The 57,671-nt window shown below is 71.4% G+C and carries 50 protein-coding genes and 1 tRNA gene (1 of these 51 running past the window's edge); 34 read left to right on the top strand and 17 right to left on the bottom strand.

Going from position 1 to position 57,671, the window contains the following annotated elements:
- Window positions 1-70 carry the beginning of a glycogen/starch/alpha-glucan phosphorylase gene (locus tag AB0M88_RS25700; RefSeq protein ID WP_364106404.1) on the bottom strand. 2,318 nt of this gene lie to the left of the window's left edge, so 70 of the gene's 2,388 nt are visible here — the first part of the coding sequence; its start codon is at window positions 68-70; its stop codon lies off the left edge, out of view.
- Window positions 71-106: 36 nt separating this feature from the next.
- On the bottom strand, window positions 107-1,321 hold the full coding sequence (locus AB0M88_RS25695) for an MFS transporter (RefSeq protein ID WP_364106402.1): 1,215 nt from the start codon (window positions 1,319-1,321) through the stop codon (window positions 107-109).
- 161 nt (window positions 1,322-1,482) lie between these two features.
- Here AB0M88_RS25695 and AB0M88_RS25690 point away from each other — a divergent pair, with 161 nt between their 5' ends.
- Entirely contained in the window at window positions 1,483-2,889 is a 1,407-nt protein-coding gene (locus AB0M88_RS25690) for a PLP-dependent aminotransferase family protein (protein WP_364106400.1), read from the top strand.
- On the opposite strand, the gene AB0M88_RS25685 is transcribed toward AB0M88_RS25690, so the two are convergent.
- Together AB0M88_RS25685 and AB0M88_RS25680 are read right to left on the bottom strand one after the other, a co-directional pair.
- A complete protein-coding gene (locus tag AB0M88_RS25685) occupies window positions 2,787-4,064 on the bottom strand; it encodes an amino acid permease (RefSeq protein ID WP_364106398.1) in 1,278 nt (425 codons plus the stop codon). The genes AB0M88_RS25690 and AB0M88_RS25685 overlap by 103 nt on opposite strands.
- 67 nt (window positions 4,065-4,131) lie before the next feature.
- Window positions 4,132-4,749 carry a TIGR03085 family metal-binding protein gene (locus AB0M88_RS25680; RefSeq protein WP_364106396.1) on the bottom strand — a complete coding sequence of 206 codons (618 nt, stop codon included), beginning with the start codon at window positions 4,747-4,749 and terminating at the stop codon, window positions 4,132-4,134.
- 109 nt (window positions 4,750-4,858) lie between these two features.
- Here AB0M88_RS25680 and AB0M88_RS25675 point away from each other — a divergent pair, with 109 nt between their 5' ends.
- Both AB0M88_RS25675 and AB0M88_RS25670 read left to right on the top strand, forming a co-directional pair.
- Window positions 4,859-6,643 (top strand): ABC transporter ATP-binding protein, encoded by a 1,785-nt coding sequence (locus AB0M88_RS25675; protein ID WP_364106394.1) that lies wholly within the window; start codon window positions 4,859-4,861, stop codon window positions 6,641-6,643.
- Window positions 6,640-8,412: an ABC transporter ATP-binding protein gene (locus AB0M88_RS25670; protein ID WP_364106392.1), complete on the top strand. Its 1,773-nt coding sequence runs from the start codon at window positions 6,640-6,642 to the stop codon at window positions 8,410-8,412. Before AB0M88_RS25675 ends, AB0M88_RS25670 begins: the two co-directional genes overlap by 4 nt.
- A gap of 4 nt (window positions 8,413-8,416) precedes the next feature.
- On the opposite strand, the gene rpsD is transcribed toward AB0M88_RS25670, so the two are convergent.
- Window positions 8,417-9,025 carry a 30S ribosomal protein S4 gene (gene rpsD, locus AB0M88_RS25665; RefSeq protein WP_364106390.1) on the bottom strand — a complete coding sequence of 203 codons (609 nt, stop codon included), beginning with the start codon at window positions 9,023-9,025 and terminating at the stop codon, window positions 8,417-8,419.
- A 98-nt stretch (window positions 9,026-9,123) separates the two neighbouring features.
- On the opposite strand from rpsD, the gene AB0M88_RS25660 reads away from it, so the two are divergent.
- Window positions 9,124-9,852, top strand: coding sequence for a DUF2470 domain-containing protein (locus AB0M88_RS25660; RefSeq protein WP_364106388.1), 729 nt, complete (start codon window positions 9,124-9,126; stop codon window positions 9,850-9,852).
- Between the two features lie 458 nt (window positions 9,853-10,310).
- Here the strand turns inward: AB0M88_RS25660 and AB0M88_RS25655 are convergent, their stop codons facing one another.
- Genes AB0M88_RS25655 through AB0M88_RS25645 form a run of 3 tightly spaced genes read right to left on the bottom strand, consistent with a single transcriptional unit; the run spans window position 10,311 to window position 12,378 of the window.
- Window positions 10,311-10,916 carry a TetR family transcriptional regulator gene (locus AB0M88_RS25655; protein ID WP_364106386.1) on the bottom strand — a complete coding sequence of 202 codons (606 nt, stop codon included), beginning with the start codon at window positions 10,914-10,916 and terminating at the stop codon, window positions 10,311-10,313.
- An 8-nt stretch (window positions 10,917-10,924) separates the two neighbouring features.
- A complete protein-coding gene (locus tag AB0M88_RS25650; RefSeq protein WP_364106384.1) occupies window positions 10,925-11,656 on the bottom strand; it encodes an ABC transporter permease in 732 nt (243 codons plus the stop codon).
- Window positions 11,653-12,378: an ABC transporter ATP-binding protein gene (locus AB0M88_RS25645; protein WP_364106382.1), complete on the bottom strand. Its 726-nt coding sequence runs from the start codon at window positions 12,376-12,378 to the stop codon at window positions 11,653-11,655. The genes AB0M88_RS25650 and AB0M88_RS25645 overlap by 4 nt, the downstream gene beginning before the upstream one ends.
- A gap of 173 nt (window positions 12,379-12,551) precedes the next feature.
- Between AB0M88_RS25645 and AB0M88_RS25640 the strand changes: the two genes are divergently transcribed.
- Window positions 12,552-12,743: a hypothetical protein gene (locus AB0M88_RS25640; RefSeq protein WP_364106380.1), complete on the top strand. Its 192-nt coding sequence runs from the start codon at window positions 12,552-12,554 to the stop codon at window positions 12,741-12,743.
- A gap of 185 nt (window positions 12,744-12,928) precedes the next feature.
- Here the strand turns inward: AB0M88_RS25640 and AB0M88_RS25635 are convergent, their stop codons facing one another.
- The gene (locus AB0M88_RS25635; protein WP_364106378.1) at window positions 12,929-13,321 is read right to left on the bottom strand and encodes a hypothetical protein; all 393 of its coding nucleotides are present in this window, start codon (window positions 13,319-13,321) and stop codon (window positions 12,929-12,931) included.
- 3,444 nt (window positions 13,322-16,765) lie between these two features.
- Between AB0M88_RS25635 and hisI the strand changes: the two genes are divergently transcribed.
- The 3 genes from hisI to AB0M88_RS25620 are packed head-to-tail and all read left to right on the top strand — an operon-like array spanning window position 16,766 to window position 19,196.
- Window positions 16,766-17,119, top strand: a complete 354-nt coding sequence (gene hisI, locus AB0M88_RS25630; protein WP_364106376.1) for a phosphoribosyl-AMP cyclohydrolase — start codon at window positions 16,766-16,768, stop codon at window positions 17,117-17,119.
- Complete coding sequence (locus AB0M88_RS25625) at window positions 17,116-18,636, top strand: anthranilate synthase component I (RefSeq protein WP_364106374.1); 1,521 nt, start codon at window positions 17,116-17,118, stop codon at window positions 18,634-18,636. The genes hisI and AB0M88_RS25625 overlap by 4 nt, the downstream gene beginning before the upstream one ends.
- The gene (locus tag AB0M88_RS25620; RefSeq protein WP_364106372.1) at window positions 18,633-19,196 is read left to right on the top strand and encodes a Trp biosynthesis-associated membrane protein; all 564 of its coding nucleotides are present in this window, start codon (window positions 18,633-18,635) and stop codon (window positions 19,194-19,196) included. The genes AB0M88_RS25625 and AB0M88_RS25620 overlap by 4 nt, the downstream gene beginning before the upstream one ends.
- Window positions 19,197-19,308: 112 nt before the next feature.
- On the opposite strand, the gene AB0M88_RS25615 is transcribed toward AB0M88_RS25620, so the two are convergent.
- Window positions 19,309-19,548, bottom strand: a complete 240-nt coding sequence (locus tag AB0M88_RS25615; protein WP_364106370.1) for a hypothetical protein — start codon at window positions 19,546-19,548, stop codon at window positions 19,309-19,311.
- 386 nt (window positions 19,549-19,934) lie between these two features.
- Here AB0M88_RS25615 and trpC point away from each other — a divergent pair, with 386 nt between their 5' ends.
- From trpC to AB0M88_RS25590, 5 genes are all read left to right on the top strand, one after another.
- Window positions 19,935-20,738 carry an indole-3-glycerol phosphate synthase TrpC gene (gene trpC, locus AB0M88_RS25610; RefSeq protein ID WP_364106442.1) on the top strand — a complete coding sequence of 268 codons (804 nt, stop codon included), beginning with the start codon at window positions 19,935-19,937 and terminating at the stop codon, window positions 20,736-20,738.
- Window positions 20,735-21,970 carry a tryptophan synthase subunit beta gene (gene trpB, locus AB0M88_RS25605; RefSeq protein WP_364106368.1) on the top strand — a complete coding sequence of 412 codons (1,236 nt, stop codon included), beginning with the start codon at window positions 20,735-20,737 and terminating at the stop codon, window positions 21,968-21,970. Before trpC ends, trpB begins: the two co-directional genes overlap by 4 nt.
- Entirely contained in the window at window positions 21,967-22,764 is a 798-nt protein-coding gene (gene trpA, locus AB0M88_RS25600) for a tryptophan synthase subunit alpha (RefSeq protein WP_364106366.1), read from the top strand. Before trpB ends, trpA begins: the two co-directional genes overlap by 4 nt.
- Before the next feature lie 400 nt (window positions 22,765-23,164).
- Window positions 23,165-24,343, top strand: coding sequence for a prolipoprotein diacylglyceryl transferase (lgt, locus tag AB0M88_RS25595; protein ID WP_364106364.1), 1,179 nt, complete (start codon window positions 23,165-23,167; stop codon window positions 24,341-24,343).
- A gap of 30 nt (window positions 24,344-24,373) precedes the next feature.
- Window positions 24,374-25,552 carry an NAD(P)/FAD-dependent oxidoreductase gene (locus tag AB0M88_RS25590; RefSeq protein WP_364106362.1) on the top strand — a complete coding sequence of 393 codons (1,179 nt, stop codon included), beginning with the start codon at window positions 24,374-24,376 and terminating at the stop codon, window positions 25,550-25,552.
- A 382-nt stretch (window positions 25,553-25,934) separates the two neighbouring features.
- Here AB0M88_RS25590 and AB0M88_RS25585 read toward each other — a convergent pair whose 3' ends face one another.
- Complete coding sequence (locus tag AB0M88_RS25585) at window positions 25,935-26,852, bottom strand: LysR family transcriptional regulator (protein ID WP_364106360.1); 918 nt, start codon at window positions 26,850-26,852, stop codon at window positions 25,935-25,937.
- A 72-nt stretch (window positions 26,853-26,924) separates the two neighbouring features.
- On the opposite strand from AB0M88_RS25585, the gene AB0M88_RS25580 reads away from it, so the two are divergent.
- Complete coding sequence (locus AB0M88_RS25580; RefSeq protein ID WP_364106358.1) at window positions 26,925-27,839, top strand: DMT family transporter; 915 nt, start codon at window positions 26,925-26,927, stop codon at window positions 27,837-27,839.
- A gap of 9 nt (window positions 27,840-27,848) precedes the next feature.
- Here the strand turns inward: AB0M88_RS25580 and AB0M88_RS25575 are convergent, their stop codons facing one another.
- On the bottom strand, window positions 27,849-28,727 hold the full coding sequence (locus tag AB0M88_RS25575) for a GNAT family N-acetyltransferase (RefSeq protein ID WP_364106356.1): 879 nt from the start codon (window positions 28,725-28,727) through the stop codon (window positions 27,849-27,851).
- 171 nt (window positions 28,728-28,898) lie between these two features.
- On the opposite strand from AB0M88_RS25575, the gene gltB reads away from it, so the two are divergent.
- The 5 genes from gltB (at window position 28,899) to AB0M88_RS25550 (ending at window position 38,841) form a co-directional block, all read left to right on the top strand.
- Window positions 28,899-33,470, top strand: coding sequence for a glutamate synthase large subunit (gene gltB / locus AB0M88_RS25570; protein WP_364106354.1), 4,572 nt, complete (start codon window positions 28,899-28,901; stop codon window positions 33,468-33,470).
- A complete protein-coding gene (locus AB0M88_RS25565; RefSeq protein WP_364106352.1) occupies window positions 33,463-34,935 on the top strand; it encodes a glutamate synthase subunit beta in 1,473 nt (490 codons plus the stop codon). Before gltB ends, AB0M88_RS25565 begins: the two co-directional genes overlap by 8 nt.
- A gap of 104 nt (window positions 34,936-35,039) precedes the next feature.
- Window positions 35,040-36,020: an EamA family transporter gene (locus AB0M88_RS25560; RefSeq protein ID WP_364106350.1), complete on the top strand. Its 981-nt coding sequence runs from the start codon at window positions 35,040-35,042 to the stop codon at window positions 36,018-36,020.
- Window positions 36,021-36,508: 488 nt separating this feature from the next.
- Window positions 36,509-37,951, top strand: coding sequence for a pyruvate kinase (gene pyk, locus AB0M88_RS25555; RefSeq protein ID WP_364106348.1), 1,443 nt, complete (start codon window positions 36,509-36,511; stop codon window positions 37,949-37,951).
- Window positions 37,948-38,841 (top strand): acyl-CoA thioesterase II, encoded by an 894-nt coding sequence (locus tag AB0M88_RS25550; RefSeq protein ID WP_364106346.1) that lies wholly within the window; start codon window positions 37,948-37,950, stop codon window positions 38,839-38,841. Before pyk ends, AB0M88_RS25550 begins: the two co-directional genes overlap by 4 nt.
- 215 nt (window positions 38,842-39,056) lie before the next feature.
- Here AB0M88_RS25550 and AB0M88_RS25545 read toward each other — a convergent pair whose 3' ends face one another.
- Window positions 39,057-39,995: a hypothetical protein gene (locus AB0M88_RS25545; protein ID WP_364106344.1), complete on the bottom strand. Its 939-nt coding sequence runs from the start codon at window positions 39,993-39,995 to the stop codon at window positions 39,057-39,059.
- 119 nt (window positions 39,996-40,114) lie between these two features.
- Between AB0M88_RS25545 and AB0M88_RS25540 the strand changes: the two genes are divergently transcribed.
- Entirely contained in the window at window positions 40,115-40,666 is a 552-nt protein-coding gene (locus AB0M88_RS25540) for an RNA polymerase sigma factor (protein ID WP_364106341.1), read from the top strand.
- Window positions 40,667-40,700: 34 nt separating this feature from the next.
- On the top strand, window positions 40,701-41,459 hold the full coding sequence (locus AB0M88_RS25535; RefSeq protein ID WP_364106339.1) for a hypothetical protein: 759 nt from the start codon (window positions 40,701-40,703) through the stop codon (window positions 41,457-41,459).
- A gap of 28 nt (window positions 41,460-41,487) precedes the next feature.
- On the opposite strand, the gene AB0M88_RS25530 is transcribed toward AB0M88_RS25535, so the two are convergent.
- Window positions 41,488-42,246 (bottom strand): helix-turn-helix domain-containing protein, encoded by a 759-nt coding sequence (locus AB0M88_RS25530; RefSeq protein WP_364106337.1) that lies wholly within the window; start codon window positions 42,244-42,246, stop codon window positions 41,488-41,490.
- 36 nt (window positions 42,247-42,282) lie between these two features.
- A tRNA-Leu gene (locus AB0M88_RS25525) sits at window positions 42,283-42,368 on the bottom strand.
- 126 nt (window positions 42,369-42,494) lie between these two features.
- Here AB0M88_RS25525 and AB0M88_RS25520 point away from each other — a divergent pair.
- The 11 genes from AB0M88_RS25520 (at window position 42,495) to AB0M88_RS25470 (ending at window position 54,592) form a co-directional block, all read left to right on the top strand.
- The gene (locus AB0M88_RS25520) at window positions 42,495-43,121 is read left to right on the top strand and encodes a response regulator (protein ID WP_364106335.1); all 627 of its coding nucleotides are present in this window, start codon (window positions 42,495-42,497) and stop codon (window positions 43,119-43,121) included.
- 211 nt (window positions 43,122-43,332) lie between these two features.
- Complete coding sequence (locus AB0M88_RS25515) at window positions 43,333-44,505, top strand: branched-chain amino acid ABC transporter substrate-binding protein (RefSeq protein WP_364106333.1); 1,173 nt, start codon at window positions 43,333-43,335, stop codon at window positions 44,503-44,505.
- Window positions 44,506-44,587: 82 nt separating this feature from the next.
- Window positions 44,588-45,538: a branched-chain amino acid ABC transporter permease gene (locus tag AB0M88_RS25510; RefSeq protein WP_364106331.1), complete on the top strand. Its 951-nt coding sequence runs from the start codon at window positions 44,588-44,590 to the stop codon at window positions 45,536-45,538.
- On the top strand, window positions 45,535-46,653 hold the full coding sequence (locus AB0M88_RS25505) for a branched-chain amino acid ABC transporter permease (RefSeq protein WP_364106329.1): 1,119 nt from the start codon (window positions 45,535-45,537) through the stop codon (window positions 46,651-46,653). Before AB0M88_RS25510 ends, AB0M88_RS25505 begins: the two co-directional genes overlap by 4 nt.
- A gap of 143 nt (window positions 46,654-46,796) precedes the next feature.
- A complete protein-coding gene (locus AB0M88_RS25500; protein ID WP_364106440.1) occupies window positions 46,797-47,561 on the top strand; it encodes an ABC transporter ATP-binding protein in 765 nt (254 codons plus the stop codon).
- Window positions 47,551-48,261: an ABC transporter ATP-binding protein gene (locus AB0M88_RS25495; protein ID WP_364106327.1), complete on the top strand. Its 711-nt coding sequence runs from the start codon at window positions 47,551-47,553 to the stop codon at window positions 48,259-48,261. The genes AB0M88_RS25500 and AB0M88_RS25495 overlap by 11 nt, the downstream gene beginning before the upstream one ends.
- Window positions 48,262-48,290: 29 nt before the next feature.
- Window positions 48,291-49,211 carry an ABC transporter substrate-binding protein gene (locus AB0M88_RS25490; RefSeq protein ID WP_364106325.1) on the top strand — a complete coding sequence of 307 codons (921 nt, stop codon included), beginning with the start codon at window positions 48,291-48,293 and terminating at the stop codon, window positions 49,209-49,211.
- Window positions 49,212-49,220: 9 nt separating this feature from the next.
- Window positions 49,221-50,225 carry an amino acid ABC transporter permease gene (locus AB0M88_RS25485; RefSeq protein WP_364106323.1) on the top strand — a complete coding sequence of 335 codons (1,005 nt, stop codon included), beginning with the start codon at window positions 49,221-49,223 and terminating at the stop codon, window positions 50,223-50,225.
- Window positions 50,222-51,010: an amino acid ABC transporter ATP-binding protein gene (locus AB0M88_RS25480; RefSeq protein WP_364106321.1), complete on the top strand. Its 789-nt coding sequence runs from the start codon at window positions 50,222-50,224 to the stop codon at window positions 51,008-51,010. The genes AB0M88_RS25485 and AB0M88_RS25480 overlap by 4 nt, the downstream gene beginning before the upstream one ends.
- A 54-nt stretch (window positions 51,011-51,064) precedes the next feature.
- Complete coding sequence (gene polA / locus AB0M88_RS25475) at window positions 51,065-53,758, top strand: DNA polymerase I (protein ID WP_364106319.1); 2,694 nt, start codon at window positions 51,065-51,067, stop codon at window positions 53,756-53,758.
- Window positions 53,759-54,232: 474 nt separating this feature from the next.
- Window positions 54,233-54,592, top strand: coding sequence for a metalloregulator ArsR/SmtB family transcription factor (locus tag AB0M88_RS25470; RefSeq protein ID WP_364106317.1), 360 nt, complete (start codon window positions 54,233-54,235; stop codon window positions 54,590-54,592).
- A gap of 56 nt (window positions 54,593-54,648) precedes the next feature.
- Here the strand turns inward: AB0M88_RS25470 and AB0M88_RS25465 are convergent, their stop codons facing one another.
- A complete protein-coding gene (locus AB0M88_RS25465; protein WP_364106315.1) occupies window positions 54,649-54,855 on the bottom strand; it encodes a DUF2945 domain-containing protein in 207 nt (68 codons plus the stop codon).
- Window positions 54,856-54,892: 37 nt separating this feature from the next.
- Complete coding sequence (locus tag AB0M88_RS25460) at window positions 54,893-55,840, bottom strand: methyltransferase domain-containing protein (RefSeq protein ID WP_364106313.1); 948 nt, start codon at window positions 55,838-55,840, stop codon at window positions 54,893-54,895.
- Window positions 55,841-55,894: 54 nt separating this feature from the next.
- Here AB0M88_RS25460 and AB0M88_RS25455 point away from each other — a divergent pair, with 54 nt between their 5' ends.
- On the top strand, window positions 55,895-56,041 hold the full coding sequence (locus AB0M88_RS25455) for a hypothetical protein (RefSeq protein ID WP_364106311.1): 147 nt from the start codon (window positions 55,895-55,897) through the stop codon (window positions 56,039-56,041).
- On the top strand, window positions 56,038-57,543 hold the full coding sequence (gene rpsA, locus AB0M88_RS25450; protein WP_364106309.1) for a 30S ribosomal protein S1: 1,506 nt from the start codon (window positions 56,038-56,040) through the stop codon (window positions 57,541-57,543). The genes AB0M88_RS25455 and rpsA overlap by 4 nt, the downstream gene beginning before the upstream one ends.
- Window positions 57,544-57,671 lie beyond the last annotated feature (128 nt).

Here is a 57,671-nt window from a genome sequence, read left to right as displayed (position 1 = left end):
ATTCGAGAGTCGTGCCGCGCCGCGTGTACAGGTTGTTCAGCAGGTCCTGCTCAAAAGGCCGAGGGTCCATGGGGGCACACCTTTCTCCCGGCAGGTGGCGGCCGGGTTACGCTGCCACTTCTTCCAGGGGGCGCATGGTGCGGATTCCGGAGGCGAAGGTGGCGGTCAGGGCCGCGACCGACACCGAGGCGGCGAAGAACAGCATCGCCGCCGCGCTGCTCACGTGGGCCACGATCAGGCCGGCCAGCGCGGGCGCGGCCGCCGAGGCCGACATCGCGGCCATGAAGATCACGCTGAGCACCCGGCCCTGCAGGCGGTCGGGCGTGATCGCGGCCTGGTAGCCGAAGAGCGCCGCGTTGCAGGCCGGGCCGAGGAAGACGGCCAGCGCCAACGGGATCGCCGCGATCAGGCTCCCGGTGAACAGCGACCCGATCGCCAGGACGGCGGTCGCGGCCCAGCAGATGACGCGGATCAGCCGGGGGAACGGCATCGAGCGCTGCAGCATCGGCGCGACCAGGGCGCCGGCGAGGCCGCCGACCGCCATGATGGTCTCGGTCAGGCCGATCACGCCGGGCGAGACGCCGTGCCGCTGCAGGGTCACGATGATCGTGAAGACGGTGCCGTTGAGGGCCAGGTTGAGCGGCGCCGCGATGGTCAGCACGGCCCGCAGGAAGCTGTTGCCGAACACGAACCGTACGCCCTCGACCAGGGCGGCGCGGTGCCCGCCCGGGGTCGGTTCGGGCTCGCTCTGCAACGGCTTGCGGATCAGGCCGATCCCGGCCAGGGAGGCCAGGTAAGAAACGGCATTGCCGATAAAAGGCAGAGACGGGGCAAGGCCGAAGAGAATGCCGCCGAGCGGCGGGCCCGCCAGCGAGGTTCCGTACGTCCGGGCCTCGTTGCGGGCGACCGCGTCGGGCAGTGCGGACTGGTCGACGATGCTGCGCAGGGCCGCGTGCTCGGTGGTCTGGAACATCGTGCCGCAGACCGCGTCGACCACCGCCACCGCGACGATGACCAGCAGGTCGGCGTGCCCGGTGGCGACCGCGGCGGCCAGCCCGGCGAAGGCGATCAGGCGGATCGCGTCGCAGGTCAGCAGGGCCCGGCGGCGGTTGACCCGGTCGGCCAGCACGCCGCCCGGCAGCCGCGACAGCAGTCGCGCGACCTGGGCCACCGTGCCGACCAGACCGGCCCGGACGGCCGAACCGGTCACGGCCAGCACCAGCAACGGCATCGCCAGCTGGGCGACGGCGTCGCCGAGGTCGGACAGCGACTGGCTGGTCCACAGGAGATTGAACTCGCGGTTCCGCCCGAGGCTGCTCACTTGCGGAGAGTATGTAACCGCATCGATACCGGCAATCGCCTCACCTACACGCCGAACAGAGACACCATCTCGTCCTCCTCAGTAGCCCCTTGTGACGAGCGTATTACCGCGTGTGGTCGCCGGTGTCATACCGATTGCGCCATACCGGAGAGAATGGGCCGGTGGATCTAGCGATTGAGCTGACCGGCTCCGGCGAGAAGACCGTCCTCGTCTACCGGGCCCTGCGGGCCGCGATCCTGGACGGCCGGCTGCCGGCCGGGCACCGGCTGCCGCCGACCCGCGCGCTGGCCGCCGACCTCCGGGTCGCGCGGGGCAGCGTGGCGACCGCCTACGAACGGCTGGCCGCCGAGGGATTCCTGACGACCAGGGTCGGCTCCGGCACTTTCGTGGCCATGGTGTCGGAACGGCAGAGGCCGCGGCGGCATCCGGCCGACCCGCTGCGGCCGCGGGCCGGGTGGACGTTCGACCCGCTGCCGACCAGCGGTGAACAGGCCGCTCCGCGCTACGACTTCCGCACCGGCATCCCGGACGCGACGCTGTTTCCGTTCGACAGCTGGCGGCGGCTCGTCTCGGCCGAGTTGCGGTTACGGGCCAACGGCCCCGGGACGTACGCCGCGCCGGCCGGGCATCCGGCCCTGCGCGCGGCGATCGCCCGGTCGCTCGGCTACGGCCGTTCGGTGCGCGCGACCGCGGACGACGTGGTGGTGACCAACGGGACCCAGCACGCGCTCGACCTGATCGCCCGCGTACTGCTCAAGCCGGGCGACGTCGTCGCCGTCGAGGAACCCGGCTACCCGCCCGCCCGCCGGGTCTTCGCGGCGGCCGGCGCCCGGGTGGTCGGCGTGCCGGTCGACGAGGACGGCCTGGTCGTCGGCGACCTGCCGGGCGCCGCGCGACTGGTCTACACGACCCCGTCGCACCAGTTCCCGCTCGGCGGGGCGATGAGCCTCGACCGCCGCCGCGAGCTGCTCGACTGGGCCCGGCGGCGGCCGGCCGCGATCGTCGAGGACGACTACGACAGCGAGTTCCGGTTCGCGGCCCGGCCGCTGGAGCCGCTCTACAGCCTCGACACGGTCGGCCGGGTGCTCTACGTCGGCACGTTCTCCAAGAACATGCTGCCGATGGTGCGGACCGGGTTCGCGCTGCTGCCGCCCGGGCTGCGCGACGCGGTGATCGCGGCCCGCCAGCTGGGCGACGGGTACGGGCAGGTCGCGGTGCAGGCGGCACTGGCCCGGTTCATCGACGAGGGGCAGCTGGCCCGGCATGTGCGGCGCGCCGGCAAGGCGTACGGAAACCGGCGCAGCCGGATCCTGGGTGAGCTGACCGCCCAGCCCTCGTTGCGGGTGCTGCCGTCGGCGGCCGGCCTGCACGTGACCGCCCTGCTGCGGGACGCCACGCCCGCCGACGCCGCGCGGATCTCGGCGGCGGCGGCGAACGCCGGGCTGGCGGTCGAGGACGTGGGCCGCTACAGCGTCTCCTCGACGATCGCCGGCTTCGTGTTCGGGTTCGGGGCGATCGACCCGGCGGTGCTCGACGAGGGGCTCGCGATCTTCGCCCGTCTGCTCTGATAAACCAGTGCTCCGAGGGCGACCGCCAGGCTGAACAGGGCCGGCTTGCCGTTGAGCACGAGCAGCGCCAGCGTGGCCACGAACGCCGTCCCGGCCGCGACGCGCGACCAGCCGGCCGGCAGCAACCGCACCGCGGCCGCCGTGCCGAGCACGTAGACCAGCGTGAAGCAGCCGGTGACCAGCAGCAGCGCGGCGTTGGTGGACAGCGGCAGGGTGACGGCGATCAGGCTGCCCGCGCCGATCAGGCTGAGCGAGCGCCGGGGCGTGTTGATGAACGACGGCAGCGCGCCGTCGCGGGCCAGCGCCGGCCCGAGCCGCGATCCACCGGCCAGGTACGCGTTGACCGCCCCCACGGTCAGCAGCACCGCCACGATCGCGGTGAGCACCCGGACCGGGCCGCCGAGCCCGATGGCCAGCAGGTCGGCCAGCGGCGCGGGGCTGTCGGCCAGCCCCGGGCCGAGCACCAGCACGCTGGTCACGGCCACCGCGAGGTAGAGCGCGCCGACCACCACCACCGCGATGCCGGTCGCCCGGGGGACGTCGCGGCGCGGGTTCCGGTATTCGGCCGACAGCGACGAGAGTGCCTCCCAGCCGGCGAAGCCCCAGACCAGCACGGCGGCCGCGGCGCCGATCCCGGACCAGCCGTGCGGGGCGAACGGGTGCAGGTTGGCCCGGTGCGCGTGCGGCAGGGCGGCGATCACGGTGACCAGCAGCAGGATCGCCAGCATCCCGGTCAGCCACAGCTGGACGCGGCCGGAGATGCGCAGGCCGAACCAGTTCATGACGAAGACCGAGCCGACGATCGCCAGGAACGTGGCGATCCGGGTGGCGTGGCCGCCGCCCAGCACGTCGGCCACGTAGCCGCCGGCGAACGCGCAGGCGGGCGGCGCGCCGAGCGGGATCGCGAAGTAGAAGCACCAGCCGACCGCGGCCGAGGCCCGGGGCCCGAACGCCAGCCGGACGTAGGTCGAGACGCCGCCGCCGTCCGGGTAGCGCGCGCCGAGGGCGGCGAAGCTCCAGGCCAGCGGAGCCGAGAGGACGATCAGGGCGAGCCAGGCGACGAGCGAGGCGGGGCCGGCCACGGCGGCGGCCAGGGCGGGCATCGAGATCACGCCGGTGCCGAGGACGGCACCGATGCTGAGGGCCGTGCCCTGGGCTACCGAGAGCTTGGTCATGCCCTTGAAGTTAGTGCGAAATTGGCCTCTCGATTGGGCCAATCCGTGCTCGTTTCAATGGGCCAATTCAGAGACTCAGATCGGCGGCTCTGATCTTTTCCGCGGCCGGGCCGGAAATCTCGACCCGGGCCGCGTCCTTGCGGCCGGCGAGGAAGAGAATCAGTTCGCCCGGCGCTCCGGACAAGACGGTCTCGTCGCCCTTCAGGGCGACTTCTCCGAAGCCGTCGGCGCGGACGGTGATCGGCGCGTCCAGTCGGCCGAGGGCCATCCGGGCGCGGAAGCGGGCCTGGCCCCACAGGAGGGCCGCGTCCTCGGCCGCCAGGTCGCGCGGCTCCCAGTCGGCCCGGGCGCGCCGGACGTCCTCGTGGTGGATGAAGAACTCGCCGCCGTTGGCCAGAGCCTCGAGGGGGCGATGGCTGAGCGGACTCCACCAGGGCGGGGTGCGCAGCTTGTCCAGGGTCGCCGGGTAGGGCCGGCCGCGCTGGGCCAGGCGGACCCGCTCGCCGTGCCCGGCGAGGGCGGAGATCATCGCGCCGGCCGCGGCGTCCGGCCGGCGGTCGCGGATCACGAGGTGGGCGGCGAGGTCGCCGGTGGTCCATCCGGTGCAGAGAGTGGGCTGGTCGGGGCCGAGGTCGGCGAGCAACTGGGCGAGGGCCAGACGCTCCCGACGGGCGAAGTCGGTCACATACGTGATCGTAGACACATTGGCATGGGTGTAAACGGCGGCCGTCAGTTCGGCAGGATGTATCGGTAAGGCCGGAACAGCCGGCGAATACTTACCGTCAGGTGGGACATTGAGCACCAGGTCCAGCCGCGATGTGCTGGGACGGGGACTGCGGGTACTCGGCCGGGCGATCCGAACCGAACCGCGCCTGTTCGTGATCGGCGCCATCGGCAGCAGCTTCTTCGGACTGCTGGTCATCGCGAACTCGTACGTGGTCGGAGCCGTGATCGGGCACGTCGTCGTGCCGTCGTTCGCCAAGGGGCACGTCGGCACCGGCGAGCTCGCGCTGATCGCCGCCGCGTTCCTCGGCATCAGTGTCCTGCGCGTCGGCAGCATCTTCGGCCGCCGCCTCGGCGCCGGGTTCATGCAGTTCCGCCTGCAGGCCCGCTACCGCCGCGCGGTCACCCGGCGCTACCTGTCGCTGCCGCCGTCCTGGCACCAGCAGCACGCCACCGGCACGCTGCTGTCCAACGCCAACTCCGACGTCGAGGCGGCGTTCGTGCCGATCGCGCCGCTGCCGTTCGCGGTCGGCACGATCGTGATGATCTTCGCCGCGGTGGTCGCGCTCTTCCTCACCGACTGGGTGCTGGCGCTGGTCGGCATCACGCTGTTCCCGATGCTGTTCGGCCTCAACTACATCTATTCGCGCAAGATGTCGCCCCGGCAGATCCGGGCCCAGCAGATGCGGGCCAAGGTCAGCGCGGTCGCCCACGAGAGCTTCGACGGCGCGCTGGTGGTCAAGACGATGGGCCGCGAGGAGGACGAGTCGCGCCGGTTCGGGGTCTTCGTCTCCGAGCTGCGCGACGCGCTGATCTCGGTCGGCCGCCTGCGCGGCTTCTTCGACCCGACCATGGACGCGCTACCCAGCCTGGGCACGCTCGCCGTCCTGCTGCTCGGGGCGTGGCGCCTGCAGTCGGGCGCGCTCAGCGTCTCCGAGCTGATCACCGTGTCGTTCCTGTTCACCGTGCTGGCGTTCCCGGTGCGCGCGATCGGCTGGGTGGTCGCCGAGCTGCCGCGCAGCGTCGCCGGCTGGGAGCGGGTCGCGGCGGTGCTGGCGGCCGACGGCGACCTCGCCTACGGCTCGTCCGCCCCGGCCGGTGACGGTCCGGCTGAGCTGTCCTTCGAAAGCGTCGATTTCCGGTACGGCGACGGGCCGCTCGTTCTCCACGACGTCTCCTTCACCGTTCCGCCCGGAAAGACCGTCGCGCTGGTCGGGGCCACCGGGTCGGGCAAGTCGACGATCGCCTCGCTGGCCGTGCGCCTGGTCGATCCGGTCGACGGCCGCATCAGCGTCGACGGGCTCGCGCTGCCTTCGCTCTCGGAGCAGGCGCTGGCCTCCACCTCGGCTCTCGTGCCGCAGATCCCGTTCGTCTTCGACGACACCGTGCGGGGCAACGTGACCCTCGACCGTCCCCGGATCACCGACGACGACGCGTGGGCGGCGATCCGGCTCGCCCAGGCCGAACGGTTCGTCGAAAACCTGCCCGCCGGCATCGAGACCGAGGTCGGCGAGCGCGGCACCTCGCTCTCCGGCGGCCAGCGGCAGCGGCTCACCCTGGCCCGGGCGCTGGCCGGGCACCCGCGCCTGCTGGTGCTCGACGACGCGACCAGCGCGGTCGACCCGCGGGTCGAGGCGGACATCCTGGCCGCCCTGCGCGGCGGCGACGCCGGGGCCTCGATCCTGGTGGTGGCCTACCGGCGGGCCACGATCGCGCTCGCCGACGAGGTGGTCTACCTCGAACAGGGCAAGGTGGTCGCCACCGGCACCCACACGTCACTCCTCGAGAGCGTCCCCGGCTATGCCGACCTGGTGACCGCGTACGAGAAGGCCGAGCAGGAAAGGGTCGACGCATGACCGCCGCCTCCCTGAGCGAAGGGACCTTCGCGACGGTCAAGCGCGGGCTGTCGCTCTCGCCCGAGCTGCGGCCCGGCCTCGCCGGCACGATCGCGCTGGCCATCGTGCAGATGGCCGGCCGCATCGCGGTGCCGATCGCCGTGCAGCAGGGCATCGACAACGGCATCAGCGCGCCCGGCGGCCCCGACCTGGGCTTCGTCGCCGTGGTGGTGGTCCTGACCGCGGTCGCGCTGCTGTTCTCGACCACGGCCGGCTACCTGATGACCCGGCGCCTGTTCACGGTCAGTGAGACCGCGCTCGGCGCCCTGCGGTCGCGCACCTTCCGGCACATCCACGACCTGTCGATGCTGCACCAGCAGTCCGAGCGCCGCGGCTCGATGGTGTCGCGGGTGACCAGCGACATCGACCAGATCTCGCAGTTCCTGCAGACCAGCGGCGTGCAGCTGCTGCTCTCCTCGGGCCAGCTGCTGGTGTCGACGGTGGTGATGTTCGCGTACTCCTGGCAGCTCGCCCTCGTCGTGCTGGTCGCGTTCAGCCCGGCCGTGATCGTGATCCGGCTGTTCCAGAAGCGGCTGGGCGCGGTCTACGGCGCGGTCCGCGAGCGTACGGGGGTGATGCTCGGCGCCGTCGCCGAGAGTGTCGTCGGTGCGACGGTGATCCGGGCCTACGGTGTCTCCGGCCGCACCGAGGAACGCCTCGACACCTCGATCGACCGCCTCCGCTCGTCCCAGCAGACCGCGCTGCGCACGAGCGTGACCAGCTTCTCCAGCGGCGAGCTGGGCGCCGGGCTGGCCCTGGCCGCGGTGGTCGTGGTCGGCACGCTGCTCGGCCTGCACGGCGGCCTGAGCGTCGGCAAGCTGACCGCGTTCCTGTTCCTGGTCACGCTCTTCATCCAGCCCGTGCAGATCGCCACCGACGTGCTCAACGACGCCCAGAACGCGGTTGCCGGCTGGCGCCGGGTGCTCGACGTGCTCGACATCGCGCCGGACGTGGCCGACCCGGACGACCAGGGCGTGGTGCTGCCGGTCGGGCCGCTGTCGGTGACGTTCCGCGACGTGTCGTTCCACTATCCCGGCGGCCCGACCGTGCTGTCCGACGTCGACCTGACGATTCCGGCGAAGATGAAGGTCGCGGTGGTCGGCGAGACCGGCAGCGGCAAGACCACGTTCGCCAAACTGCTGACCCGGCTGATGGACCCGGCCGCCGGGTCGGTTCTGCTGGGCGACACCCCGCTGGACACCGTACGGTTCTCGTCGCTGCGGGCCCGGGTCGTGATGGTGCCGCAGGACGGCTTCCTGTTCGACGCCACGATCGCCGAGAACGTCCGCTTCGCCGCGCCGGGGCTGTCCTCGGCCGAGATCGAGGACGCTCTCTCGGAGCTGGGTCTGGCCGACTGGGCGGCGGGGCTCCCGGCCGGGATCGACACGCCGGTCGGGGAGCGCGGCGAGGCCCTGAGTGTGGGCGAGAGGCAGCTGGTCGCGCTGGTCCGGGCCTATGTCGCCGACCCCGACCTGCTGGTGCTCGACGAGGCGACCAGCGCGGTCGACCCGGCGACCGAGGTGCGGCTGCAGCGGGCGCTCGACCTGGTGACCCGCGGGCGCACGACGGTGGCGATCGCGCACCGGCTCTCGACCGCCCAGGCCGCCGACGAGGTGATCGTCGTCGACGCGGGCCGCGTCGTGCAACGCGGCCCGCATGCCGAGCTGGTGCGGCAGGAGGGCTCGATCTACGCCAAGCTCTACGCCTCGTGGCTCGAGCAGACCCGCTGAGGGTTTACCGGGCGTAGAACTCCACGACCAGCTGCTCGTCGCAGAGCACCGGGATCTGGCCGCGCACCGGAATGCTGATCAGCGCGGTGCGCAGTTCCTCGATCGCGGTCGACAGGTAGGGCGCGCTCCGCTCGCCGAGGTGCGCGCCGGCCGCGGCGATCTCGAACGGCGGCTTGCTCCGGCTGGTCTCCTTGACGGTGACGACCTGGCCCGGCTGGAGGCGGTAGCTCGGCCGGTCGACCTTCTTGCCGTCGACCTGGAAGTGCCCGTGCGCGACCAGCTGGCGGGCCTGGTAGATCGTGCGCGTGAAGCCGGCCCGGTGCACGACGGCGTCCAGGCGGCGTTCCAGCAGCGACACCATGTTCTCGCCGGTCTTGCCCTCGCCCCGGTGGGCGTCCTCGTAGGCCCGGCGCATCTGGGCCTCACTGACGTTGTACTGGTGGCGCAGCCGCTGCTTCTCCAGCAGCCGCACCTGATAGTCCGACGCCTTGCGGCGCCCGCGGCCGTGCACGCCGGGCGGGAAGGGCCGCCGCTCGAAGTACTTCACGCACTTCGGCGTCAGCGGGATGCCGAGCGCCCGCGACAGCTTGGCCTTCGGTCGAGAGTTGTTCATCAAGTCTCCGAGTGGTCTCGCGGGTTTACCTCCCCGCGGTGTTACGGTTAGCCTCACCTTAGTAAGGCAAGCCTAACCGCCGCCCGGAGGTACCTACCATGCAGCCCAGCCCCGCCGAGGTCGCCCGTACGCTCGCCGCCGGCCACCTGCCCGCGACCGCGCACGTCGCGTGCCGCCCGGGACCCTTCCCGGTCCGCCACGTCGCCGACGACCACGGCCGGATGCTGCTGCTCTCCCCGGCCGACGGCGCACTGGCCACCGCCCTGCGCCCCCAGGACGGCACCGACGACACCGCGATGGTGCTCGACATCGCCGACGTGCCCCCGACCGCCGACTCGCCCAGCCTGGGCCGGGTGTGGGTGTCCGGCTGGGCTCGCCGCCTCTCCGGAGACGCCGAGCGGGAAGCCGCCCTCGACTACGCCGCGGTCGACGCCTCCGGCGACCTCCTCGACGTCGGCGACGGCCAGGTGCTGCACCGGCTGGAGGTCGCGGAGGTCCGCTTCGAACGCCACCGCACCCTCATCGACGTCGACCCGGACGAGTACGCCGAGGCCACCCCCGACCCGCTGCGCCAGATCGAGTTCGACCTGATCGCCGACCTGTCCGACCACCACGTGGCCGAGATGGCGGCCTACGTGCGCCGCCACCTGGGCCCGGCCGCCCAGCCCGCCGGCGAACCCCGCGTCGTGCGCCTCGACCGCTACGGCTTCGTGGTCCGCCTCGACGACCGGTTGGCCCGGATGGCCTTCCCCCGCCCGGTCACCGACCGGCACGACCTGGCCCAGCTGCTCCACCCGGTGCTGTGCCACAGCTGCTCGTCTCGCTGAACCGCGGCTGCTCGCTTCGACGCACCCGGGTTGGCCGGACTGTTCAGAGCTGGGCGCGTCGGCGGCCGAGCAGGGCGGCCGGTAGCACGCCACCGACCAGCCGGCCGCGACCGTTCGGTCCTCATCGGCTCTGAGCTGCGCCCGGAGGCCGCCGATGACCAGGGCGCCGTGCTCGCGCAGGGACGGGCGGCCGTTTTCCGCCAGCACGGCCAGCATTTCGGCGCCCCGCTCCTCCCGATATGACGCCGGGTAGAGACGAAGCAGGCACGCATACTTCTGGTCGAAGCTCTTCATGCCGGCCTCACCGCCGGGGAGGCTGACCTGACGACCCGGACCGCGGCGGCCATGCGGTCGGCCTCGGCGGTCAACGCGGCGCGTCCCTTGTCGGTCGAGTGCCGCATACAGCGTGCCGGTGGTGAGCATGTGTCGATGGACTACCTATGCCAATTCCCGCGCGGTCAGCCACCGGCCGCCGGGAGCGGGTCGAACAGGAAGCGCTGCACGTTCGGGCCGATCGCGGCCACCAGCAGCTCCGGGTCGGTCGACGGCAACGGCTCGACCTTCAGGACGTAGCGGGTCACGATCAGGCCGGCCATCTGGGTCGCGACCAGGCCGGCGCGCAGCGGCGCCTCGACCGGGTCGATCGCCAGCTCGGCGACCGCCCGCCGCAGCACCTGCACGACCACGAACTCACGCAGCAGCCGGGCCGTCCACTCGTTGCTCAGCGCCGACCGGAAAACGGCCAGGGCAGCCGTGCCGGCCGGCGAGTCCCAGATGCTCAGCACCAGGCGGACCAGCCGCTCGCCGGCCTGCTCGCGGGGGCCCTGGAGCGCCTGCGGCACGATCTCGGCCGGGTTGATCGGGGCGTTCATCACGGCCAGGAACAGCTTGTCCTTGGTGCCGAAGTAGTGGTGCACCAGGGCCGCGTCGACGCCGGCGTCGGCGGCGATCGCGCGTACGGAGGCGTGGTCGAAGCCCTTCTCGGCGAACGCGTTGCGGGCGGCCTCGAGGATCGACGAGCGGGTGTCCTGGTTGCCGGGTCGGCGTCCGCTCCTGCGTACCAAAAAAGCTCCTAAGGTGTCCGCCGCCGTAATGTTGCGGCAGCGAGAACGAGTGCCACCACGGCCGCGCCCGCCACGATGACCACGTCGCGCCAGATCGTGGCCCCGGCAGACGTGCTGGAGCCGACCCGGGCCAGCGCCTCGACCGCGTAGGTGAGCGGCAGCGCGTCGCTGACCCCCTGCAGCCAGCCGGCCATCTGCCCGCGCGGCACGAACAGCCCGCAGAGCAGGATCTGCGGCACGACCACCACCGGTAGGAACTGTACGGCCTGGAACTCGGTGCGGGCGAAGGCGCTGCACAGCAGCCCGAGGGCCACGCCGAGCACGGCATTGACCACCGCGATCAGCACGACCAGCCCGGCGTTGCCGGTGGTGTCGAGGCCGAGCAGCCAGTAGGCCGCGCCGGTCGCGATCGCCGCCTGCACGGCCGCGGCCAGGCCGAACGCCAGCCCGTACCCGAACAGCAGGTCCATCTTGGCCAGTGGCGTGGTGAGCAGCCGTTCGAGGGTGCCGCTGGTCCGCTCGCGCAGCATCGCGATGCTGGTCACCAGAAACATGATCACGAACGGGAAGATGCCCAGCATGATCAGCGCGATCCGGTCGAAGCCGGCCCCCTGATACATGTAGTACAGAACGGCCAGGAGCAGCGTCGGCACGGCGACGAGCAGGGCGACCGTACGCCGGTCATGCCGCAACTGGCGCAGAATGCGCGCCGCCGTCGCCAGAGTGATTCGCGGGCTCATCCCGCACTCACCGCCTCGTGCTCGCGGATCAGTCGCAGGAACGCCTCTTCGAGATCGTCGGTGCCGGCACCGCTCCGGATCCCGGCCGGCGTGTCGTCGCCGATCAGCAGCCCCTCCCGGATCAGCAGCAGCCGGTCACAGCGGCCGGCCTCGTCCATGACGTGGCTGGAGACCAGCAGCGTGGTGCCGGCCTTGGCGAGCTCGTGGAACCGGCCCCACAGGTCGGCCCGCAGCACCGGGTCCTGCCCGACGGTCGGCTCGTCGAGCACCAGGAGCCCGGGGTCGCCGATCAGGGCGCAGGCCAGGGAGGCCCGGCTGCGCTGGCCGCCGGAGAGGTCGCCGACCAGCTGCCCCGCGGCGCTCTTCAGCCCGACGTCGGCGATCGCCTGGTCGGCGTCCTTGGCCTTGAGTCCGTGGAGCGCGGCGAAGTAGCGCGCGTTCTCCCGCACCGTGAGGTCGGCATAGACACTGGGCGCCTGCGTCACATATCCCACTGTGGCCCGATTCGCCGGGTGGCCGGCCGGTCGCCCGAGCACGGTGACCGCACCCGACTTGACGACCTGCACCCCGACGATCGCCCGGATCAGGGTGGTCTTGCCGCTGCCGCTGGGCCCGAGGAGTCCGGTCACGCTCCCGGCCGGAATCGCACACCCGATGCCGTGCAGAACCGTGCGTTTCCCGCGCTCCACGACGAGGTCGCGTACCTCGACGGCGTTCTCCATCGCTGCCTCCCAAATTCATCACCCGATGAACTCAACAGTAGATGAATTACGCCGTCGTCGATATGACCGTTCGGACGACCCCGTTCCGGGATATCGATCCTTGTCCAAGTCCGCCAGAAAACAGTTGAACGGGGCGCAAGTCGCCCTCCATCCCTCGCGATCGGAAGACACCGATGAAAAAGGACCGGAGCCGCCACACCCCCCGCCCCTACGGACATGCCGCACCCTGGAACCGCCAGTCCGCGCCGGCCCCCGCGCCGGAGCCGGCCGCGACCTCCCTCGCCGACCGCTGGCCGTGGGTCCTCGTGGCCGTGCTGATCGTCGCCACGGTGGGCTGGCTGGTCTACGACGCCGCCCTCGGCTGAGGGTCACCCTTCTCTTCCCGTACGGCGTGGGCCGCGTTCGGGTGACCATCGGGCCGGTCGCGTCCTCGCGCCCGCGGGGTGCTGGCGGCATGTGTGTGAGCGCCCGGCGTGCGAGGCGTCTCGAAGACCGCGAGGCGTGCGGTCAGCGCGCCAAGTGTTCGGCGCGCTGACCGGTTGCGCCGCCTTTACAAGGCGAGAATGCGCTCCAGGAACTCCCGGTAGCCGCGCATCGCCATCCGCATGCTCTCGGTGTCGGGGGTGGCGCTGCCCCGGAGCGGGTCAAGCTCGTCACGTTCGGCGAGAAGCGACTCGGTGAGCTCGTTGACCGCGTCGGTGAGCAGGTCGTGGGCGCGGGTCAGGGCGGTGACCGGATCGTCGACGAACTCGGCCTTCACCTCATGCCACGCCGCCCGGAAGTGGCGGGTAGCGTCATCGTCCCAGAACGCGAGCTTCCCCTCGGCCACGTCCCCCGGACGAAGCGCGCCGTCATCCTGCAGGTCATCGTCGTCATCCGGTGCTGCGCGGCGACCCCGGCGGGCCGGCTCGGCATCCTCCAGGCTGGCCGAGCGCTGTGGCACCGGCGGACGGGCGACGGCCCCGTCATCCGCACGAGCGGCCCGGCGCCCAACGGCCTCGGCGGCCGGCGCGGCGGTCATGCCGGCGCCGAGGACAGCGCCGGCCGGAGCGCCGCCCAAATCCGACCGCAACGGGCCAGACCCTGACGAATCGGAGCCCAGCGGGTCGGTGCCCTCCGAGTTGGACCCCAGCGGGCTACTTCCCAGCGGATCCGCACCCAGCGAGTCGGTGCCGGCCGGGTCGGTCCCAAGCGGTCCGGTGCCCGCCCGGTCGCTCCCGAGCGGGTCGGAACTGGGCCGGTCGTTTCCGAGTGGGCTGGTGCCGGGCCGGTTGTTTCCGAGCGGGTTGGAGCCCGGTCGGTCGCTCCCAAGCGGTCCAGTGCCCAGCGGGTCCGTCCCGCGCGTGGCGGCGCCGCGGTTGCGGTCGCCACGGTTCCGGTCGGGCCGAGCCATCGGCACCGCGGTCATGCCGGGCGGAGGCGGCGCGACCGTGGCCCGAGCCGCCGGACTCGCCCCGGCGGGCTGCCCAGACACCGGCCGGCTGGAACCGAGCTGACCCGCACCGGACAGGCCCGCACCAGACAGGCCCGAGCCGGACTGACCCGCGCCCGATTGGCTCGCCGCTAGACGATCAGAGCCGGGCTGGTTCCCGCCTAGTAGGCCTGGGCCGGGCTGACCCAGCTCGGACTGGCCGGCACCGCGGCGATCTGAGCCGGGCTGGCCTGGGACGGGCTGGTTCGCGCCGAGCAGATCTGAACCCGGCTGCTCCGCGCCGGATCGGCCTGCACCGAGCGGGTCTGAGCCGAGCGGGTCTGAGCCGAGCCGGCCTGAGACTGGCTGGCCTGAAATTGGCTGGCCTGAGACTGGCTGGTTCGCGCCGAGCAGATCCGAGCCCGGGTGGGCCGTGCCGGGCCGGCTGGGAGCCCGGCGTGCCGAGCCGGGCTGGCCTGAAACGGGCTGGCTCGCGCTGAGCGGATCTGAGCCGGGCTGATGGGCACCGAGCAGACCCGGGCCCGGCTGGCCTGAAGCAGATTGGCTAGCACCGAGCAGACCGGAGCTGTGCTGACCCGAGCCGAGCAGACCGGGGCCGGGTTGGCCCGAGCTGTGCTGACCCGAGCTGTGCTGGCCCGAGCCGGGCTGGCCCGAGCCGGGCTGGTCCAGGGCCGGAGCGTGCTGGCCCGGTGTGGCCTGGCCGGACACTGGCTTGGAGGGTTCGGGTGAGCCGAATCCGGTGGTCGGGCCGAGACCGCCGCCGCGCGGGCGGAAGCCGGTCAGCCCCTGGCCCGGTCGCCGGGCTTCGTCGGTGTCCTGGTCGGCGCCGTGGGCGTCCGTGCCGGGGCCGGGCGCGTCCGTGCCGGCCCGGTCGCCGCTGAGTGCGTCCGTGCCGGGCCGGACTGGGCCGAGTGCGTCCGTGCCGGGCCGGACTGCGCCGAGTGCGTCCGTGCCGGGCCGGACTGCGCCGAGTGCGTCTGTGTGGCCGGAGCCGAGGGCGTCGCCGGTGCCCAGCGGGCCGGTACCGGGCCGACTGTCGAGTGCGTCGGCGCGACTCGGGCCGAGGGCGTCCGCGCCGGAGAGTGGATCCGCGTGGCCGGGGGCGAGGTGGTCGGGGGAGAGAGCGCCGCCGGGGCCCATCGGGCCCGCACCGGGGCGGCCGCTCAGGGTCTCGGGGCCAGGTGCGGAACGCCGACCTCCGGGCGCCGGCTGGCCTGCGCCGGGTACGTCGCCGTTGAGGGCGCCGGGCCCGAGGTGGACGGTGTCGGCCCGGCCCGAGTCGGACCGGCGGCCGTCGCCGGGAGCGCTTGGCCCACCCGGACCAGATCCAAGACCGTTGGCCGCGCCCGAGACGGAACCGAGCCCGTTGGCCGCGGCCGAACCAGATCCGAGCCCGCTGGCCGCGGCCGAACCAGGTCCGAGCCCGTTGGCCGCGCCCGAACCAGATCCGAGCCCGTTCGCGGCCGGGCCGAGCCCGTTGGCCGCGCCCGAAATCGGGCCGAGCCCGTTCGCGGTGGGGCCGCGTCCGTTCGCGGTGCCCGGCGTCAGGCCGAACGGGCCCGCGTTGGTGCCCGGCCCGAAGCCTGGGCCGGCCGGAGAGGCCGGGCGGCTTCCGGCGGGCGAGCCGGCCGCACCCCGCGCCGGAGTCGAGCCGGACACCGGGGAAGCCGGATCGGGGCGGCCCGGTGTGAAGCCCGCCGGTGGGGTCTGCGCCGGGCGGCCCGCCCGGGGTGCGGGCACGCCGGAGACCGGGCCGGCGGTGGGGTCGGGCAGGCCCGGGGTGTAGGTGGGCGGCTGGCCGTAGGCCGGGTAGCCGGGGGAGACCGGGGTCGGCGGCACCGGGCCGTTCGCGCCGGAGGTCGGGGCGATCACCGGGTTGGTCGAGGTGGGCACGGACGCCCAGCCGGTGGCCTGGCCCCGGGTCGGCTCGGCGTCGCCGAGGTCGCGGCGCCGGCCGGCGGACGGGGTGGTGTCCTCGGTGTCGGCCGCTTTCGGCTGACCGGGAACTCCGGCTCGTCCGTTCATCTCATCACGCCCGTTCTCGTCGCTTCGTTCCGCCTGGCCTGCGGCCGGCCCACCTGAGGCCGGGCCTGGGGCCGGCCTCCCGGAAGGGGGCCCCGCCGGTGGCTCCTGGGCAGTCTCCGGGTCGGCGGGCGGCTGGGCCGGTGACACGCCGTTGCGGGGTTTCGGGTGGTTGCCGTTCACCCCCGCGGGTCCGCCGAGCAGGAAGCGCCCGCCGAGGCTGAAGCCGCCGAACGAGCCGGTGTCCCGGTCCCAGGGGTTGGCCCGCGGGGACTCTACGGCGTCGGGCGGACGGGGCTGCTCCTCCGCGGGCAGAGAGTGATCGGCATCGCTTCCCGGGCGGGGGCCGAACGGCTGCTTGCGCCCGCCGCGGACCGGCCCGCCCGAGGAAGACGACGGGAAAGACTTCCCGGAGGACGAGGAAGGGCCGGACGGTTCAGAGGGGGACGGGCCCTCGGCGGGCGGCTGGGGGCCGCGGGCCGACGCGGACGGGGAGTGCGGCGGCACCGGGCGGACGCCCGGCGCGGTCACCCCGGCGAGGGCGTCGGAGTGCGCCGGCGGGAGGGTGAGCGGGCTTTCCGCGTACGCCGGAGGGAAGCTGAATTCCAGCGCGCCCGCGCCTCGACCGCCGAGCGCGACCACCTCGGTTTCACCCGGAAGGGTGTCGTCGGCATCGTGCGTCTGGCCACGCGCCGACTTGGCGTTGTCGGGGCTGGACGTCGGATCCATCGGTCTTCGACTCCCGTCGCGAGGCAGGCGCTGCCGCCTGAACTCGTGCTGACCCCGGCGGGAGCGGTGCCCGCGCCCCAGGCCAGGGCGCAGCACCCGACGACGGTACCGTCCCCGGCGTCCCGGCACATCCCCCGTGACCGGATCGTGGGCCGGGCCCCGGCCTGCTGAGCGCCGCCCGGCGGGTGGAGGACAATCGGTCTCGTGTCCGGATCAGAAACCCTCGACCCCGCCGTCGCCGCCCGCCTCAAGCGCACCGCCGACGGCCTGGTCGCCGCGATCGTGCGCGAGCACGGGAGCGGCGATGTGCTGATGCTCGCCTGGATGGACGACGAGGCCCTGCATCGCACGCTGACCACCGGCCGGGCGACCTACTGGTCGCGCAGCCGGGGGGAATACTGGATGAAGGGCGCGACCTCGGGCCACTATCAATACGTCAGGGGAGTGGCGCTCGACTGCGACGGCGACGCGCTGCTCGTGACCGTCGAGCAGGTCGGCGCGGCCTGTCACACCGGCGAGTACACCTGCTTCCACACCGAGCTGGAGGTGGCCCGGTGACCAGCGGTGCGGTGACGCCCGACGAGGCGACCTTCCTGACGACCGCCCGGCGTGTGGTGCCGGTGGTGCGGCGTCTGCTGGCCGACGGCGAGACCCCGGTCGGGGTCTACACCAAACTGGCCGGCGGCCCGGGCACCTTCCTGCTCGAGTCGGCCGAGCAGGGCGCGGGGCCGTCCGGTGCGGCCTGGTCGCGTTACTCGTTCGTCGGTGTCCGCAGCGCGGCCACGCTGGTCGAGCGGGACGGCGAGGCGGCCTGGCTGGGCTCGCCGCCCGACGGCGTACCGCTGAACGGTGACCCGGTCGTGGCCCTGCGGGAAACGGTGGCCGCGCTGGCCGAAGGGCCGGCGGCGGCCGATCTGCCGCCGCTGACCGGCGGCATGGTGGGTTATCTGGCCTATGACCTCGTACGCCGGTTCGAGCGCCTGCCCACCACGACCACCGACGACCTGCTCCTGCCCGAGCTGGGCATGATGCTGGCGACCGACCTGGTCGTGCTCGACCACTACGACGGCTCGGCGTTCCTGGTCGCCAACGCGATCCTGTCCGAGGGGGCCGACGACACCGCGAAGCGGGCGGCCTATCACCACGCGGTCGGCCGCCTCGACGCGATGACGACCGCGCTTTCGCGGCCCACCCCGCCGATGATCTCGACCGTCGAGCGGGTGCCGGCCGGTGAGCCGGTCAGCCGCACCGCCCCGGGCCAATATCAGAAGGCGGTCGAGGAGGCGAAGGAGGCGATCCGGGCCGGCGAGTGCTTCCAGATCGTGGTCGGGCAGCGGTTCGAGCGGCCGACCGACGCCGACCCGCTCGACGTCTACCGGGTGCTCCGGGCGACCAACCCGAGCCCGTACATGTATCTCCTGCGCTTCGACGACTTCGACATCGTCGGCTCGTCGCCCGAGGCCCACCTCAAGGTCAGCTCGGGCCGGCGCGCGCTGCTCCACCCGATCGCCGGCACGCGCTGGCGCGGCAAGACGCCCGAGGAGGACAACGCGCTCGCCGCCGAGCTGCTGGCCGATCCGAAGGAGCGCGCCGAGCACGTCATGCTGGTCGACCTGGGCCGCAACGACCTGGGCCGGGTGTGCGCGCCGGGCAGTGTCGAGGTGCCGGAGTTCGCCCGCATCGAGCGTTACAGCCACGTCATGCACATCGTCTCGACGGTGATCGGCCAGCTCAGCGACGACCGGACGGCGTTCGACGCGCTGGCCGCGACGTTCCCGGCGGGCACGCTGTCGGGCGCGCCCAAGGTCCGGGCGATGGAGATCATCGAGAGCCTGGAGCCGACCCGGCGCGGCCTCTACGGCGGCACGGTCGGCTATTTCGGCTTCGCCGGCGACATGGACATGGCGATCGCCATCCGCACGGCTCTGATCAAGGGCGGGGTGGCGTACGTCGGTGCCGGCGCGGGCATCGTCGCCGACTCCGACCCGGCGTCCGAGGAGCAGGAGACCCGCAACAAGGCTGCGGCGGTGCTGGCCGCCATAGCCTCGGCCGAGACTTTGCGCGCGGCCCGATGAACAGCCGCCGGTCCTACGCTTCGACGCTCGCCGCCTGCTTGGCGGGTTCGGCGCTTTCGGCGTACGCGGTGAGCCGCACGTGGTCGCTCCACCTGACGCCACGAACCGGGATGACCGACCTGCGCACCGCCCGCACGGGCACCGACGCGGCGCCGTGGGTGATCGGGCTGGCCCTGGTCGCCCTGGCCGGCACGGGCGCGCTGCTGGCGACCCGCGGGCTCGTGCGCCGGGTGCTGGGGGTGCTGCTGGCGTTGGCCGGCGCCGGCGTGGCGGCCGGCGCGGTCTACGGCCGCGCGAGCGTCGACCCGGGTTCGGCCGGCGCGGGGGCGAACGTGTGGCCGGTCGCCTGCGCCGCCGGTGGCCTGATCATCGTGGCGGGCGGGGTGACCGCGGCCCGTCTCGGGCACCGGTGGCCGGCGATGTCGGCGCGCTACGACCGCAAGCCGGTCACGCCGGCGCAGTACCGCCCGTCGGAGAGGGCTTCGGACCCCGATCTCGCGCCGGCCGACCACCGCACGGCCTGGGACGCGCTGGACCGCGGCGACGACCCGACCGGATGATCTTTTCCCGCCGATCGGGGTAACGCTGTGGCCGCCCCGGGTCATCGGAGCGGCCGCTGGCTGTGCTGGTGCGGTCGGGTGCGGCCCGCCCGCGTACGGGAAAGGCTCCCGCTCAGCGGGAGCGGGCGAGCATGGCCGCCACCTCGCGGGTGAGTTCGTCGCGGGCCGCGTTGCGGGCCCGGTCGGCGAGGATGGCGTCCCAGGCGTTGCTCTGGGCGGTGCGGATGTTGGTCGGGCCGACGACGGCCCGCTGCACACCGGTCACGAGATCGGCGGCGGCGGACACGACGGCGCGGGAGACGGCGGCGAAACCGGCGGGCGTCGCCTCGGTCGGTGCGGTCTGAGTTGCCACGGTGAACTCCACGATCGATGCTCGACTATCGACGAAAGGGCCGGCGACGCTGTCGCGGCGCCGGGAACGATTGTGCCCCGCCGCCAGTGTGACGGGGTCGCGTTTCCGGACTGTGACGCCCTGGTCAACGCCCTGTGGGGGTCCACCGATCAGATGAGGTGTCCCTGCACAGGCGGCCGGCGGGCTTTGAAGATCTTGTGACCGAAGTGACAACATCAAGTGAGCAGGGCGCATTATGCCTGAGCCCACCTCGTGAGGCTCGCCATACCCCGGGCGGGCGGCAACGACCGCGACCTCCTAGCATCGGGCCGGAGACACCCGGAGAGGGGAGTCATTACGTGACATCCGATCAGCAAGCGTCAGCGGGCAGTGGCGGGCCGCAGAACGTGCTGGAGGAGATCCTCGCCGGAGTGCGCGAGGACGTGGCGGTCCGGCAGGCCGAGGTGCCGCTGGATCAGGTGCGCGAACTGGCCGCGGCGGCGCCGCCGGCCATCGACGCGTACGCCGCCCTCCGCAAGCCGGGCGTGGCGGTCATCGCCGAGGTGAAGCGGTCGTCGCCGTCGAGGGGCGCTCTGGCCGAGATCCCCGACCCGGCCGACCTGGCCGGCGAATACGCTGCGGGCGGCGCCCGGTGCATCAGCGTGCTCACCGAGGGGCGGTGGTTCGGTGGTTCCCTCGACGACCTCAAGGCGGTGCGGGCCGCCGTTCAGATCCCGGTCCTGCGCAAGGACTTCGTGGTCTCCAGCTATCAGATCCACGAGGCCCGCGCGCACGGCGCCGACCTGGTGCTGCTGATCGTGGCGGCGCTGGAGCAGAACGTTCTGATGGGCCTCCTCGAGCGGGTCGAGTCGCTGGGCATGACCGCGCTGGTCGAGGTGCACAACGAGGAAGAGGCCGACCGGGCACTCGAGGCCAACGCGAAGGTCATCGGGGTGAACGCCCGAGACCTGAAGACGCTCGAGGTCGACCGGGGCGTCTTCGACCGCATCGCGCCGGGCCTGCCCAACAACGTCGTCAAGATCGCCGAGTCGGGCGTGCGGGGACCGCACGACCTGATCCGGTACGCGTCGGCCGGTGCCGACGCGGTGCTGGTCGGCGAGGGCCTGGTGACCCAGAAGTCGCCGCGCGACGCGGTGGCCGAGCTGGTCAACGCCGGCAACCATCCCGCGACTCCGAGGCCGGTGCGATGACCGTTCTGCCCGACCTCGCCGGACATTTCGGGCGCTACGGCGGCCGGTTCGTCCCCGAGGCCCTGATCCGTGCCCTCGACGAGCTCGAGGCGGCCTACCGGGAAGCCAAGGTCGACCCGGCGTTCCAGGACGAGTTCACCGACCTGCTGCGCAACTACGCCGGCACGCCGTCGCTGCTCTACCCGGCCCGGCGGCTCTCCGAGCGGCTCGGCGCCGAGATCCTGCTCAAGCGGGAAGACCTCAACCACACCGGCGCCCACAAGGTGCGCAACGTGCTCGGCCAGGCCCTGCTCGCCAAGCGCATGGGCAAGCCCCGGGTGATCGCCGAGACCGGTGCCGGCCAGCACGGCGTGGCCAGCGCGACCGCGGCCGCGCTGCTCGACCTCGAGTGCGTGGTCTACATGGGCGAGACCGACACCGAGCGGCAGGCGCTCAACGTCGCCCGCATGCGGATGCTCGGCGCGACCGTGGTGCCGGTGACCAACGGGTCCCGCACCCTCAAGGACGCCCTCAACGAGGCGCTCCGCGACTGGGTGGCCAGTGTGGACACGACCCACTACCTGCTGGGCACCGCCGCCGGGCCGCACCCGTTCCCCGAGATCGTGCGCGATTTCGTCGGCGGCATCGGCATCGAGGCGCGTGAACAGTGCCTCTCCCTTCTGGGGCGGCTGCCTGATGCCGTGGCCGCCTGCGTCGGCGGCGGGTCCAACGCGATCGGCATCTTCCACGCCTTCGTCCCCGACGAGAGCGTCCAGCTCTTCGGCTTCGAGGCCGGTGGCGACGGCATCGACACCGGGCGGCACGCCGCGTCGATCACCGGCGGCTCGGCGGGGGTCCTGCACGGAGCGCGTACGTACGTGCTGCAGGACGAGGACGGCCAGACCATCGAGTCGCACTCGATCTCGGCCGGGCTCGACTACCCGGGCGTCGGCCCCGAGCACGCGTGGCTGCACGACACCGGGCGGGCGACGTACGCGCCGGTCACCGACGACGAGGCGATGGCGGCGTTCCAGCTGCTCTGCCGCACCGAGGGGATCATCCCGGCGATCGAGAGCGCACACGCGCTGGCCGGGACGGCGAAGATCGCCCCGATCCTGCGCGCCGAGCTGGGCCGCACCCCGACGATCGTGGTCAACCTGTCCGGCCGCGGTGACAAGGACGTGCACACCGCGGGCGCCTACTTCGGGATCCTCGACCCGGTCGAGGAGCTCGTGCCGGGAGAACAAGAGTGAGCATCTCCGAGATCTTCGGCCGGGCCCGCGCCGAGGGCCGGGCGGTCCTGGTCGGCTGCATGCCGGCCGGCTTCCCGACCGTCGACGACAGCATCGCGTCGATGATCGCGATGCACGAGGCCGGCTGCGACGTCATCGAGGTCGAGCTGCCCTACTCCGACCCGGTCATGGACGGCCCGGTGATCCAGAAGGCGAGCGACATCGCGCTGGCCGGCGGCGTCCGCACCCGCGACACGCTGCGGATCATCGAGGCGGTGGCATCGGCCGGCGCCACGGTCGTGCTGATGACGTACTGGAACCCGATCGAGAAGTACGGCGTGAACGCGTTCGCCCGCGACCTCGCCGCGACCGGCGCCACCGGCATGATCACGCCGGACCTCATCCCGGACGAAGCGCAGGAGTGGATCGCCGCCTCCGACGAGCACCGCATCGACCGCACGTTCCTGGTCTCGCCGTCGTCGACCGACGAGCGGATCGCGATGACCGTCGCCAACTGCCGCGGCTTCGTCTACGCGACCGCGCTGATGGGCGTCACCGGTGCCCGCACGACGGTTTCCCGGCAGGCGCCCGACCTGGTCGACCGGGTGCGGCACGCCAACCCGGAGATGCCGGTCGGCGTCGGCCTGGGCGTCGGCAACGGCGCCCAGGCGGCCGAGGTCGCCTCGTTCGCCGACGGCGTCATCGTCGGCAGCGCCCTGATCCGCTGCGTCCTCGAGGCCCCCGACCGCGCGTCGGGCCTGTCCCGGCTGCGCGCGCTGAGCACCGAACTAGCCGAGGGCGTCCGCAAGGTCTGACGACCACCCGCCGCCGTCATGGTCTGGGCCGCCCGCGCGCCACTTGTGGTTTCAGCGGCCGCCCGCCGGCATCATGTTGTGGCCTGGCCGCGCGCCACTGTGTGGTTCTGCGGCCACCCGCTGGCGTCATGGTGTGGGTTTTAGCGGCCACCCGCCGGCGTCATGGTGTGGGTTTTAGCGGCCACCCGCCGGCGTCATGGTGTGGGTTTTAGCGGTCGCCCGTCGGCGTTATGGCGCGGGATTTTCTGACGCCCGCCGGTTTTTGCGGGCGCCAGAAAATCCCGTGTCATGACGCCGACCTAAAGGGGCGGCCGTGCGCGGAGCGAAGCGGAGCCAGAGGGCCCAGCCAGAAGACCCAGCCGTGCGCGGAGCGAAGCGGAGCCAGCAGTACAGTGCAACCGTGATTGTCGCCGCCATCCCGAGCCCCTCAACGTCCGTGTGGCACGTGTTCGGCCTGCCCGTCCGGGCGTACGCGATCTGCATCGTCCTGGGCATCGTCGCCGCTGTGCTGATCATGGAGCGCCGCCTGCGGGCCCGGGGCGTCGCACCTTGGGCCTCGCTCGACATCGCCGTGTGGGCGGTGCCGTTCGGCATCGTCGGCGCCCGGCTGTATCACCTGATCACCTCGCCGCAGGACTACTTCGGTTCCGGCGGCGACCCGATCAAGGCGCTCTACATCTGGGAGGGCGGCCTCGGCATCTGGGGTGCGGTCGCCGGTGGTGCCTTCGGCGCCTGGCTGGCGGCCCGGCAGCTCGGCCTGCCGCTGTCGGTGCTCGCCGACTCGCTCGCCCCGGGCCTGCCGGTGGCCCAGGCGATCGGCCGGCTCGGCAACTGGTTCAACAACGAGCTGTACGGCCGGGTCACCACGCTGCCCTGGGGCCTGCGGGTGCACGACATGGACGACAAGAACCCCGGCCACGCGCTGACGGTCGACGGCAAGCCTTCCGTCATGGCCGACCTCTACCATCCGACGTTCCTCTACGAACTGCTGTGGGATCTCGGGGTGGGCCTGCTGGTCTGGCTGCTCGACCGGAAATACAAGTTCGGTCGCGGGCGGGCGTTCGCGCTCTACGTCATGGCCTACACGGCCGGCCGTTTCTGGATCGAGATGCTGCGCGATGACGAGGCCAACAAGTTCTTCGGCATCCGGCTCAACGTGTTCACCGCGGCCATCGTGTTCGTCGGCGGCCTGATCTACTTCCTCGTCGTGCGCGGCCCGCGCGCCTACGTCGTGCCCGAGGACGCTCCCGAGACCGAGCCGGAGCCGGCCGCCGAGAGCGACGTCTCGTCGGTCGACGTGACCGAGTCGGGCAGCGAGCCGGCCCGGGCCCCCCGGTCCTATCAGGTGGTGAGCGAGGCGCGGTTCGAGGCGTACCGGCGTACCGGTATCCTGCCGCCCGACACCCCGGAGGACGTGGAGTTGGAGATCGCGGCCGGCGGCCACCCGAAGGATCCGGAAGACCCGGCCGGCCCGGCCGGCATCGGCGCGGCGGTCTTATCGACCGGCGCCGCCGCGGGCAAGTCCCCGTCCCCGTCGTCGTCCGACAGCGGCGACGGCGAACCAGGCGAAGAGAACTGACGGCCGGGCCACGGCGAGAGGCGGGCGAGCGTGCGCACGGCCGTGGTGGTGGGCGCCGGGATGGCCGGCCTGGCGACGGCCGGCGCGCTGGCCCGGTCCGGCTGGCAGGTGACGATCCTCGAACGCGGTGAGCGGGTGGCGGCGCCCCCGACCGCGCTGGTGCTGTGGTCGAACGGCCGCCGGGCCCTGGAGTCGATCGACCCGGACGGCGGCTGGGCCGGCATCGCCTCTCCGCTGCCCGACGGCGGCGTCCGCCGGCCGGACGGCCAGTGGCTGGTCGCGCCGCGGGCCCGGGCGGGGGCCGGTCCGGCCCCGGCGGTGGTCCATCTCGAGGATCTGTACGACGCGCTGGTCGCCGGGCTCGGCGACCTGGTGCAGATCCGCACCGGCTTCCCGGTCACGACCGTGCGCACCGGCCGCCGCGTACGCCCGGTGGTCGGCGACGGCCACACGATGATCGAGGCCGACCTGGTCGTGGCCGCCGACGGCATCGACAGCCCGGTCCGGCGTGCGCTGGCGCCCGAGTCGGTCGCGGTCGGTTCCGGCTTCGCGGCCTGGCAGGCGGTCATCCCGGCCTACCGGGCCCCCAAGCTCGGCCCCGGTCAGGCGGCGGGCGGCGAGACGCTGGGCGCCGGCTACCGCTTCGTGTCGATTCCGCTCGGCGACCGCAAGGGCGGCATCTACTGGGTGGCGACCGCGGCCGGCGCGCCCCGCCCGGAGCCACCGGCGACCCAGCTGACGCTGCTGCGGCGCTGGTTCGCCGAGTGGCACGCCCCGATCGGCGAGCTGCTGGCGGCGACCGAGCCGTCCGACCTGATGCCGCAGGAGGTCCGCGAGTTGCGGCCGCTGCCCCGGGCGTACGGTTTCGCCTCCGGCCCGGGCGGCGTGGTGCTGCTCGGGGACGCCGCCCACGCCATGCCGCACCACCTGGGCCAGGGCGCGTGCCTGGCCTTCGAGGACGCGGCCACGCTGCGCTCGCTGACCGCCGACACGCAGCCCGGCCCTGGTCTGGTCGCGGCGATCGGCGCCTACAGCCGGATGCGCCAGCCCCGCACGACCAGCGTCGTCCGCCAGACCCGCCGGATGTCCGCGGTCGTGCAGGCCCGCGGCCGCCTCGCGCTGCGGGCCCGCGACGCCGCCCTCAACCACATGCGCCCCCGCATCCTCGGCTACACCCACGACACCGCCGACTGGATCCCGCCCGAGTGAGCCTTCCGCGCGGGTCCTCGACCGCGAAGCGTCACAGGCGCCGGCACCGCTGGGCAGGACTCATGCGGAAGATCAACGGACGGAAGAGGTTGCTCGTCACCGACACCGCGGGCCTGCTGATCACCGCCCGCGTCCTGGCCGCCTCATCGCAGGACCGCGACGGCGGCAGGACCCCCCGCGCAACCTCTACTTCACCAGGCCGTCGGGCACGTCTTCGCCGATCAGCTCTTCACCGGCCGAGCGGTGAAAGCGGGGCGACGGCCTGAGGGGCCGGGTTGCGCCGGGGCGTGCGGGGACCGCTTGGAGGGTGACCACTCCGAGTTGTGCGGACGGGGCGGCGTCGGCCGGGGTCGGGCGGCTGGGCTCGCGTACGGGAAAAGGGTCACCGGGAAGGGTGAGCGAATCGCCGGGCCTGGGTCGTGACCTCGGTGTGGAAGGCGGTCAGCGCGGGTGACGGCGGGGTGTCGCGGGTGACCGTGACCAGGCGCCGCCGGAGGGTCACCGCCGCGATGTCGCGGATGGCCAATGTGGGGTCGCCGACCGGCGTCGCGAGGGGTGGCAGGAGGGCGACCGCCGCGCCGGCGCGGACCAGTTCGAGCTGGACGTCGGCGTCGTTGGAGCGGTGACGCAGGTCGGGTTCGTAGTCGCCGAACGCGCGGCAGGTGCCGATGACCATGGCGTGGTGGCCGGTTCCCTCGGCCGAGGCGGTCCAGATGTCGTCCCGCAGGGCGGCCAGCGCGACCGGCCCCGGCGAGCCGGCCAGCGGGTGCGCGGCCGGCAGGACCAGGCGGAGCGGTTCCTCCAGCAGGACGGTGAAGCGGAGGCCGGCCGGCCGCGGGCGGGGGTGTCCGTCGTATTCGTCGCCGATGACCAGGTCGGCCGCGCCCAGCCGCAGGCCGGGCAGGGCCTGTTCGAGTTCCAGTTCGGAGATCTCGACCCGGACCCGGGGGTGGGCGGTCCGCAGGTGGGCGAGGGCCGGGATCAGCAGGCGGCGGGCCGCGGACTGCAGGCCGCCGGCGCGGACCGTGCCCCGGATGTCGCCGCTCAGGGCGGCCAGGTCGGCCTCGGCGGCCTCGGCGGCGGCGAGCAGGACCCGGGCGTGTTCGGCCAGCAGGCGGCCGGCGTCGTTGAGGCGGACCCCGCGCCCGGCCTTCTCGAACAGGGTGGCGCCGACCTCTTTCTCCAGGAGCGCCAGCTGCTGGGAGACGGTCGACGGGCTGTAGGCCAGGGCGGCGGCGACCGCGCCGAGGGTGCCGCGTTCCTCCAGTTCGCGGAGGAAGCGCAGGCGCCGCAGATCCATTCGGGAATCCTAACGAATCGGCTCCATGAATCATCGCTTTACCCGATGAGTGTTGGGGCCGATGCTCGTCGCATGGGTCCGGTTCTGTGTCTCGTCTCGGCGGCCTGCTTCGGCGCGATGGCGATCTTCGGGAAGTTCGCCTACGACGCCGGGGTCTCGCCGGCGGCGCTGGTGCTGGTGCGCTTCGCCTTGGCGGCGGCGCTGCTCGGGGTGGTCCTCGCGGCGCGCCGGATCTCCGTCCGGCTGCCCGGCCGGGCGATGGCGATTGCCATCGGTCTCGGTGCTTTCGGGTACGCGACGCAGGCCAGCCTGTTCTTCTCGGCCCTGCAGCGGATGGACGCGTCGGTCCTGTCGCTGATCCTCTACACCTATCCGATCCTGGTGACGGTGGGCGCCGTGCTGCTCGGCCGGGAACGGCTCACCCGGCGGCGACTGGCCGCGCTGCTGGCGGCGTCGGCGGGAACGCTGCTGGTGCTGGCCGGGGCCGGCGGGGCGTTGCGGCCGGCCGGCGCGCTGATGGCCGTCGGGGCCGCGGTCACCTACACGGTCTACATCCTGGTCGCCGACACGGTGGTCGACCGGGTGCCGCCGCTGGTCCTGTCGACGCTGGTGATGGCCGGGGCGGCCGGCTCGCTCGGCGGGCGGGCCCTGGTCACCGGCGGGGTCGGCCTGGGCTTCGGCGCGGCCGGGTGGTTGTGGCTGGCCTGCATCGCGGTCGTCTCGACCGTCGTGGCGATGCTGGCGTTCTTCGCCGGGCTGCGCCGGACCAGCGCGTCGACGGCGGCGATCCTGTCGACCTTCGAGCCGGTGGTGACGACCGGACTGGCCGCCCTGGCCTTCGGGGAGTCGCTGACCCCGGTTCAGCTCGCGGGCGGCCTGCTGGTGCTGTCGTCGGCCGTCGTTTTGCGACTGCGGCCGCCGGTGTCCCAGAAAGTGGACCGGAAAGTGGACCCGGAAATGGCGCTTTCTATCGATGGGCGTCGTTAGGAAAGTGTTTTAAACGGTGGCCGCCGCCGGCCGGGCGATGCAGGCCGTGCCGATCCGCCGGAAACCGACCCGGGTGTATAGGCGGGCGACGTCGTCGTCGGAGGCGGAGAGGAAGACCGTCGTCGCGCCGGTGTCCAGCGTGCGGTGGGCCAGCGTGGCGGTGAGCTGGGAGGCGTAGCCGCGGTTGCGGGCCGAGGGGAGGGTGGCCACCCCGACGACCTCGGCGACGTCGCCGGCGCGCTGGATGCCCCCGGTGGCCAGGATGCCCTCGGCCGGGGAGTCGGCGACCGCGGTCAGGAACTCGACGCCGGCCGAGAGGGCCCGCATGCGTTCGAGCTCGGCGGGCGTGAGCGCAACCGTGGCGGCGTCCCGCTCGGCCGGGCCCGCTCCCAGCGTGACCAGGGATGGTGAGCTGGCCCCTTCCATCGGCGTGGCGTTGGCCGGAGCGCCGAAACCGAGACGGGACACCGCGCGCGAGGCGGCCACGTCGTCGGCGAACGTGGGGGACCGGGGGTCGAGCAGCCGCACGGTGGCGCCGGGAACCGGAAGCTCGGGGAGCAGGGCGGCCGGGTCGAGCACCAGCAGCGGGGCGAGGTGGACGTCGAGGCCGGCCGAGCGGGCGACCGCGAGGAGGTCGGGACTGGTCTCGTGGACCCACTCCAGGGCCTCGGGAATGCCCAGCTCTCGTTGGCGGCGGCGGACCGCAGTAATATCGGCGGCGGACGGCGTTTCCGCCCCGATCCGGGGGCGGGCGTAATAGGGCCATCCTTCACCCTCGCGGACGAAGAGCACGAGACCGCCGAAATCCTCCGCCGTTGCGTAAGGTCGGGGGACGGCGTCATAGAAACGCTCGAGCCTGACAAAGACGTCGGTATCCGGTTGCGCCACCGCGCGAGACTACCCAATCACCTCAGATGATGCCGCGACCGCCTTTGCCGCACCCCAGGGCCCAGGGGCCGAGGTGTGATCAACCCGATCTGGCGGAGATCGGTAGCCCTTACCGTAGACTCTAGGAACTTTGCAGGGCCGACGTCGTCCCGACCTTGATACGTAACACCAGTGACGACAGGAGGCCCGGTGGCATATCCGCACCCCCAGGGGCTTTACGACCCCACAACGGAGCGCGACGCCTGCGGTGTGGCCTTCGTGGCCGACCTCTACGGGCGCCGTTCCCACGATGTGGTCGCCAAGGGCCTGTCGGCGCTGATCCGCCTCGACCACCGGGGCGCCCGCGGCGCCGAGCAGAACACCGGCGACGGCGCCGGCATCATGATCCAGGTCCCGGACGCGTTCTACCGCGCGGTCGCCGGCATCGACCTGCCCGAGGCCGGCTACTACGCGACCGGCCTCGCCTTCCTCCCCAACGACCCGGCCGAGCAGGCGCGGGCGGTCAAGGTGTTCGAGAAGTACGCCCTGGTCGAGGGCGGCGAGGTGCTCGGCTGGCGTGACGTGCCGGTCAACCCGGAGGGGCTCGGCGCGACCGCCGAGGAGGCCCGCCCGGCGATCCGGCAGGTGTTCCTGGCCGCGCACCGGCTCACCGACTCGGCGGCCGGCCCCAAGAACGAGCCGCTGCACGGCATCGAGCTCGACCGGGTTGCGTTCACGATCCGCAAGCAGGCCGAGCGGGAGTCGTCGCAGCGCGGCGTGGCGGTCTACTTCCCGTCGCTGTCCTCGCGCACGATCACCCTCAAGGGCATGCTCACGCCCGATCAGCTGCCGGCGTTCTTCCCCGACCTGACCGACGAGCGGGTCGAGAGCACGATCGCGCTGGTGCACTCCCGGTTCTCGACCAACACGTTCCCGTCGTGGCCGCTGGCCCACCCCTACCGGTTCATCGCCCACAACGGCGAGATCAACACGATCCGCGGCAACAAGAACTGGATGGCCGCCCGCGAGGCGCTGCTGAAGTCGAACGTGCTGCCCGGCAACATCCGGCGGCTGTTCCCGATCACCACGCCGGAGGCGTCCGACTCGGCCAGCTTCGACGAGGTGCTCGAGCTGCTGCACCTGGCCGGGCGCAGCCTGCCCCACGCCGTGCTCATGATGATTCCCGAAGCGTGGGAGAACGACCCGGGCATGGAGCCTCGGCGGCGTTCCTTCTACCGCTTCCACGCCAGCCTGATGGAGCCGTGGGACGGCCCGGCCAGCGTGGCGTTCACCGACGGGTCGATCATCGGCGCGGTGCTCGACCGCAACGGCCTGCGCCCCGGCCGCTGGTGGCACACCCGCGACGGCCTGGTCGTGCTGGGCAGCGAGGCCGGCGTGCTCGACCTCGACCCGGCCACCGTGGTCGCCAAGGGCCGCCTGCAGCCGGGCAAGATGTTCCTGGTCGACACCGAGGCCGGCCGCATCGTCCACGACGACGAGATCAAGGCCGAGCTGGCCGCCGCCCAGCCGTACGACGAGTGGCTGCACGCCGGGCTGATCCACCTCGACGACCTGCCGCCGCGCGAGCACGTCATCTACACCCACGACTCGGTGACCCGGCGCCAGCAGGTGTTCGGCTACTCCGAGGAGGAGCTCAAGATCCTGGTCGGGCCGATGGCCCGCACCGGCGCCGAGCCGCTGGGCTCGATGGGCACCGACACCCCGATCTCGCCGCTGTCGACCCGCCCGCGGCTGCTGTTCGACTACTTCCATCAGCTGTTCGCCCAGGTGACCAACCCGCCGCTGGACGCGATCCGCGAGGAGCTGGTCACCAGCCTGTCGTCGACGATCGGGCCGGAGGGCAACCTGCTCGACCCGGGCCCGGCGTCCTGCCGCCAGGTCGTGCTGCCCTACCCGATCATCGACAACGACGAGCTGGCCAAGCTGCTCTCGATCGACGAGGACGGCGACCTGCCCGGCTTCAAGGCGGTGCGGGTGTCCGGTCTCTATCCGCTGCGCGACGGTGCGGACGGCATCCAGGCCCGGCTGACCCAGATCTGCCGGCACGTGTCGGAGGCGATCGAGGACGGCGTACGCATCCTGATCCTCTCCGACCGCGACTCCAACGCCGACCTCGCCCCGATCCCGTCGCTGCTGCTCACCGCGGCCGTGCACCAGCACCTCGTCCGCGAGCAGACCCGCACCCAGGTCGCGCTGGTGGTCGAGTCGGGGGACTGCCGTGAGGTGCACCACGCGGCGGTGCTGATCGGCTACGGCGCGGCGGCGGTCAACCCCTACCTGGCGTTCGAGTCGGTCGACGACCTGATCGCGACCGGGCCACTGGCCGGCATGGATTCGCGGGCCGCGGTGCGCAACTACGTGAAGGCGCTCGGCAAGGGCGTCCTCAAGATCATGTCCAAGATGGGCATCTCGACGGTCTCGTCGTACTGCGGGGCGCAGGTGTTCGAGGCGGTCGGCCTCGACAACAAGGTGCTGCAGCGCTATTTCGCCGGCACGAGCGGGCGGATCGGCGGTTCGGGGCTGGCCGAGATCCACGCCGAGGTGAAGGCGCGGCACGACAAGGCCTACCCGGCCAACCCGGCCGAGCGCACCCACCGGCGGCTCGAGGTGGGCGGTGAATACCAGTGGCGCCGGGAGGGGGAGGTTCACCTCTTCAACCCGGAGACGGTCTTCCTGCTCCAGCACGCGACGCGCTCCCGGCAGTACGACGTTTTCCGCAAATATACGGAAAAGGTGGACAAGCTGGCGGCCGAGGCGGGGTCGCTGCGAGGCCTGTTCGAGTTCGCGACAAATCGGACACCGATTCCGCTCGAAGAGGTCGAACCGGTGGAGAGCATCGTCAAGCGCTTCGCCACCGGCGCGATGAGCTACGGCTCGATCAGCGCCGAGTCGCACGAGACGCTGGCCATCGCGATGAACCGCCTCGGCGGCAAGTCGAACACCGGCGAGGGCGGCGAGGACGCCGACCGCCTCTACGACCCCCGGCGCCGCTCCGCGGTCAAGCAGATCGCCTCCGGCCGCTTCGGCGTGACCAGCGAATACCTGGTCAACGCCGACGACCTGCAGATCAAGATGGCGCAGGGCGCGAAGCCCGGCGAGGGCGGCCAGCTGCCGGGCAACAAGGTGTGGCCGTGGATCGCCAAGACCCGGCACGCCACCCCGGGCGTCGGGCTGATCTCGCCGCCGCCGCACCACGACATCTACTCGATCGAGGACCTGGCCCAGCTGGTCCACGACCTCAAGATGGTCAACCCGCGCTCCCGCGTACACGTCAAGCTGGTCTCCGAGATCGGCGTCGGCACCGTCGCGGCCGGGGTGGCCAAACTCAAGGCCGACGTGATCCTGATCTCCGGCCACGACGGCGGCACCGGCGCGTCCCCGCTCAACTCGCTCAAGCACGCCGGCTCGCCGTGGGAGCTCGGCCTGGCCGAGGCGCAGCAGACCCTGCTGCTCAACAAGCTCCGCGACCGGGTCACCGTGCAGGTCGACGGCCAGCTCAAGACCGGCCGCGACGTGATGATCGCCGCGCTCCTCGGCGCCGAGGAGTTCGGCTTCGCGACCGCTCCTCTCATCGTCAGCGGCTGCGTGATGATGAGGGTTTGTCACCTCGACACCTGCCCGGTCGGCATCGCCACGCAAAACCCGGTGCTGCGCGAGCGCTTCACCGGCAAGCCCGAGTTCGTGGAGAACTTCTTCCTCTTCCTCGCCGAGGAGGTCCGCGGATACCTGGCCGAGCTGGGTTTCCGCACGATCGACGAGGCGATCGGCCACGCCGAGGTGCTCGACGTGCGCCCGGCGGTCGACCACTGGAAGGCCCACGGACTCGACCTGTCGCCGATCCTGTTCGTGCCCGAGCTCGCGCCCGGCGCGTCGCTGCGCCGGGTCCGGGAGCAGGACCACGAACTCGAGAAGGCCCTCGACAACAAGCTGATCGAGCTCGCGGCGCCGGCACTCGGCGCCGGCGAGGAGGTACGCGCGGAGCTCAGCGCCCGCAACGACCAGCGGAGCGTCGGCGCGATGCTGGGAGGCGAGGTCACCCGCCGGTACGGGGGCACGGGCCTGCCCGAGGACACCATCGTCTTCACCCTGCGCGGCACCGGCGGCCAGTCGTTCGGCGCGTTCCTGCCCCGCGGGGTCACGCTGCGGCTGATCGGCGACGCCAACGACTACGTGGCCAAGGGCCTGTCCGGCGGCCGGGTCGTGGTGCGGCCCGACGAGCAGGCGCCCTTCGTCGCCGAGGACCACATCATCGCCGGCAACACGATCCTCTACGGCGCGACGGGCGGCGAGCTCTACCTGCGCGGCCGGGCCGGCGAGCGGTTCGCGGTCCGCAACTCGGGCGGCACCGCGGTCGTCGAGGGCGTGGGCGACCACGGCTGCGAATACATGACCGGCGGCACCGTGGTGGTGCTCGGCCCGACCGGGCGCAACTTCGCGGCCGGCATGAGCGGCGGCACGGCGTTCGTGCTCGACCTCTCGCCGACCCGGGTCAACCCGGAACTGGTCGACCTGGCCCCGCTGACCGCCGACGAGCAGGACAAGCTGCACGCCCTGGTCGAGAAGCACCTGACCGAGACCGGCTCGGCGGTGGCCGAGCGGCTGGTCAAGGACTGGCCGGCCGCGGTCGAGCGGTTCACCGCCGTGGTGCCGCGCGACTACAAGCGTGTGATGGAACTGATCAGGACCGCCGAAGCCGCCGGTCGCGACGTCGACGAGGCGGTCATGGGAGGTCCCGGTGCCTGATCCGAACGGTTTCCTGCGCTACGAGCGGCAGCTGCCCAAGCGGCGGCCGGTGCCCGTACGCATCCAGGACTGGCGCGAGGTCTACCCGCCGGCGGGCGAGGACCTGATCCGCGACCAGGCCACCCGGTGCATGGACTGCGGCATCCCGTTCTGCCACGAGGGCTGCCCGCTCGGCAACCGCATCCCGGACTGGAACGACCTGGTGCGCACCGGGGCGTGGGGCGCGGCCGCCGAGTCGTTGCACGCGACCAACAACTTCCCGGAGTTCACCGGGCGGCTCTGCCCGGCGCCCTGTGAGGCGGCCTGCGTGCTCGGCATCGCTGACGACCCGGTCACGATCAAGCAGGTCGAGGTCGAGATCGCCAACCACGCGTTCGCCCTCGGCTACGTGCGCCCGCAGCCCGCCCCGGCGCAGTCCGGCAAGCGGGTCGCGGTCGTCGGCTCGGGTCCGGCCGGCCTGGCCGCCGCCCAGCAGCTGGCCCGGGCCGGGCACGCGGTCACGGTCTTCGAGCGGGACGACCGGATCGGCGGGCTGCTCCGCTACGGCATCCCCGACTTCAAGATCGAGAAGCATGTGGTGGACGCCCGGCTCGAGCAGATGATGGCCGAGGGCGTCGTCTTCGAGACCGGCGTCAACGTCGGGGTCGACGTGACCGCGGACGACCTGCGCGAGCGGTTCGACGCGGTGCTGCTGGCCGCGGGCGCGCTGGCCGGCCGCGACGCCCCGTCGACGCCGGGCCGCGGGCTCAACGGCGTGCACCTGGCGATGGACCACCTGGTGCCGGCCAACCGGGTCGTCGCCGGCCTGCAGGACACGACCCCGATCGACGCCGCCGGCAAGCACGTGGTGATCATCGGCGGTGGCGACACCGGCGCCGACTGCCTGGGCGTGGCCCACCGGCAGGGCGCGGCCAACGTGATCCAGCTCGACCAGTACCCGTTGCCGTCCGAGGTGCGGGTCGACGCGCTGCACCCGTGGCCGACCTGGCCGGTCATCCTGCGCAACTACCCGGCCCACGAGGAGGGCGGCGACCGCGTCTTCGGCGTCGCCGTGCAGGAGTTCGTCGACGACGGCGCCGGCAACGTCACCGCGGTCCGGGTCGCCGACGTGGTCGTCGAGCGGGTCGGCGGCGCCCGCACGGTCACCGTCACCCCGGGCTCCGAGCGCGACCTGCGGGCCGACCTGGTGCTGCTGGCGATCGGCTTCGACGGCACCGAGCAGCAGCCGTTCCTCGACCAGTTCGGGCTGACCCGCAACCAGCGGGGCGTGCTCGACGCCGGCAAGACCTGGCAGACCGGTGTCGAGGGCGTCTTCGTCGCCGGCGACATGCACCGCGGCGCCTCGCTGGTCGTCTGGGCGATCGCCGAGGGCCGCGCCGCCGCCGCCGCGATCCACGACTACCTGGGCGCCGACGGCAACCTGCCGGCGCCCGTACCCGCCGACGCCCAGCCTCTCTCGGCCTAGCGTTTCGTCGAAGGGGGCCCGCAAGGGCTCCCTCTGTCGTGGGCGTCACCCTGTCGGTGGAAAGGACCGCTAGGCATAATCGCTCCTGACAGGGGAGGTGCCGGGTGTCCAAGCGAGGCTGGCTGCTGTTCGCGGCGATGAGCGTGATCTGGGGCGTCCCCTACCTCTTCATCAAGATCGCGGTCGACGTGCTGTCGCCGGCGTCGCTGGTGCTCTGCCGCACCGGCCTGGCCGCGCTGATCCTGCTGCCGGTCGCGCTCGCCCGCGGCGAGATCCGACCGCTGCTCAAGCACTGGAAGGCGCTGCTCGCGTTCACCGTCTCCGAGCTGGCCGTGCCCTGGCTGCTGCTCTCGAAGGCCGAGACCCACCTGTCGAGCTCGCTGACCGGCCTGCTGATCGCGGCGGTCCCGCTGGTCGGCGCCGTCCTCGGCTGGGTGACCCGCACCGACCGCCTCGACTCCCGCCGCCTGGTCGGCCTGGGCGTCGGCCTGCTCGGCGTGGTCGCGCTGGCCGGCCTCGACCTGGGCCGGGGCAACGCGGTCGCGCTGGTCGAGCTGGGCGTGGTCGCGATCGGCTACGCGCTGGGCCCGTTCATCCTCGCCCACGGCCTGGCCGGCGCGCCCCGCATCGGGGTCACCGCGGCCGCCCTCACCCTGACCGCCCTGATCTATCTGCCGGCCGGGGTCGCCGAGTTCCCGCACGCCTGGCCGAAAGCCTCCGTGCTCGCCTCGGTCGCGGTGCTCGCGCTGCTGTGCACGGCGATCGCGTTCCTGCTGTTCTACGCCCTGATCGACGAGGTCGGCCCGGTCCGCTCGACGGTCATCACCTACGTCAACCCGGCGGTCGCCGTCGTGCTCGGCGTGCTGTTCCTCGACGAGTCGCTGACCTGGAGCATCGCCGCCGGCTTCGCGCTCATCCTGGCCGGCTCGGTGCTGGCCACCCGCCGCTCGCGGCCCCGGCCGGGCTCTGCACAGTGGACGGGCTCTGCACAGTGGACGGACGACGACACGATGACGAGCCATGACGGCTCCGTCCGAGCGGGCGCGCTGGGGGATACGCGCGTGGGTCCGGCAGACCGGGCGTAACCTGCGCTCGCCACGCCGCACGGGATCCTCGCCGCCCACCTCGCCCTACCCCGGCCTGGCCTCGTTCGCCGCCGGCGACGCCCGCTGGTTCCACGGCCGCGAAACCCTCGTCGCCGCCTTCCCGACGGCCGCACCCTGGCCGTGGCGTCCCCCGACTGGCTGGTCGTGCTCTGGCACCTCGACCCGGGCGACGCGGTCCGGCGCCTCTGTGAGGTGGCCGTGCCACAGGCGCGGACCGCCGGCCGGCCGGTCCCGGAACCGTGTCCGCAAAGCGGTTGGCCGGTTACCGAAAGTAATCGTTTTGGGCGCGCTCCCACGTACCGGATCCGCGGCCGGCCGCCGGAGGCGGGCCGATAAGCTGTTGCCCGCGGTCGCCGACGCCCGCCCAGTTGGCGCTGCGCGCGGGCCTCGCAAAAGGCCCGACAGACGCAGTTCATCCCCATGACGGGGGTCGGCCGCCGGGCCGATCCGGAAGAGAGACTAGCCTGATGGCTGTGACACGCCGCGTAAAGATCGTCTGCACCATGGGGCCCGCCACCGCCTCCCCCGAGCGGATGCTCGGCCTGGTCGAGGCCGGGATGGACGTGGCCCGCATGAACTTCAGCCACGGCAGCCACGAGGACCACCAGAAGGTGTACGACCTCGTGCGAAGCGCCGCCTCCGAGGCCGGCCGGGCCGTCGCGGTCCTCGCCGACCTGCAGGGCCCCAAGATCCGGCTCGGCAAGTTCGCCAACGGGCCGCACGAGTGGCGCACCGGTGACCTGGTCACCATCACCAGCGACGACATCCTCGGCACCCCCGACCGGGTCTCCTGCACCTATACGAAGCTGCCGGAGGAGGTCAAGGTCGGCGACCGCCTGCTGATCGACGACGGCAAGGTCGCGGTCGAGGTCTCCGCGGTCGAGGGCGGCACCGACATCCGCTGCCTGGTCGTCGAGGGCGGCCCGGTCAGCAACAACAAGGGCGTCTCGCTGCCCAACGTCGCGGTCAGCGTGCCCGCGATGAGCGACAAGGACGAGGCCGACCTGCGCTTCGCCCTCGGCCTCGGCGTCGACCTGATCGCGCTGTCGTTCGTGCGCTCGCCCGACGACATCAAGCTGGTCAAGGAGATCATGACCGAGGAGGGCCGCACGGTCCCGGTCATCGCCAAGGTGGAGAAGCCGGAGGCGGTCGAGCACCTCGAGGAGATCGTCCTGGCGTTCGACGGCGTCATGGTCGCCCGCGGCGACCTCGGCGTCGAGCTGCCGCTCGACCAGGTGCCGCTGGTGCAGAAGCGCGCCGTGCAGCTCTGCCGGGAAAACGCGAAGCCGGTCATCGTCGCCACCCAGATGCTCGACTCGATGATCGAAAACTCGCGGCCGACCCGCGCCGAGGCGTCCGACGTCGCCAACGCGGTCCTCGACGGCACCGACGCGGTCATGCTGTCCGGCGAGACCTCGGTCGGCAAATACCCGGTGCTCACGGTCAGCACCATGGCCAAGATCGTCACGACCACCGAGGCGGGCCCGTTCCCGGTGCCGCGTCTCCAGCACGACCCGCGCACACACGGTGGCGCGCTCACCGTCGCCGCGTCCCAGATCGCCCGCAACATCGGCGCCAAGGCGCTGGTGGCGTTCTCGCAGACCGGCGACACCGTCCGCCGCCTCTCCCGGCTGCACTGCGAGCTCCCGCTCTACGCGTTCACCCCGGTCGCCGAGGTGCGCGACCAGCTGGCGCTGAGCTGGGGCGTCGAGACCTTCCTGACCGACTTCGTCCAGCACACCGACGACATGTTCCAGCAGGTCGACACCCTCATGCTCAACCTCGGCCTGGCCAGGCCCGGCGACTTCGTGGTCGTCGTGGCCGGCTCCCCGCCGAACGCGCCCGGTTCCACCAACACCCTGCGCGTCCACAAGATCGGCACCCTGGCCGACACCTCGTCGGTGCAGTGACCCAACCACTGAGCGGCCAGGCCGCCGTCGACAAACTGCTCGAGGTCCTCGACCTCAAACAGCTCGACGCGGCCCGGTTCGTCGGGGAGAGCCCGCAGACCGGAGCCCAGCGCGTGTTCGGCGGCCAGGTCGCCGGGCAGGCGCTGGTCGCCGCCGGCCGCACCGTCGACCCGGAGCGGCGCGTGCACTCGCTGCACGGCTACTTCGTGCGGCCGGGCGACCCGACCGAGCCGATCGAGTTCACCGTCGAGACGATCCGCGACGGCCGGTCCTTCTCCGTCCGCCGCTCGACCGCCCAGCAGTACGGCAAGACGATCTTCTTCATGTCGGCGTCGTTCCAGGTGACCGAGGAAGGCCTCGACCACCACACGCCGTCCCCGGTCGACGTGCCGCCGCCGACCGAGGTCCGCACCATGCGCGACTGGGTGCGGCAATATCCGAGCCGCGCGGCGTCGTTCGCGGCCGCGCCACAGGCGATCGACGTGCGCTACGTCGGCGTGCCCGGCTGGGTGCCGCCGGGCGACCGGGTCGCCGCCGACCGCCAGCAGGTGTGGATGCGCATCGACGGCCGGCTGCCCGACGACCCGCTGCTGCACGCCTGCGCCCTGACGTACGCGTCCGACCTGTCCCTGCTCGACGCGGTGCTCTCGGTGCACGGCGAGGTGTGGGGGCCGGGCGGCGTGATCGGCGCGAGCCTCGACCACGCGCTCTGGTTCCACCGGCCGTTCCGGGCCGACGAGTGGTTCCTCTACGACTGCCTCAGCCCGTCCGCGAGCGGCGGGCGCGGGCTGGCCAGCGGCCGCATGTTCACCGAAGACGGGCGGCACATCGCCAGCGCCGTACAGGAGGGCCTGCTCCGCCGCGTGGGCGAGCGGCGCTCGCCGAGCTAGATCAGGCGGTCTGCCGCGCCGGGTGGGTGAGCGGCGCTCGCCAAGGCGGTTCGCTCCGCCGCGTGGGTCAGCCGCGCTGGAAACGTGGGAGCCCCGCCCGGCGAGATCCCGGCCCGGCGACTGGCCGCTTGCGGATCCTGCCCGGCGGGGCCGGGGAGAAGCTGTACCCGCTACTGACCTGATCATGAACCCCCACGGCAGGTGTGTCCGCGGAATCAGGCATTTTCCCCGGCCGCGGTCGTGCTGGCCGCCCCCTCGGGCGTGTCCGGCACCGGCGGCAGCTTGTCCGGAATCCGCTGCTGGGTGCCGCCCGTCCCGGTCACCCCCGCGTTCTTGATCATCGTGTCGAGGTCGGCGGTCGTCCGCACCACCTCGTCGTGGAACGACTCGGCCCGATGCCGGGCCCGGCCCGCCGGCGCCGGCTCCGCCGCCATCGACCCCGCCGCCATCGCCGGATAAGTCGGCCCCGCCGCCTTTGCCGAACCGGCCGGCCCCGCCGCCTTCGCCGAACCGGCCGGCTCGGCCGCCTTCGCCGGAAAATCGGCCAGGCCGGCGGAATAGCCGGCCACTCCCGCCTGCCGCTCCGGCGGCAATTCCAGTACGTCGTGATGCGCGTGCGCCACCTCCCGCAACCGCAGCGAGGTGGTCAGATCGGCCAGCGCCCGCAGCATCGCCAGCCCGCCCAGCGTGACGATCACCGGATCGGCGGCGGCCACCGGCGGCGTCGCCGCGGCGAACCCCAGGCCGGCCTGCACCAGGCCCAGCGTCATGACCAGGCCCCACGTGCGGTCCACCCCGCGGTTCATCACCGACACCGCCACGTCCAGCGCCCCGCGCACCATCAGGAACCACGCGACCAGCGACAACGGCGTCGTATACGCCTCACCCCGGTCGGCGAGCAGCACCCCGCCGGTAGCGGCGAACAGCACGGCCATGCCCGCGTTCAGCCACCAGGTCTTCATGCCGACCAGAGCGCGTACGACCTCGCACAACGCGCCGAAGAACAGCACGGCCGACGCCGCCGTCACCACGTCCGACGGCTCGAGCCGCAGTACGCTCCAGCCGATCGCCAGCCACGCCGCCCCCGCGAACAGCAACAGCCCCCACATGCTGTCGCGCACACCCGCCCGGGACGAGGAACCCGACCACAACATGAGGCCCTCCCGCTGATCGTGTCCCTGACATGACAACATCCATCGAGGTACCCAGCCGGGCGTTCGCCCAGATTCACAGCGGGGTAAGGGACTGACACCCCATCCCTCCGGGAGCACAGTTGCCCACCGACCGCGACCTCGCCGACGCCCTGCGCGCGGCCCAGGACGGCGACGCCGCCGGCTTCGCCACTCTGTGGCGCGCCCTGCAACCCGCCGTCCTGCGCTACCTGCGCGTGGTCATCGGCGACCGCGCCGAGGACGCGGCCAGCGAGACCTGGCTCCACGTCATCCGCGACCTGCACCGCTTCCGTGGCGGCCCGGCCGAGTTCCGCGGCTGGCTGTTCCGCATCGCCCGCCACCGCGGCATCGACGAGCGCCGCCGCCGCGCCGCCACCCCGACCCCCGACCCGGACGGCGGCACCGCACCCGACGCCGCCACCCAGGCCCTCGAGGACGACGCCACCACCTGGGCTCTCGGCCTCGTCGGCACCCTCCCACCCGACCAGGCCGAGGCGGTCATGCTCCGTGTCGTCGCCGGCCTCGACGTGGCCACCACCGCCCGCATCCTCGGCAAACGCCCCGGCGCCGTACGCGTCGCCACCATGCGCGGACTCCGGCGCCTCGCCGCAAATCCGCAGATAACCCGCCTACTCGCCCCGGAGGAGGTGTAACAGAATGCGGCCCCTGCGCGCTCTTCTCCACGCGATGCACTCGCGGAGAACCCAGCGGATCGACCTCGACGAGGCCGACCGGCTGGCTGTCGGCGACACCCCCGGACCCACCCAGGCCGGGCTCGGCACCCTGCTCGACGCCCTGCGTGCCCCCGCCCGCCCGGGCGAGCTGAGCGCCGAGAAAACCACCGTCGCCGCCTTCCGGGCCCATCGCAAACGTGCTGCCCGCGCCGCACGCCGGACGAGGTCGGTCCTGGCACCCGCCCTGACCGCCCTGGCTCTCCTGATGTCCGGCGGCACCGCCCTGGCGGCCCGCACCGGCAACCTGCCGGACGGCGCCCAGCAGCACGCGCACCACCTGTTCTCGGCGCTGGGCGTACCGGCGCCGAGAACAGGCCCCGCCGGCCACCCGTCCCCGGTCGCGTCGGCCGGGCCGTCCCCGTCCCGCCCGGCCACCGTCGAACTCGGCTGGTGCAGCGACTGGCAGCCCGGCGGCCCCTCGCTGAGCACCGACGACCACCGGCGGCTGCGCACGGCGGCGGGCGGCGAGGACCACATCCCCGGCTACTGCGACCGGCTGCGCCGCTCGGCCGGCTCACCGAGCCCGGCACCAACCACCCGGAGCGCGCCCGTCTCGCCGAGCGCGAGCACGCCTCCCGCGCCGCCGTCGGGCGCGCCCTCGGCCCGCACCACGCCGTCACACCCGGGCCCCCAGCACCCGACGCCGTCCCACCCGCAGCCCACCCCGGGCGGGCACGGCAAGGGCCCGCACCCGCACAAGACGCCGAAGTGACCGATCCTGCCCGTCCGGGCCGGATCGGTCACCACTTCGGCCCGACGAACTCATCCAGCCGAGCGACCGCCTCCCGGCGCGCCACCGAAAGCATGTTGCGCCGGCACATCCGCCACGGGATGCCGAGCCGGTCCAGCGACTTCTGGCAGAGCGCCATGATGTCGCCGGATTCATTGGAGAAGTTGTAGCGGGGATAGGCATAGAACTTGTCGCCGCGCTTTATTCGATTCGTCGTCCGGCAGCCGTCCGAGTGAATAAATCCGCGGAGCAGTCCACCGGGATGGACATCGACCACCGACTGCTGCCACCCGGTCAGGGCGATCCGCCGCTGGTGTTTCATCCCGGGTCCGTGCTGCGGCAGAAGGCAAGGCCAGTGCATCGAATAGCTCTGGACCCCCACGCACCCGGTTTTCTGTACTCTTTGGACATTTTTGGCGATGACCGAGCGCATCGCGCTCTCGCACTCGTCGATCAGGCCCGGCCAGGCGTCGGCACAGAACACGCGGAGCACGGGAACCCGCGCCCGGGTGACGAGATGACCGTCGCCAAGGTAGAGGCCGAGTAGGTAGGCATAGGACGCTTGATCATCCGGCAGCCGCGGTGGTCGATCGCATCGCGGGCATCGCGGCCGCTCGGCATCGAGTTCCGCCCGGTGCCGAGCCCGTTCGCCGTAAAACCAGTGGCCGACGGTATTTCGGGACAATCCAAGATCGCGGCAGATATCGCCGAAAGAAACGCCCGTAGCGCGCAGTCTGAGTGCCTTTTTACGGAGCTCCGGTGGATGCATACCCCCATTATCGAACAGGGGTACGACAATTTTCTGTGGTGCCGAGGGCGGGATTCGAACCCGCACGCCCTTTCGGACAGATCATTTTGAGTGACCCGAGTCTGCCATTCCTCCACCCCGGCATGCACGGTTCTGCGTGACAAGGTCACGCTGACCCGAGCAGGGGACAGCCTACCTACTAGGCTTAGGGCGGCGACACCCACATACCGGGGTGTCGCGACTTCGGGAGTGTTGGGGGTAAGGGATCCGTGGCCGACACGCAGGCTGGTGCCGAGCGCAGGCGGGTGCTCATCGCCGAGGACGAGGCTCTGATTCGTCTGGATCTGGCCGAGATGCTCGTCGAGGAGGGCTACGACGTCGTCGGTGAGGCCGGTGACGGCGAGACCGCCGTCCGCCTGGCCGAGGACCTCCGTCCGGACCTGGTCATCCTCGACATCAAGATGCCGATCATGGACGGCCTGGCGGCGGCCGAGCGGATCGCCGGCGGCCGGATCGCCCCGGTGGTCATTCTGACCGCGTTCAGCCAGCGTGACCTGGTCGAGCGGGCGCGCGCCGCCGGTGCGATGGCGTACCTGGTGAAGCCGTTCCAGAAGTCCGACCTGGTGCCCGCGGTCGAGATCGCCCTGTCGAGGTACTCGGAGATCGCCGCCCTGGAGTCGGAGGTGGCCGGCCTGACCGACCGCCTGGAGACCCGCAAGTCGGTGGAGCGCGCCAAGGGCGAGCTGATGACGAAATACCAGATGACCGAGCCGCAGGCGTTCAAGTGGATCCAGCGCACCGCGATGGATCACCGGATGACGATGCGTGAGGTCGCGGACCGCATTCTGGCCGAGGGCCAGGAGGCCGGGGGCGCGCCGCAGGAGACGACCAGTTGAGCAGCTCCTGATCGTGGTGATGTGACACCTACTCCGGTCTTGGCGTCACCCCACGTAACGGTTCGGTGAAAGCCCGATCGAAGTCTTACTTCGAGCCCGGAACGTGGGATAGCGTCCCGCCCCATGACGGGCAGCGGTGGCCGTGGCGCGGGCAAGTGCCAATCGGCCGCCGGTGGCTCGGTGAGTTCGGTATGGAGGAGGGGTTCCGACCTTGAGGCAGGTTCTCGCACGCGCCATCGGCGGTGTGGCCGTCATCGGCATGATCGCCGGTGCCGCCGCTTGCAATAGCAGCAGCTCCAACGACGACAAGGCCAGCAGTGGCGGTTCGGGCTGTGGTTACGAGCTGGCGTACTTCGGGGCGCTGACGGGTTCCTCGTCGAACCTCGGTGTCAACATCGAGCAGGGTTTCGAGCTGGCGGTTGACCAGTACAACCAGAAAAAGGGCTCGAACTGCATCACCGTGAAGAAGTTCGACTCGCAGGGTTCGGAGTCGGTGGCGCCGGGTGTGGCCCGGAGCCTGGTCGCCGACAAGAAGATCCTCGGTGTCGTCGGCCCGCCGTTCTCCGGCGAGTCGCAGGCGGCCAACCCGATCTTCGACCAGGCGGGCATCCCGACCATCACCCCGTCGGCGACGAACATCACGCTGTCGCAGAAGGGCTGGAAGGTCTTCCACCGCGCGGTCGCGAGCGACGCGAACCAGGGCCCGGCCGCCGGTGCGTACATCAAGAACGTGCTGAAGGCGACCAAGGTCTTCGTCGCGGACGACCAGTCGGCGTACGGGCAGGGCCTGGCGACCGGTGTGACGCAGGCGCTCGGCACCTCGGTGGTCCAGACCGACCACACCGAGGGTGACGGCAAGCAGACCGACTTCTCGAGCACGGTTCAGAAGGTCGTCGGCAGCGGCGCGACGGTGCTGTTCTACGGCGGTTACTACACCAACGGCGGCCTGCTGCTGAAGCAGCTGCGCGCGGGTGGCTGGAAGGGCACGCTGGTCGGCGGCGACGGCATGGACGACCCGGGCCTGGCGAAGGCGGCCGGCAACGCGAACGCGGCCGGGACGATCCTGACCTGCCCGTGCCAGCCGTCGGCGAAGGCGACCGGTTCGTTCCTGACCGACTACAAGACCAAGTGGAACGTGCAGGCCGGCACCTACTCGGACGTTGCGTTCGACGCGGCCAACATCTTCCTGCAGGGCATCGATGCGGGTAACACCACCACGGCGAAGCTGAACACCTACCTGTCGACGGTGGACTACAAGGGCATCGCGAACGAGTACAAGTTCCAGGCGAACGGCGACCTCGACCCGGCACTGGTCAAGGTGTGGGCGTTCAAGATGGGCGCGGACGGCCAGCCGGCGCCGGATCAGCAGATCCAGACGTCCTGATCAAATAGCGCAAGGTTTGTAGGGCGGGTGTGGCCGGATTGATCTCCGGCCGCACCGCCCTCGTCGTTTCGGGAGCCCCTCCTTGCACTTTTCCAACTTGGCTCACAATGTCGGGCCGCTGACGATTCTGGGTCTGGCGCAGGGCGCGATCATCGCGTTGTTCGCGCTGGGTTACACGCTGGTCTACGGCGTTCTCCGCCTGATCAACTTCGCGCACTCCGAGGTGTTCCTGATGGGAACGTACGCGGCGTGGGCGACCTGGGGCCTGTTCGGGTTGACCGTGAACTCGCGGCCGCCGGCGTTCTGGCCGATGGTGGGCCTGCTGGTGGCCGGCCTGGTGGCGGCGGTGGTGGCGTCGGGTGCGACGGCCCTGACGCTGGAGTTCGCCGCGTACCGGCCGTTGCGGCGGCGTAATGCGCCGCCTCTGACCTTCCTGATCACCGCGATCGGCGCGTCGTTGTTCCTGTCCGAGGTGGCGGGTGTTTTCACCCAGCACAACTCGCGGGGCATCCAGCCGATTCTGCCGCAGAACACGGTGTTCTCGATCGGGAACATGAACGTCACCAACCTGCAGATCCTGATCATCGTGCTGGCGCTGCTGGCGATGTTCGCGCTCGACCGGTTCATCAACCGGTCGCGCCTGGGCCGGGGTGTGCGCGCGGTGGCACAGAATCCGGACAGCGCGGCGCTGATGGGCGTCAACAAGGGCCGGGTGATCTCGCTGGTCTTCCTGCTGGGTGGTCTGACGGCCGGCGTCGCGGCGGTGATGTACGACCTGAAGATCGGGACGACGATCTACGACGCGGGCACGATTCTCGGCATCGAGGCGTTCACGGCCGCGGTGCTGGGCGGCATCGGTAACCTGCGCGGCGCCCTGCTGGGCGGCCTGTTGCTGGGCCTGCTCGAGAGCTACGCGTCGAGCCTGTTCGGTACGGCGTGGCAGCACGCGGTCGCTTTCGTGCTGCTGGTGCTGATTCTGATGTTCCGTCCGACGGGCCTGCTGGGCGAGTCGCTGGGGAGGGCACGGGCATGACGACTTCGACTCCGGAGCGCCGGGGCTGGCGCGCGTCGGGTGGTCTGCGGGGCTGGTTCGGCCGGCAGCCGGCTCCGGTGCGCTGGGGCCTCATGCTGGCGTTGCTGGTCCTGGCCTACTTCCTGCCCTACGCCGGCAACATCCCGGGGATCGGGCCGCAAATCATCACCGAGGGCATCGACTGGCCGAGCGCCCTGTTCAACATGTCGTACTTCATCCTGCTGGCGCTGGGCCTCAACGTCGTGGTCGGTTATGCCGGCCTGCTCGACCTGGGCTATGTGGGCTTCTTCGCGATCGGCGCCTACACGGTGGCGCTGCTGACGTCGTCGGACAGCCTGTGGCACACGCATTGGGCGTGGCTGGCGGCGGTGCCGGTGGCGATCGCGGTGTCGTTGTTGGCGGGCCTGGTCCTGGGCTGGCCGACGCTGCGGTTGCGCGGTGACTATCTGGCGATCGTGACGCTGGGTTTCGCCGAGATCATCCGGATCATCGCGACGAGCACGCCGAATTTCGCCCGCGGTGACCAGGGCCTGTCGGGCATTCCGCATCCGCCGGGCAAGCACGCCGACGGGTCGCCGATCTTCGGGGTGGCCGACGCCACGCCGTACTTCTGGCTCGGGCTGACGATCATCGTGGTGGTCATCATCGGTGTCCGTAATCTGGACCGGAGCCGGGTCGGCCGTTCCTGGCTGGCCATCCGGGAGGATGAGGAAGCCGCCGAGATCATGGGTGTGCGGACCGTCAAGTTCAAGTTGTGGGCGTTCACGATCGGTGCCGGTGTCGGCGGTCTGGGCGGCGTGTTGTGGGTCGGCGAGCAGGGCTTCGTCAACTCGAGCACGTTCGTTCTGCAGTTCTCGATCCTGATCGTGGCCGCGGTGACCATGGGTGGCTCGGGCAACATCGCGGGTGCGATCCTCGGTGGTGCGCTGATCTCCTACATCCCCGACCGGCTGCGCGGCATCTCGCTGTTCAACACCGACCTGTTCCAGTACCGGTTCGCGTTGTTCGGTCTCGCGATCTTGGTGATCATGATCGTGTGGCCGCAGGGCCTGATTCCGAGCCGTCGCCGGGCGATGGAGCTGAAGGACCGCGAGAAGGAGGTGGCTCCGCAGTGAGTGAGCCGCACATCGAGACGCCCGAGGAGCTGGACCGGGAGAACGAGCGGCCGGTCGACGAGCCGGCCCCGACCGGCCCGGCGGGCATCACGGCCTCGGTCGAGGGCGCCGGTCCCGACCCGGCGGTCGGCGACGGCGACGATCTGCTGGTGCTCGACCACGTCACGCTGCGGTTCGGCGGTGTGGTCGCTCTCAACGACGTGTCGTTCTCGCTGCGCCGCGGGGAGATCTTCGGCCTGATCGGGCCGAACGGCGCCGGCAAGACGACCTGCTTCAACGCGATGACCGGCGTCTACCGGCCGACCAGCGGGTCCATCGTGTTCAACGGCTCGTCGATCGTCGGGCGCAAGAAGCACCAGATCACGCGCAGCGGCATCGCCCGTACCTTCCAGAACGTGCGGCTCTTCCCGGAGATGACCGCCCTGGAAAACGTGATGGTCGGCGCGGACGCCCACCACAAGACGAGCGTCCTGTCGGCACTGTTCCGGCTGCCCCGGCACTGGAAAGAGGAACAGCAGGGCCGGGACCGCTCGATGGAGCTGCTGCGCTTCGTCGGCATCGCCAACCGGGCCGGCGAGGTCAGCCGCAACCTCTCCTACGGCGAGCAGCGCCGGCTGGAGATCGCCCGGGCGCTGGCCACCAACCCGATCCTGCTCTGCCTGGACGAGCCGGCCGCCGGCTTCAACCCGGCCGAGAAGGAGGAGCTGCTCAAGCTCATCCGCAAGATCCGGGACACCGGGGTGACCGTGCTGCTGATCGAGCACGACATGCGCCTGGTCATGGGCGTCACCGACCGGATCGTCGTGCTGGAGTTCGGCAGGAAGATCGCCGAGGGGACGCCCGCCGAGGTGCGGGACAACCCGGCGGTCATCGCCGCGTACCTGGGAGTGCCGACCGATGCTGCTTGAGCTGGACAACATCACCCTGCTGTACGGGCACATCGAGGCCCTGCACGGCATCAGCCTGACGGTGGGTCAGGGCGAGATCGTCGCGCTGATCGGCGCCAACGGCGCCGGCAAGTCGACGACGATGCGGGCGATCTCGGGCCTGCGGCCGGTCGCGAAGGGTTCGATCAAGTTCGACGGCCAGGACATCACGAAGCTGCGCGCCGACCTGCGGGTCGTCCGCGGTGTCTCGCAGTCGCCGGAGGGCCGGGGCATCTTCCCGGGCATGACGGTGCGGGAAAACCTGGAGATGGGCGCCTACACGCGGCGTAACCGGTCGGAGATCGACGAGGACATGCAGCGGGCGTTCACGCTGTTCCCGCGGTTGCAGGAGCGCGAGAAGCAGGCCGGCGGCACGCTGTCCGGCGGTGAGCAGCAGATGCTGGCGGTGGGCCGGGCGCTGATGAGCCGGCCGAAGCTGCTGCTGCTCGACGAGCCGTCGATGGGTCTGGCGCCGATCCTGATCCAGCAGATCTTCGACATCATCGTGGAGATCAACCAGCAGGGCACCACTGTGCTGCTGGTGGAACAGAACGCGCAGCAGGCACTCTCGCGGGCCCACCGGGCTTACGTTCTGGAGACCGGGCGGATCGTCAAGGCGGGCACCGGCGCGGAACTGCTCGACGATCCCGCGGTCAAGGACGCCTACCTGGGCGTCGCATAACCGATACATCCGTTCTGAGGAGATATTCGATGTTCCGCACTTCTCCTGGCCGGCGGGCGATCCTCGGCCTGGCCGTTGCGGCGGCTCTCGCCACCTCGGTGGCCGCCTGCGGGTCGGAATCCGGCGACGGCACCGGCACCGGCGCGGCTCCGGCCGCCTCGGCGAGCGGCGGCAGCGGCGGGGTCGACGCCGCGCTGGCCGCGAAGGTCCCGGCCGACATCAAGTCGGCCGGCAAGCTGACGATCGGCACCGACTCGACGTACGCGCCGAGCGAGTTCCTCGACGCCGACGGCAAGACGGTGATCGGGTTCGACGTCGACCTGTTCAACGCCGTGGCCGCCAAGCTGGGCCTGACCACCGACTGGCAGTCGGCCGACTTCACCGGCATCATCCCGGGTGTGAACAGCGGGAAGTACAACGTCGGCGTCTCGTCGTTCACGATCAACGCGGAGCGTGAGAAGCAGGTCACGATGATCTCCTACTTCTCGGCCGGTACCCAGTGGGCGGCCAAGGCGGGGTCGACCATCACCCCCGACACCGCCTGCGGCAAGAAGATCGCGGTGCAGACCGGCACGGTCCAGGTCGACGACATCACGAAGCGCAACAAGGCGTGCACCTCCGGCAAGATCACGATCGACCAGTACCAGAAGCAGTCGGACGCCACCAACGCGGTCGTCACCGGCAAGGACGACGCGATGCTCGCCGACTCGCCGGTCGCGGCGTACGCGGTGAAGCAGACCAGCGGTCAGCTCGCCCTGATCGGCGACATCTACGACTCGGCGCCGTACGGCTACGCGGTCGGCAAGACCCAGACCGACTTCGCCGACGCGATCAGCGGCGCGGTGCAGGCGCTCATCGCGGACGGCACCTACAAGCAGATCCTCGACAAGTGGGGCGTCTCCGCCGGCGCGATCACGGCCCCCGCGGTCAACCCGCCGGCGACGTCCTGAGCCACCGGCATGACGGAGCAGACACCATCCGGACGGGCACGGCCTGAAGCGATCAAGGCCGTGCCCGTGCGGCACCCCGGCCGCTGGGCCACCCTGGCGGTCCTGGCCGTCCTGACCGCGATGTTCGTGCACCTGCTGGTGACGAACAAGGCTTTCAAGTGGTCGTTCATCTTGTCCTCGTACGCACCGGGCAAGCGCGGCGTGATGTTCACCGACCCGGTTCTGCAGGGCCTGCGCGGCACCATCCTGCTGACCATCACGGCGATGCTCATCGGCATCGTGCTCGGCGTGGTCGTCGCGATCATGCGGCTGTCGCCGAACCGGGTCCTGTCGACGGTCGCCTGGATCTACACGTGGTTCTTCCGGGCCGCGCCGCGCCTCGTGCTCGCCATCCTCTTCGGCAACCTGAACATCCTGTGGAGCCGGATCGGCTTCGGCCTGCCGTTCGACTCGCAGATCGGCAAGCTGTTCGGCATCCACGACCTGAACGCGCAGTTCTACAGCATCCGGGCGGTCGACCTGCTGGCCGGCTTCACGGCGGGCATGCTGGCGCTCGGCCTGTCCGAGGCGGCCTACATGGCCGAGATCATCCGGGCCGGCATCCAGTCGATCGACCCCGGGCAGGCCGAGGCGGCGGTGGCGCTGGGCATGTCGCGCGGCCAGGTGCTGCGGCGCATCGTGCTGCCGCAGGCGATGCGGGTGATCGTGCCGCCGACCGGCAACGAGGTCATCGCGATGGTCAAGGACACCTCGCTGGTCGCCTACGTCCCGGTCACCGGGGAGTTGTTCTTCCAGCTCACGGCGGTGGAGTCGCGAACGTTCGTGGTTCTGCCGGTGCTGGTCGCCGCGCTGCTGTGGTACCTGATCCTGTGCAGCATCCTGATGATCGGACAGTTCTTCGTGGAGCGGCACTTCGGCCGCGGCTACGGTACGACCGGCCAGGCCCGGCAGCGTCTGCGCGACATACAGGTCGAGCAGACCGGGCGGGTGTCGGTGGAAGGGGAGGCCACATGAGCGACCTCGATGCGGGCACGACGGCCGCCGAGATGATCCGGGCCGACAACGTCCACAAGGCGTACGGGTCGCTCGAGGTGCTCAAGGGCGTCGACCTGGTGGTCAAGCCGGGTGAGGTGTGCTGCGTGCTCGGCCCCTCGGGCTCCGGCAAGTCGACGTTCCTGCGCTGCATCAACCACCTCGAGAAGATCAACGCCGGCCGCATCTTCGTCGACGGCGAGCTGATGGGCTACCACGAGCGCAAGGGCAAGCTGCACGAGATGGGCGAGAAGGACGTCTCGCGCCAGCGCCGCTCGATCGGCATGGTGTTCCAGCGGTTCAACCTGTTCCCCCACATGACGGTGCTGCAGAACGTCATGGAGGCGCCGTGCCGGGTCAAGGGGGAGAGCAAGGCGGAGGTCCGGGAGCGGGCCGCGGCGCTGCTCGACCGGGTCGGCCTGGCCGACAAGAGCGGCAACTACCCGAGCCAGCTCTCCGGCGGCCAGCAGCAGCGGGTCGCGATCGCCCGCGCGCTGGCGATGCGCCCCAAGCTGATGCTGTTCGACGAGCCGACCAGCGCGCTCGACCCGGAGCTGGTCGGTGAGGTCCTCGACGTCATGAAGAACCTGGCCCGCGACGGCATGACCATGGTCGTGGTCACCCACGAGATCGGCTTCGCCCGCGAGGTGGGTGACTCCCTGATCTTCATGGACGGCGGCGTGGTGGTCGAGAAGGGTGAGCCGCGCGAGATCATCGCCAATCCGCAGCAGGAACGAACCAAGGCATTCCTCAGCAAGGTGCTGTAAGCCGGGCGGGGCGGGCGGCGATTATGTCGGACCCCACGACTAGAGTTCACCGACGTGAGCGACGACGCCCAGACCCCCCGTTTACTGCTGCTCGACGGCCACTCCCTGGCCTACCGGGCCTACTTCGCCCTGCCGGTGGAAAACTTCAGCACCGCGACCGGCCAGGCGACGAACGCGGTGTTCGGTTTCACGTCGATGCTGATCAACATGTTGCGCGACGAGAAACCGACCCACATCGTGGTCTCGTTCGACCTGTCCCGCATCTCCTTCCGCACCGCGATCTACGCCGACTACAAGGCCGGCCGCTCCGAGACGCCGCAGCCGTTCCAGGGTCAGGTCAGCCTGATCAAGGAGGTGCTGGAGGCGCTGCGCATCCCGGTCGTCGAGAAGGACAACTACGAGGCCGACGACGTGATCGCCACGCTGGCCACGCAGGGCCGCGCGGCCGGCATGGAGGTGGTCATCTCCTCCGGCGACCGCGACGCGTTCCAGCTCGCCGACGAGCACGTCACGATCCTCTACCCGGTGCGCGGCGTCTCCGAGGTCTGGCGCATGACCCCCGAGGCGATCGAGGCCAAATACTTCGTCCCCCCGTCGCGTTACCGCGACAAGGCGGCCCTGGTCGGCGAGACCAGCGACAACCTGTCCGGGGTGCCCGGCGTCGGCGACAAGACCGCCGCCAAGTGGATCAACGAATACGGCGGTCTCGACGGCATCATCGCCAACGCCGACAAGGTCAAGGGCAAGGCCGGCGAGAGCCTGCGCGCCCACCTGGCCGAGGTGATGCGCAACTACGACCTCAACCGGCTGCACACCGACCTCGAGCTGTCGCTGCGCCCCGAGGACGCGAAGTGGCACGGCTGGGACCGCGAGGCCGTCCACCGGGTCTTCGACGCGCTCGAGTTCCGGGTGCTGCGCGAGCGGCTCTACTCCTACCTCGACGCGGTCGAGCCTGAGGCCGAGGCCGGCTTCGACCTGGCCGGCGAGATCCTCGCCCCGGGCACGGTCGCGCCCTGGCTCGCCACGCACGCCACCGCGGCCCCGGTCGGGGTCGCGGTCACCGGCCACTTCGGGCGGGGCACCGGCCGGCTCACCGGGGTCGCCGTCGCCACCGGTGACGGCCCGGCGGCCTGGTTCGACCCGGCCGCCCTCGACGAGACCGACGAGCAGGCGGTCGCCGCCTGGATCGCCGACCCCGGGCGGCCCAAGGTCGTCCACGACGCCAAACCCGCCTCGTTGGCCATGCGGGCGCATGGCTGGCAGCTTTCGGGCGTACGCGTCGACACCGCGCTCGCCGCCTACCTGGCCAAGCCCGACCAGCGGGCCTACGACCTGACCGACCTCGCGCTGCGCTACCTCAAGCGCGAGCTGCGCGTCGAGGAACCGGAGACCGGTCAGCTCACCTTCGACGGCCTCGGCACCGACGAGGGCGCGGCCGAGCAGGGCGTCATGCTGCGCGCCCGGGCCACCCTCGACCTGGCCGACGTGCTCACCGAGGAGCTGTCGCGCGACGACGGCGACTCCCAGAAGCTGCTGATGGAGGTCGAGCAGCCGCTGTCCGAGGTGCTCGGCGAGATGGAGCACCTGGGCATCGCCGCCGACACCGAATACCTCTCCGAGCTCGAGGCCCACTTCGCGGCCGAGGTCAAGGCCGCCCAGCAGGTCGCGCACGAGGTGGTCGGCCGCGAGTTCAACCTCGGCTCGCCCAAGCAGCTGCAGGAGATCCTGTTCAACGAGCGGGGCCTGCCCAAGACCAAGAAGATCAAGTCGGGTTACACCACCGACGCCGACGCGCTGCAGAGCCTGTTCGCCCAGACCGAGGACCCGCTGCTGGCGCACCTGCTGCGCCACCGCGACGTCGCCAAGCTCAAGTCGACGGTCGACGGCCTGCTCAAGTCGGTCTCTGACGACGGCCGCATCCACACCACGTTCAACCAGACCGTGGCCGCCACGGGCCGCCTGTCGTCGACCGACCCCAACCTGCAGAACATCCCGATCCGCACTCAGGAGGGCCGGCGCATCCGCCGGGCCTTCGTCGTCGGACCGGGGTTCGAGCAGCTGATGACCGCCGACTACAGCCAGATCGAGATGCGCATCATGGCGCACCTGTCCGGCGACGCGGCGCTGATCGCCGCGTTCAACTCGGCGTTCGACTTCCACGCCGCGACCGCGTCCTCGGTCTTCCACGTGCCGGTCGAGGAGGTCGTGCCCGACCAGCGCCGCAAGATCAAGGCGATGAACTACGGCCTGGCCTACGGCCTGAGCGCGTTCGGCCTGTCCAACCAGCTCACGATCTCGGTCGACGAGGCCCGCGCGCTGATGGACGAATACTTCGAGCGCTTCGGCGGCGTCCGCGACTACCTGCAGGCGGTCGTGCGCCGGGCCGTGCAGGACGGCTACACGGCCACCATCCTCGGCCGTCGCCGCTACCTGCCCGACCTGTCGAGCGACAACCGCCAGCGCCGCGAGATGGCCGAGCGCATGGCCCTCAACGCGCCGATCCAGGGCTCGGCGGCCGACATCATCAAGGTCGCGATGCTCCGCGTCGACCGGGCCCTGAAGGAGTCCGGCCTGAAGTCGCGCATGCTGCTGCAGGTCCACGACGAGCTGGTCTTCGACGTCGCCCCGGGCGAGCGCGAGCCGCTCGAGGCCCTGGTCCGGGCCGAAATGGGCGGCGCCCACCCGCTGTCGGTCCCGCTGGAGGTCTCGGTCGGCTCAGGCCGCGACTGGAACGGCGCCGACCACTGAGAGCGGCCAAAACCGCACCCGATCTCTGAGAGCGGCTGAAACGGCGCCCGGCCGCTGTCAGGCCGAAACGGCGCCCGGCCATTGTCAGGCCGAAACGGCGCCCGGCCGCGGTCAGGTCGAAACGGCGCCCCGCCCCTGTCAGGCCGAAACGGCGGCCGGCCGCTGAAAGCCGGCCGAAACCGGCGCCGACGCGCCCGGCGGCCGGAACGGCATCGACCGCCGGCCGCGGCCGAAACGGCGCCGACCGCTAAAAGCGACGCAACCGGCGCGGACCACTAAAGGAGGTCACCCGCTCGCCGTAACGGGCGAAACGGGCGAACTTGATCCACTTGTCCGTGTCGGGACGGCGCCGGGGCGTGATTACCTGGTTCACCAGGCGATATTTTGGGATTTTCCCAGCTTACGTTTAGGCAGCCGGGCTTCAGGACTCCCCAGTTGATCTGCGAAGCTAGAGAGATGCCGAGCCTCCCCCCGATGGGTGATCCATCAGCGGCCTCCAGTGCCGCGTCGGTGGTGCGGGCGCCGATCGACGCCGGCCGTGCCGACAACTTCGCACGGATGTTCAAGGCCGTGGGCGACCCTGTTCGCCTCCGGTTGCTTTCAATGATCGCGTCGGCTCGCGCCGGCGAGGTGTGTGTCAACGATCTGACCGGGGAGTTCGAGCTCAGCGGCCCGACCATCTCGCATCACCTCAAAGTTCTGCGCGAGGCCGGCCTGGTCGACAGCGACCGTCGCGGCACCTGGGTCTACTACCGTCTCATCCCGGCCGCCCTGGCCGTGATGGGCGCCGTCCTCGACGTCAGTTCCGTCATCTCCAACGTCACCGGCGGCTGACCCGCCCCGGCGTTCCGCCTCGATCGGCCCCCTCCCGCGAGGGGGCCAGAAGCGCGTCAGTCCCGCCGCAGCGCTTCCGGCTTGTGCACCGCGTCCCGCCCGGTCTTGTCGCTCCTGACCCTGTACTGCGGGTCCTCGGGCGAAGCGTCCACGGTCCGCCCGGCCGCCGAGGTGCGCTCGGTGATCTTCTTCTCGACCGTCCCGTGCACGACCTCGCCGTGGCTGCGCCAGCGGACGTGGTCGCCTTCGCCGAATTCGCTCATGGCCGCCGCATACCCGCAGGCGACCGGGGAAAACGGCCTACGGCCGGTCGGTCACGAAGATCGCCGTGCCGGGGAACAGCCGCCCGCGCAGCGGGCTCCACTGACCCCAGATCTCCTCGTGCCCGGCCGGCCACTCCGGCTCGACGAGGTCCCGCAGCACGAAACCCGCCGCCACCAGCTCGCGGACCCGGTCACCCAGGGTGCGGTGCTGCTCGATGTACGTCGGCACGCCCTGCTCGTCGGTCTCCACGTACGGGGTCCGGTCGAAGTAGGAGTTGCGGGCCACCAGCCCCGACTCGTCCGGCTCGTCCCAGAAGATCCACCTCATCGGGTGGGTGATCGAGAACACCCAGGAACCACCCGGCCGGAGGACCCGGGCCACCTCGCGCATCGCGGCGCCCGAGTCGGCCACGAACGGGATCGCGCCGAACGCCGTGCACACGATGTCGAAGGCACCCGACGGGAACGGAAGGGCCAGGGCGTCGGCCTGCACGAGGGGGACGCGTACGCCGGAACGCTCGCCCGCCTCGCGGGCGTGCCGCAGCATGCCCGCGGAGAGGTCCATGGCCACGACCTCGGCGCCCTGCCCGGAGAGCCACCGGGCGCCGGCGGCGGCGCCGGCGCCGAGTTCCAGGACCTTCTTTCCCCGTACGTCGCCGAGCAGCCGTGCGTCGGCTTCGCGCAGCCCCTCGGGGCACCAGACGAAGTCGACGTCACCCAGGAACCGGCCGTGCTCGGCCTGGTAGTCGTCGGCGTCGAGGTCCCACCAGGCGCGGCTGGCCGACCGGCTCTCGTCGTCGCTGATGGTGCGCCGCGTCACGTGCGTCTCGGCCTCGGTGGTCTCCGAAGGGATGTCGATCACGCGGCAACGGTACGGCAGGCGTGTCGCCGTCCGGATTCGGCATATTGCGGGCACGATGAGGGGTTTCCGCCGAACAATGTGGCCGCCTCCTCCGGAGGGCTTGCAACCTGTGGTAATGCGCACGGTAAGCTAGTCGATGCGCTCGCGGATCGTGTGCCTCGGCAGGGAGCAGGTTCCGTGGTCGTCGGTCTCGGCATGATCCACTCGCCTGATCTGACATTCATCGTCATGATCACAACGGATGTTCGTGCCGCGGCGGTCGGCAGTTCCGCGGCGCGCGAGAGCCACCACGACACCATCCGTTCGGAGCAACAGTCCACATGACGAGCAGCATCGAGGCCACCTCGAGCGCCAACAGGGTCACCGTCGACGATCTCGGCTCTGAGGAAGCTTTCCTCGCCGCCATCGACGAGACCATCAAGTACTTCAACGACGGCGACATTGTCGAAGGCACCGTCGTCAAGGTCGATCGGGACGAGGTCCTGCTCGACATCGGCTACAAGACCGAGGGCGTGATCCCCTCGCGTGAGTTGTCGATCAAGCATGACGTGGACCCCGCGGAAGTGGTGTCGGTCGGTGACCACATCGAAGCTCTCGTCCTCACCAAGGAGGACAAAGAAGGCCGTCTGATCCTCTCGAAGAAGCGCGCGCAGTACGAGCGGGCGTGGGGCACGATCGAGAAGATCAAGGAAGACGACGGCGTCGTCCGCGGCTCGGTCATCGAGGTGGTCAAGGGCGGCCTCATCCTCGACATCGGCCTGCGGGGCTTCCTGCCGGCCTCCCTGGTCGAGATGCGCCGCGTGCGCGACCTGCAGCCGTACGTCGGCCGCGAGCTCGAGGCGAAGATCATCGAGCTGGACAAGAACCGCAACAACGTGGTCCTGTCCCGCCGGGCCTGGCTCGAGCAGACCCAGTCCGAGGTGCGCACCGAGTTCCTCAACAAGCTGCAGAAGGGCCAGGTCCGCAAGGGCGTCGTGTCCTCGATCGTCAACTTCGGCGCGTTCGTCGACCTCGGTGGCGTCGACGGCCTGGTGCACGTCTCCGAGCTCTCCTGGAAGCACATCGACCACCCGTCCGAGGTCGTCGAGGTCGGCCAGGAGGTCGAGGTCGAGGTTCTCGACGTCGACCTCGACCGCGAGCGCGTGTCGCTGTCGCTGAAGGCCACCCAGGAAGACCCGTGGCGCCAGTTCGCCCGCACCCACGCGATCAACCAGATCGTGCCGGGCAAGGTCACCAAGCTGGTCCCGTTCGGCGCCTTCGTCCGCGTCGACGACGGCATCGAGGGCCTGGTGCACATCTCCGAGCTCGCCGAGCGCCACGTCGAACTGCCCGAGCAGGTCGTCCAGGTCGGCTCCGACGTCCTGGTCAAGGTCATCGACATCGACCTGGAGCGCCGCCGCATCAGCCTGTCGCTCAAGCAGGCCAACGAGGGCTTCGTCGAGGGCGAGGAGCACTTCGACCCCACCCTCTACGGCATGGCCGCGACGTACGACGCCGAGGGCAACTACATCTACCCCGAAGGCTTCGACCCGGAGACGGGCGAGTGGCTCGAGGGGTACGAGAAGCAGCGCGAGACGTGGGAGAAGCAGTACGCTGATGCCCGCGAGCGCTGGGAGGCGCACACCAAGCAGGTCCAGGCGTCCCGCGACGCCGACGCCGAGGCGGCCCTCAACCCGGCTCCGGCCGTGGTTCCCGGTGCTGCGCCGTCGTCGACCTCTTCCAGCTCGCCTGCTCCGGCGCGTGCGACTGAGGAGCCTGCTGGAACTCTGGCTACCGATGAGGCTCTCGCTGCTCTTCGCGAGAAGCTTGCTGGTGGTAAGAACTGAGGTTTAGTTCTGGGTTAAAGACCGTCTCGGCCCTGTTTGGGGTCGGGGCGGTTTTTGCTTTCCGGGTTTCTTGCGGTTGACGGAATTCGGGGCGAGGGTGACCAAGATCGAGGTAAAGCATCTAGTTC

Source organism: Actinoplanes sp. NPDC051411 (assembly GCF_040682075.1).
GTDB lineage: Bacteria > Actinomycetota > Actinomycetes > Mycobacteriales > Micromonosporaceae > Actinoplanes.
Note: the sequence above shows the minus strand (reverse complement) of the source record. Positions and strands in the feature narration are given on the sequence as shown.

Excerpts from the sequence above, each read along its gene's own strand:
- AB0M88_RS25685 (WP_364106398.1), bottom strand. The coding sequence starts at position 4,064 with ATGACCAAGCTCTCGGTAGCCCAGGGCACGGCCCTCAGCATCGGTGCC.
- AB0M88_RS25670 (WP_364106392.1), top strand. The coding sequence starts at position 6,640 with ATGACCGCCGCCTCCCTGAGCGAAGGGACCTTCGCGACGGTCAAGCGC.
- rpsD (WP_364106390.1), bottom strand. The coding sequence starts at position 9,025 with ATGAACAACTCTCGACCGAAGGCCAAGCTGTCGCGGGCGCTCGGCATC.
- AB0M88_RS25660 (WP_364106388.1), top strand. The coding sequence starts at position 9,124 with ATGCAGCCCAGCCCCGCCGAGGTCGCCCGTACGCTCGCCGCCGGCCAC.
- AB0M88_RS25650 (WP_364106384.1), bottom strand. The coding sequence starts at position 11,656 with ATGAGCCCGCGAATCACTCTGGCGACGGCGGCGCGCATTCTGCGCCAG.
- AB0M88_RS25645 (WP_364106382.1), bottom strand. The coding sequence starts at position 12,378 with ATGGAGAACGCCGTCGAGGTACGCGACCTCGTCGTGGAGCGCGGGAAA.
- AB0M88_RS25640 (WP_364106380.1), top strand. The coding sequence starts at position 12,552 with ATGAAAAAGGACCGGAGCCGCCACACCCCCCGCCCCTACGGACATGCC.
- AB0M88_RS25620 (WP_364106372.1), top strand. The coding sequence starts at position 18,633 with ATGAACAGCCGCCGGTCCTACGCTTCGACGCTCGCCGCCTGCTTGGCG.
- trpB (WP_364106368.1), top strand. The coding sequence starts at position 20,735 with ATGACCGTTCTGCCCGACCTCGCCGGACATTTCGGGCGCTACGGCGGC.
- AB0M88_RS25585 (WP_364106360.1), bottom strand. The coding sequence starts at position 26,852 with ATGGATCTGCGGCGCCTGCGCTTCCTCCGCGAACTGGAGGAACGCGGC.
- AB0M88_RS25580 (WP_364106358.1), top strand. The coding sequence starts at position 26,925 with ATGGGTCCGGTTCTGTGTCTCGTCTCGGCGGCCTGCTTCGGCGCGATG.
- pyk (WP_364106348.1), top strand. The coding sequence starts at position 36,509 with ATGGCTGTGACACGCCGCGTAAAGATCGTCTGCACCATGGGGCCCGCC.
- AB0M88_RS25545 (WP_364106344.1), bottom strand. The coding sequence starts at position 39,995 with ATGTTGTGGTCGGGTTCCTCGTCCCGGGCGGGTGTGCGCGACAGCATG.
- AB0M88_RS25535 (WP_364106339.1), top strand. The coding sequence starts at position 40,701 with ATGCACTCGCGGAGAACCCAGCGGATCGACCTCGACGAGGCCGACCGG.
- AB0M88_RS25530 (WP_364106337.1), bottom strand. The coding sequence starts at position 42,246 with ATGCATCCACCGGAGCTCCGTAAAAAGGCACTCAGACTGCGCGCTACG.
- AB0M88_RS25505 (WP_364106329.1), top strand. The coding sequence starts at position 45,535 with ATGACGACTTCGACTCCGGAGCGCCGGGGCTGGCGCGCGTCGGGTGGT.
- AB0M88_RS25495 (WP_364106327.1), top strand. The coding sequence starts at position 47,551 with ATGCTGCTTGAGCTGGACAACATCACCCTGCTGTACGGGCACATCGAG.
- AB0M88_RS25490 (WP_364106325.1), top strand. The coding sequence starts at position 48,291 with ATGTTCCGCACTTCTCCTGGCCGGCGGGCGATCCTCGGCCTGGCCGTT.
- AB0M88_RS25485 (WP_364106323.1), top strand. The coding sequence starts at position 49,221 with ATGACGGAGCAGACACCATCCGGACGGGCACGGCCTGAAGCGATCAAG.
- AB0M88_RS25480 (WP_364106321.1), top strand. The coding sequence starts at position 50,222 with ATGAGCGACCTCGATGCGGGCACGACGGCCGCCGAGATGATCCGGGCC.
- AB0M88_RS25470 (WP_364106317.1), top strand. The coding sequence starts at position 54,233 with ATGGGTGATCCATCAGCGGCCTCCAGTGCCGCGTCGGTGGTGCGGGCG.
- AB0M88_RS25465 (WP_364106315.1), bottom strand. The coding sequence starts at position 54,855 with ATGAGCGAATTCGGCGAAGGCGACCACGTCCGCTGGCGCAGCCACGGC.
- rpsA (WP_364106309.1), top strand. The coding sequence starts at position 56,038 with ATGACGAGCAGCATCGAGGCCACCTCGAGCGCCAACAGGGTCACCGTC.